The organism is Mariniphaga sp. (genome assembly GCF_041687215.1).
Taxonomy (GTDB): Bacteria; Bacteroidota; Bacteroidia; order Bacteroidales; family Prolixibacteraceae; genus Mariniphaga.
Genome location: NZ_JAWLCI010000050.1, coordinates 1 through 40,980, shown reverse-complemented (window position 1 = coordinate 40,980; position 40,980 = coordinate 1). Strand labels below are relative to the sequence as shown.

Here is a 40,980-nt window from a genome sequence, read left to right as displayed (position 1 = left end):
TGTCCTGAACCAGTTCCTTGTCATATTTGAAAAAAGGGTCCAGCTATAAAGAGCTAAACCCTCGGTATTTTTAATTACACACTTTGTGAAACAGTGTCATTTTTTCTGGCACCCGTTGTTTGCGAATAACATCGAAGCCGAGTATGAAACTGACCTCAACAGCTAAGTACCCAGGAAAGTGCCAGGAGCACGCGTATGAAATTTTATAACTCTTAGCTGTTTTTATCACTACCTCCAATAACCGTGCATTTGTCATACTGACAAGTGCTCTCTTTTCTTTTGCTATATAAAATAAAAGTTATTGATTTTAAACAAAATATGGGCTTTAAAGGCTCATTTAACAGAAATTATTTACGTATGAAATAGTATCTATTCCTGTTTGCCCATGTTGTTCCTGCAATGGGGTGAACGGCTTTCATTTTTGATCTCCTTTTTTATCTTCAAAATATTATTGCGGATTTTTCTTTTTTTACACTACATGTCATGACGGCTCAAGACAGTCCTTCGTTCCGGGGTGCTTGCGATTTTCCGTCAGTCGGCTGACTGAAAAGGGAAACCGGGCGTGAACCCGCCGACCGCTTTTCACCAGGCTTCGCCCTGTAATTTGAGCAATTGTATGTCAGTAATTTATTTTTATAATCTATATTTTAATCCTACCGAAAGTGAAAATCCATAATGTTTTCTGGCGGTGTCGTCATAACGGTCAAAATAATCGGAATTAAAATAATTTGTCAAACTTTGCATATAGCTTAATGCAGAACAAAGAACAATGTTTTCTGACAAATCATTTTCAACACCAACCTCAATTAATCCTCCAAAATCGAATTTTGACACATAATCTTTATGTTTAGCTTTTACTAATATCGCTGGGATTATTCCTATTTTGGGAATGATTTTTATTTTGTTGCCCATTTCATATCCAATTTTTATTGGAATACTCAGATAGTCATATTTTATTTTTATTTTTTCATCTAACACATATACATTTTCATCTTCTACAGAAATTGGTTTATCATTGAATCCTTGTTGAGAATACAAAAAACCAATTCCTATTTGGTATCTGTTGGAAAAATTAAGGTCATATGTAACTCCACCGATAAATCCAGTTTTCATGCTAGAATTTTCAAGGTCTTCATTTGGTTTTACACTAGTGAAATTCAGTCCTGATTGGAAGCCAACAAAATGGTTTTGGCCTAAGGCAAATGTTGAAATTAAAATAAATAAAATAGATAGAAATTGTCTCATTATCTTTTGTTTTAAAATTCGCTACTACGTATTAGTATTTTATCAATCGTTCATGCAAAATAAATCAATACACGTTTTATTAAAACAATAACCAGCATAGATTTATTCTAAATTGGGTTAAAGTCATATTTTCTTTTTTCAATCTGACCGCTAACTTGGTTGTCCAGTCCCGCTATCCACCCCACCTTCATAAGCGGCTGTTGGATATGCGCAATTATTATTCTTCCCGGAAACTTCAATGATTTTTTGTTCGGTCACTTTGGTATTCATCCAGTTTAAATTTTAACGGAATAAAATTAGAAAACGATTTGACTTTAAACAAGTACCGGAATGAAGTTTTGGAAAAAAATCAGTACTGTAAGCAGCGCCGACATCCACGCCGTATTGTATGCCATGGTTGACGTAATGCAGGACGCATTGGCCAACGAACAAAATGTGCGTGTGGGCGAACTGGAAGACTACTTTTCCCCGCAATCGAAATGGATGCTATTCACGAACACATCCTTCCGTTGTCTGGCCACACCCCGGAAAACGATTTTCAGGAAGAAGAGCAGTTGGATAGGATTGCAAGGGGGATTTAGAGGCTAGCGGTTGGTGGTTTGAAATGGTGGAGGTTTAAGAAAATCCACCTGCAGAATTGTTAATTTTCCCCTAATTACCTGAATTGTGAGGCAGGGTAAAATAGAAAGTTGAGCCTTTATCCACTTCGCTTACCAACCAAATTCTACCCCCCAGCATGTCAATATAGGCCTTTGAAATGGCCAATCCAAGGCCTGCACCCTGCCTTGCCATTTTATCGGCAATATCAGCCTGAACAAAACGCTCAAAAATGGCTTCCTGCCTTTCTTTAGGTATGCCTATTCCGGTATCTTTCACATAAAACTCAAATTCATCTCCTCTTTTAGAATAACCAAATTCTACCGTTCCCGAATCGGTGTATTTTATGGCATTTTTAACGAGATTGGAAAGAATTCCATAAAACTTTTCTCTATCAGTTTTTACAATTGCTTCTTTTTCAGGCAATGCACAATTAAAGGAAAATTTGATTTTTTTATTATCAGCAACCAATTTTAAAGAATCGTAAACAAATTGTAACTGATTATTTATGTTTATTTCTGAAAAATAAATTTCAATTATACCTGATTCTATTTTGGAAATGCTCACTATATCATTTATAATATTAAGCATGCGGTCCCCACTTTTTTCGATAATCTGAATATACTTTTGTTTTTCTGCGCCAGTTAACTTCGGGTTTTTCAATAAGTTCGCAAATCCCAGAATGCCATTCATGGGTGTGCGTATTTCGTGACTCATATTTGCAAGAAAGGCAGATTTTAACCGGTTGCTTTCTTCTGCTTTATTCCTCAACGTAATTTGTTCTTGCTGATATATTTTCAAATTGGTGATGTCAGTAATGGTTCCCACATACCCAATTATCTGATTTTGATTGTCAAATTCGGGTACAGCCCGGCCCAATACCCATTTTACTGAGCCATCATGTAATAAAAACCGATATTCCGTTTCTGATACTCTTTTTTGCTCTGTGGCTAATTTCCAAACATTTTTAACCTGCTCAATGTCATTGGGGTGAACTGCTTTCATCCACCCATTTCCAAGTGCTTCATCCATTGTCAGGCCGGAAATATCGCACCATTTTGGGTTTACAAAAGTGGTATAGCCGTCGGCACGCGTGTGAAAAATACCGACGGGAGAAATATTTGTGAGTGTTTGATATTTAATTTCCTTCTGTTTAATTTCTTCTGAAGTTTTAATGGCATCATTTCTGGCAATTTCAAACTTCTGCCGGTAAGTTAATGGTTTAAATACATCTTTTATTTTGAAGTAACTGTGATTGAACTCCTTTGTATCGAAATATTTCAAATAAACAGAGAAGATAATGCTGTAAAAGACGGTAAAAAACCCTTTTGAAATTAAGCCTGATGTTACAATTGTACCTAAATTTTCATAATTCCAAAATGCAATAAATGAAAAGAAGATAGTGTCGAAACTCACTACCAACAGCATGGTTAAACAAATTTGCAAAAACAGGTTCGACAGAAATCTGGATGTAAATTCATAAATAACAATAATTAATAAGGCATCGAGAAAAAGTACAACTGTGCCTGTTAATAATACCCAGGCATTATTATCAAAAAGATTGGTTGAAACATTAAAGGGGTTGTAGGTTGATGATTCTTTAATATTCCAGCCAAAGGATTGAATGAGAAAGGACATGACAATATTTGCAATCAACAGGGCATAAATTATTTTTCGGGTTTCGCTTGCATCTTCTTTAATGTAAATGATTAAAACAGCAAAAAGGGTAGCCGTAAATAAAACCGATGAACCAGGCGAAACAAGCAGGTTTTTTGCTATTTCAACATAAACTGTGCTGGAAAGAAACACCTGCATAAACTGGAATAAACCCAAACATGCAAACAGGATTCCTATTCCCAGTTTTTTACGAAGGTGAAAAAGCAAAAGAATCAATAGGGAAACTAAAGTTCCTTGTGCAAGGAATATACTTATTTGATAATAGTTCATTTTTTAGACTTGAATTCAGCTCCTAATTTCAACTACATTAACATTCTTATTTCTCTCATTTTCATTATTCTAACCTACTGCAAACCTCTGTGGATAATTTTAAAAGGCTGAGCAAATGATTAAACAACAGCTAAGTTAACAAAACTCTTTTTTCAGAAAAGCTGTTTTCCGGCATTTTCAAAAATAAAATTCCACTTTCAATGGGAGGGGAAAATATTCAGCAGACGATTCGCGGCTGGCAGACTCTTGCTGAATTTCAAATTCAGTATATTAGCTCCAAAAATAAAAAACAAATATGGGCATTACCATTCATTACCAGGGAAAACTGAACCGGCCGGATTTGGCTAAAGAGTTTTGCGAAGAATTGGAGGATATTTCCAAAGCTATGGAATGGAAGTACAGCGAGATAACCGACGAACCGGATTCAAAACCGTTTCCGTTAAAAGGAGTAGTCATTTCGCCACATGAAAAGTCGGAACCGCTGGTTTTTACGTTCGACCCCGAAGGCAATTTGCGAAATGCATTTATGATGAGATTTGCGGACGAAGAGCCGGAATTAACCTGGTACAACCATACCAAAACACAGTTTGCGCCAGTTGATGTTCACATGGCAATAGTTAAACTTTTGAAATACCTTCAGCAAAAATATATGGACAATTTAGAGGTAATGGATGAAGGCAGTTATTGGGATACCGGTGATGAACAACTTTTAAAACAAAAAATTGATTTCCTCCATGCTAAAATGGGCGAACTGGCTGGACTTCTTAATACCATTGAAATTGAAAAAGAAGACACAGCAGAAACCCTCGCCAACAAAATGGAAAAGCTTATAAAAGAGAAAATGCAGGGCACTATCAACCGGATAAAAAGAAAAAAATAGCAGGTAAAAACTTATTTTTTCTTCCCCATTGCTGCCAGAATTAACCCGGCTACAAACACCACACCGCTAATAATTACAGGAGTCCAGTTGGCGCTGCTTACTGCAACATCAACTCCCAAAACGCTGAAACTCTCAGAATCCTGCATGGCTTGGTATCCAAAAAAAATGAGGCCGATAAGGCCAACCAATACTATTAAAAGACCAATATTTCTCATAACTATAAGATAAGATTTGTTTATTTCAACGAGATAATTCAAAACTTGTTTAGATTTTCTTCATATATTTTCAAAACCATACCTGGCTGCAAAACAGAATTTTCCTTTAAGCCATTCAGCAAACACAATGAATTTACCGTTGTTCTGTATCTTCTGGAAATATTCCATAATGAATCGCCGGACCTGACAATGTATTTTTCAGGTACAGATTCATTGACTGAGTAACCAGTAATTATTTGGTCACGGCTAAGTTCAGTCAGATTATACTTTTTTGCCACTTCTTTTCTGACCACCGCATTTTCAAAATCGAAAACCAGTTCCGGATCAAATGGTTTGTTTCCTTCCCTTATTTCAAAATGCAGGTGGTTTGTTGTGGCCCGGCCTGTGCTTCCGGCCAAACCAACCGGCTGGCCTTTCTCCACAAAATCGTCCACATCAACCAAAAAATCAGAAAGGTGGGAATAACTTGTTTCCAGACTGTTTCCGTGGTCAACTGCCACCATATTGCCGTAACCATAATGGTATTTTGCGCGGGTAACTTTGCCGGAAAAAGCGGCAAAAATGGTATCGCCCCTGTTCATTTTAATATCTGTGCCGGAATGCATTCTGCCGTTTCGCGGTCCAAACCTGCTAATAACCTTTCCATTGGAGGGTAAAAAAAATCCGCTAAGTAGTTTTCCTGTTGAAATGTGCGACTGATAAAGTATTTGTCCGGGAAGTATTTCAGTTTCGGGCGATGCAAACCGCAGCGAATCATATCCGGCTAAGGTAAATGGCATTTCAAAACCTGGAATCACTACAAGCGAATCGGTATTGATATATTGTGCCTTCAAACTAAAAGTACTGAATAGAAGAAAAACTGTTCCTGTTATTAACCTTCGCATACAATAAAAAAGAAAATTAAACAATTCTTTTCAAATGATGAAGCAATGCTGGTAAAACAAATTATCATTATTTTACTGTTCCGGTTCTGCATCAAACCGTTCGATGAAATCGGTTGAAAGCACCCTGAATTCCGTACGGCGATTAATCGCCCGCGCAATTTCCTGTTGTTCTTCCGGTAAATTCAGAATAAATTCTTCGGTGAGTTCATCATTTCTGTTGAGAAAATCGTATTGACGGGCCAGTGCACGGGTAACGGTTTTTGGCCAGGTTTCGCCATAACCTTTTGCCACAAGCCGCTGCGGACTAATTCCTTTTTCTATGAGGTAATCCACCACACTTTGTGCTCGTTTTTGCGAAAGGTCGAAGTTAAACTGGTCGCTTCCCACGTGGTCGGTGTGCGACATGATTTCGATGGTTATTGTGGGATTCAGCATGAGTGTGGTAACCAGCGTATCGAGTGAGGTTTTTGATTCGGGCAGCAATTCCCAGCTTCCGAATTCGTAATTGATGTTTTCCAGATTTACCGGAGCATCGGTGGGAGTGAGGTAAAGTTCAAACCTGAAATCCTTGCTGTCTTCTAACCCAATGGTATTTGCCGAAGCTTTGTCGCGCAGGTAGCCGTCTTTAAACGCGGCAAATACGTATTCTGTTTCAGGTTTTAAAGTCATCTGGAATTTTCCGTTTTGGGTGCGTAACCTGAGGCTGGTGCCGTCAGTGCCAATTATCCGAACATTTGCCCCGTCAATTCTTGAGCCGTTTTCTTTATCGAAAACTTCGCCTTCTACCCTGAAAATTTTTGGGGGAACCACAAATTCATAAAGATCGTCGCTCCTTGAACCTTTCCGGTTCGAAGAAAACATGCCTTTGTTTTCTCCTTCAACGTATGCAATTCCGAAATCGTCGGACGGAGAATTCACCGGATACCCCATATTTTCAATGGTCCAGTTGCCATCGTCATCTTCAACCGCTTTAAAAATATCGAGGCCTCCCATTCCCATGTGGTAATTCGATGAAAAATAAAGTTCTCCATTATCTCTGATGAATGGAAACATTTCATCTCCGGGGGTATTAATAGGTTCGCCCAGATTTTCCGGTTCAACAAATGTGCCGCCGCTCTTTTCGGCTCGCCAGATGTCTTTTCCGCCCATTCCGCCCGGCATGTCCGAAACAAAATAAAGCACCGAACCATCGGCACTTAACGAGGGGTGTGCAGCAATCAGGCTGTCGCCAACCACCTGCAATTTAATGGGCTCAGACCATGAACCACGTGATTGCGAAGTGGAATAAAGTTCTGCACCCAATGATTGTGCTTTATCGTACCTGCTGCGGGTAAAAATCATTTGTTCACCGGTGGAGGAAAGCGTTGCTGCGCCATCTTCATCACTTGAATTGATAATCAGGTTTTCATCGAGCAACTGAGGCTGTTCCCATTTTTGGCGCTGCACACTAAATGTTGCCCTGAACAAATCGGTATAATCCTGGCCGGTAATCATACTTTTTCGTTTGCCGGTTGCTGCCTGCCTTGAGGAGGTAAAAATAACTTCATTGTCCCGGCCACCAACAAAAACAGGTGAGTAGTCGCTTTCACGCGAATTAATTTCTTTAATGGGATTAATAATGTGCCGCGAAGGATTTTCAATCCACTCCTGGGTTTTGCGTATGGCCTCCAAACCTGCCCGTGCTCTTTCGTCGCCCGGAATGGAATCAAGAAAAATGCGGTATGTTTCTATGGCGTCTTCGTATTTTTGGGTGAACCGAAGCATTTCGGCCAAATGAAAAAGTGCTTCCGGATTTTCGTATCCCCTGCGAATTGCATTTTGGTAATACAATGCAGCCCGCTCGTAATCGCCAATGTAATGGTAACATTCGGCAATGGCATAAGCATATTCTCTTCGTTTTAACCGGTCTTTTTCTTTTCGGCTTGCTTTGCGATATTTTTCAATGGCTTTGTAATATTCTCCAATCTCATGAGACAGTAATGCATCGCGGCCTAACCTGCCTGCACCACACGACGCCAAAAAAACAGCAATTATTAAAAAAATGATTAACCTGACGTATTTATTCATTCCCATTTCAACTTTCGGAAAGTAAAAGTAAATTATTTTTTTTATTGGCTGTAAAAATAACGGCTTTATGGCATTTTAAGTATAATAACAAAAAAAAGAGGCTCGCCGTAATTGACGAGCCCCTTTTTAGTTGAGATTAAAATAGTACTAATTATCTGACAAAGAGTAATTCGCGATATTTTGGAAGTGGCCAGAGTTCATTGTCAACAATCAGCTCCAGTTTGTCAATATGGTAACGGATGTCTGAAAGATACGGACGAACCGTTTCGTCGTAAGCTTTTGCTTTTTCAATAACCTCTTCAATCACATTAGCTCTTTTTCTGGCTTCAATCATCTCTTTTCTTTTGGCTTTGATGGCCGAAATATGACCGCCAATTTCACGAATGAGGTCCAAACGGGCACCGGCCAGCTTTTCAAACTCATCGGCAGGAAATACTTCCTTAATGTTTTTAACATTTGTCAGAAGTGTAGTCTGGTATTCAACTGCCGTTGGTACAATATGATTAATGGCAAGGTCTCCCAAAACTCGTGCTTCAATCTGAATTTTCATGATGAATTTTTCATATTCTACTTCCACCCTTCCGTGCAGTTCTGACTGATTAAGAATTCCCATTCGTTCAAACATTTCAATAACATCGGGCCGTGCATAAACAGAAAGAGCTTCAGGTACACTGTTTACGTTGGTTAACCCCCGTTTTGCAGCTTCTTCAACCCACGCGGCACTATAGCCGTCGCCATTAAAGCGGATGGGTTTTGATGCGATAATCAAATCTTTTAGCACCTGGAAGATGGCTTCATCTTTTTTGGTTCCTTTTTCAATTAATTCATCAACTTCAGTTTTAAACTTCATAAGTTGGTTGGCCACAACAGTATTCAAGGCAATTAATGCCGAAGCGCAGTTTGCCGATGAACCAACAGCACGAAATTCGAACCGGTTGCCGGTGAAAGCAAAAGGCGAAGTACGGTTCCGGTCGGTGCTGTCGAGAATAATTTCGGGAATTCGTCCGATGTTTAATTTAAGAGCAGTTTTTTCATCGGGTGTCATTTTACGGTCAACTACTGATTCTTCCATTAAGTCGAGCATTTTGGTAACTTCTGTGCCTAAAAATGCTGAAATAATTGATGGCGGAGCTTCGTTTGCGCCCAGCCTGTGCTGGTTTCCTGCATGGTAAATACTTGCGCGCAGTAAATCCTGGTTATCGTAAACTGCTTTTAACGTGTTAATTACAAATGTGAGGAACAACAGGTTCGATTTCGGATTTTTCCCGGGTGAATAAAGGTTTACACCAGTGTTGGTTGACAGCGACCAGTTATTGTGCTTACCGGAACCATTAATTCCTGCAAAGGGTTTTTCGTGGTAAAGTATGCGGAATTTATGCCTGCGGGCAATTTTCAGCATAATATCCATTATTAACTGGTTGTGGTCGTTGGCCAGGTTGGCTTCTTCATAAATGGGCGCCAATTCAAACTGGTTTGGTGCAACCTCATTGTGGCGGGTTTTTACCGGAATTCCCAATTTGTAAGCTTCGTTTTCCACATCCTGCATAAACCGGTTAACGCGGGTTGGTATAGAAGAAAAATAGTGGTCATCCAACTGCTGGTCTTTTGATGAGGCATGTCCCATTAAAGTTCTGCCGGTAAGCATCAGGTCGGGGCGGGCCATAAATAGTGCTTCGTCAATCAAAAAATATTCCTGTTCCCATCCCAGATTGGCTTTAACAGAACTTACATTTTTATCGAAATACTGACAAACAGCCGTTGCCGCTTTGTCAACAGAATGTAATGCTCTTAAAAGCGGGGTTTTATAGTCAAGTGCTTCACCTGTGTACGAAATAAATACAGTAGGAATGGTTAAGGTAGTTTCGCTAATAAATGCAGGCGAAGTGGGGTCCCATGCTGTATAACCACGGGCTTCAAAAGTTTGCCTGATTCCTCCGCTTGGGAAAGAAGAAGCATCGGGTTCCTGCTGTGCAAGCAATGTCCCTGAAAATCCTTCAATAACGCCACCTTTTTCGCTGTGATCGATAAATGCATCATGCTTTTCTGCCGTTGAATCAGTAAGCGGCTGAAACCAGTGAGTGTAGTGCGTTGCACCATTTTCAAGTGCCCACGATTTCATTCCCTGAGCAACCTGATTGGCCATTTTTCTGTCGATGGTCGTTCCGTTATCAATGGCATCCATTACGGCAGTAAATGCCTCTTTTGAAAGGTATTTTTTCATTTTGGGCTGATCGAATACCAATTTTCCATAATAGTCGGATACCAGGTTGTCCTCTCTTATGAAATCTTTGGGTTCGCGGTTAAGAACTTCTTCCAATGCTTTTAATCTGAATTGTGCCATAGCTAAAAATTTTAAAAATTATTTCTGAACCAAAAATAGATGTTTTTTACACTCGACCTATGAAAAAGTGGGGTAATTTTTTTAAAATGTTGATATTTTTTTAACAAACCTATAAAAAAAGTAGGTGTTTTTACAAATAATTTAAAAAATTCGATTTTAAGGTATGAATTTTAAAGGGTGGTTTTGGTTCTTTAAAATATTTGCAGAGGAATAAAATGAACAGGCAAAACAAAATTGTTACATGAATTGTAATATTCAACTGTTAGTTCTGTCTAATTTTTATCGTAATAAAAATCCTTATTTATTTGAAATGATTATTTTCACCATCTAAATTTTATAAGAAGAGATGAGAACAAACAGACGAAATTTTATTAAAACAACCGGAGTGGCGGCGGCTGGAGGTATTTTATTGCCTCCATTTTTGCAGTCATTCCAAAATGTTCAAATATCAGGAAACGTGAAAAGTTATTTAAACCATTTTGAAATTACAGCCGAAATGCTGCAACAAGTAATTGCTGCAGCTATGAGTAAAGGCGGCGATTATGCCGATTTGTTTTTTGAACACAAAAAATCAAACAGTTTGGGGCTGGAAGACGGAAAAGTAAACCGTGCTTTTTCCAACATTGGTTTTGGTGTGGGAATCAGGGTTCTTAAAGGCGACCAGACCGGTTTTGCCTATTCAGAAACCATAACAATGGATGCCATGCTGAATGCTGCAAAAATGGCTGCCAATATTGCGAATAGCAGCAACAGTTTTACTCCGGCAGAAATAAATGAAAAACTACCTGCCAGTTATTACAATATTTCCCGCAAATGGGAGGAAGTTTCTGTAGAAGACAAAGTTCCGTTTGTTCAGAAAATTAACGATAAGGTTTTTTCACTCGATGAAAAAGTAATTAAGGTGAATGCCTTTATGAGTGATGAAACTTCTTATGTTTTGTTTTACAATTCGGAAGGCCGGCTAACATACGACTACCGCCCGATGATTAGTTTTGGAGCGGTTTGCATTATGCAGAAAGACGGGAAAATTGAAAATGCTTATTCTGCCCGATCGTTCAGGAAAGGTTTTGAATGGCTTTCTGAAGAGCTGGTGGATGAGCTGGCAAATGAAGCTGTAGATCGCACCAATTTGCTTTTTGAAGCTACCAAACCCAAAGCCGGTGAAATGCCTGTTGTAATGGGCGCCGGCGGTTCCGGAATTTTGCTGCACGAGGCCATTGGCCACACGTTTGAGGCCGATTTTAATCGCAAAGGAACTTCCATTTTCAGCGATAAAATGGGCAAAAAAGTGGCCGAAAGTTTTGTCAACATTATCGACGATGGAACGCTGGAAAACAACCGCGGCTCCATTAATGTTGACGATGAAGGTAACGATGTTCAAAAGACATATTTGGTTAAGGATGGTGTGCTGAACAGTTATATTCACGACCGCATCAGCTCAAAATATTATGGAGTTGAACCCACCGGAAACGGAAGGCGCGAATCGTTCCGAAGTATTCCGCTTCCACGTATGCGGGCTACTTACATGGAAACCGGGCCTCATTCAAAGGATGACATCATTTCCAATGTGGACTACGGAGTTTACGTGGACAATTTCAGTAATGGCGAAGTAAAAATCGGCGCCGGCGATTTTACCTTTTTTGTAAAATCGGGGTACCTTATTGAAAAAGGAAAACTGACTCAACCCATTAAGGACATTAATATTATTGGTAACGGACCGCAGGCGCTGGCCGATATTACCATGGTAGCCAACGATTATTTGATTGACAACGGAACCTGGACCTGCGGAAAGGACGGCCAATCGGTGCCGGTTACCTGCGGTCTGCCTACCGTTTTGGTGAAAAAACTAACCGTTGGTGGCTCAGTTTAATTGATGTGTAATCCAAAAGATTTTCGAAAATGACAAAACAGGAAAAATATAACCTGGCCAAATGGGCCATGAACCATGCCCTGGAAAACGGGGCTCAGCATGCAAGCGTTTCCATTTCAAACAGTCGCAGCAGCAGTGTTGAAGTGCGAGAAGAAAAGATAGACAAATTGGAACAGGCAATTCAAAGCAATCTTTCCATACGGCTTTTTGTGGATAACCGCTATTCGGCTCATTCTACCAACCGATTGAAAAAGGAAGAACTGGAACGGTTTATTGAAGAAGCCATTGCAGGTACTCGTTATCTTTCTGAAGATGAATTCAGAACATTGCCCAATCCGGATCTTTATTACAAAGGCGGCGGGCAGGATTTGAATACTTTAGATAATAGTTTTGATACCCACGATCCGCAGGAAAAAATAAATCTTGCTTTTCAGGCTGAAAAAGAAGTATTAGGAAAGGATGACCGGATTATTTCAGTTTCTGCAAGTTATTACGACGGCCTGAACGAACGGGTAATGGTTACCAGCAATGGTTTTGAAGGCGACACATCCAATTCATATTACGGTCTGAATGCGCAGGTTTCAGTGAAAGGTGGCGACGCCCGGCCCGAATCTTACTGGAGCGAATCGGCCATTTTTTACGACAAATTGAAAAAAACGGAAATTGGTGAAAAAGCCCTCGAACGTGCGCTGAAAAAAATCGGACAGAAAAAACTGGAATCGGGTAAAATGGCAATAGTTGTTGAAAACCGCACGGTTTCCCGCTTATTTAGCCCGCTAATTTCGGCACTGAACGGTTCGGCCATTCAACAGAAAAATTCATTCCTGATTGATAAACTGGGAGAGAAAGTATTTTCAGAAAAACTTTCGGTAACCGATGATCCGTTTATAATAGCAGGCCGTGGCAGCAGATTGTTCGATAGCGAAGGGCTGGCCACAAAAAAACGTCCGGTTTTTGAAAACGGGGTATTGAAAAATTATTTTATCGATACCTATTATGGCAAAAAGCTGGAAATGGAACCAACATCAGGCAGCAACACCAACCTGGTTTTTAAGTTGGGAGATAAAAATCTGGACGGGTTGGTTGCCACAGTTGACCGCGGCATTTTAGTTACAGGCTTTAACGGGGGAAACAGTAACGGTTCTACCGGCGATTTTTCTTACGGCATTGAAGGTTTTCTTATTGAAAAAGGGAAACTGGTTCAGCCGGTTTCAGAAATGAACATTACCGGAAATATGAAAGAACTTTGGTCCAACATCGGAGAAATTGGGAACGATGTAAATGAAAATTCTTCATGGCTGACCCCGTCAATTCTTTTCGAAGGAATTGATTTCAGCGGTGCATAAAAAACAGATTATAAATAAATTAAGAGAGCTGGAAGCAAAATGTTTCCGGCTTTTTTATTTTCTGAAAGCAAAAAATTTTAATTTTTTTCACATCAACTGTAACTTTTCAGCGAGTTCGCAGTCTTGTTAAAAAGCTATTTTAAACAGAAAACAAAACAATTTTAACATGAAAACAATTCAACTGCTTGTAACAGGTGCGGTTTTGCTATTATTGGCAACAACAAGTTGTACCGATGATTTTATTATTCGGGGAAATGGAATTTCTGCCAGCGAGGTGCGGCTGACTCCTGCATTTTCCGCTGTAAGTTCTGAAGGAAATTTCGATGTTCACATTTCACCAGGATCTGAATTTGATGTAGTGGTTCATGCCGAATCAAATCTTCTGCCGTATATCGAAACCGATGTGCGGGGCAACAATTTAAAAATCCATACCCGGGGATTAACGAGTTTGCGAAACCGTTTACCCATTGAAATTTTTGTTACAGTTCCTTATATCGACGGAATTGTACAAAGTGGTTCGGGAAGTATTACAACCGGCTATTTCGAGGGTGAGGAATTTAGTTTTGTGGTTTCCGGTTCCGGTTCCATAGAAACTTCGGTAGAAGCCCTTTCGGTTGACGCAGTAGTATCCGGTTCGGGGCTTTTGTACGTGTCCGGATATTCGCGGTTTGCCGATATGATAGTTAGCGGTTCGGGCGAAATTGATGCCTGGGATATGGAAGTTCGGGATTGCGATGCCAGGGTTTCCGGTTCCGGAGAAGTGTGGATTTACGTGGAACGTCGGTTGAAAGCCGTCATTTCAGGTAGCGGAAATGTATTTTACGGAGGAAACCCGGTTGTGGAATCACAAGTTTCGGGTTCAGGAAGTGTAATTCATAAAAATTAGGTAAATTAGACCCAAAAACATGCATTTCATGAAACGGATATTGTTTTTGGCAGTTTTTATATTTGCCATTTCAGGGGTAAATGGCCAGGGTTTTAAACAAGCGGCTGGTATTCGTGCAGGTTGGATAAACCCGGGAATAGAATACCGTTACTACACCAGCGAAATGCACTCGTTAAGGGCTCTGCTTTCCGTCCGCGACCGCGGTGTTAAGTTACATGCTTTAACCGAATTTTACCAATACGACTTATTTCCGTTTTCTTATCAACTGGTGTTTTTTTACGGCGCCGGTGTTCATTTTGGATTCGAAAGTTGGGATGAAACTGTTGTTGAGTTAAACCGGATTTACCCGGAAACAAAATCATCAATTGTAGCCGGATTGGACGGATTGATTGGTGTTGAGTACCTTTTTTACGAAGCACCCGTAAAAATCGGCCTTGAAGCAAAACCTTTCTTCGATGTATTTGGCAGACACGGTTTCGATGTCCGTTTGCTCGATTTTGCACTTACAGTCAAGTACCTGTTTTAACCCTCTTTTTTTATTGGAACAAAAACAGAAACATTAAATTTTTTATTAATTTTTTAGCTATGAGAAGATTAACAATGCTTTTTGCGTTGGTATTGGTAACTGTATTTACCTTCGCACAAGACGATTACAAGAGTAATGAAATTCAAACTTTATTTTCTAACCAGCAAAGTTTAGGCTTTTATGGTAGCTTTTCTTTCGGATATTCTCAAATCGACGGAAAAGATGCTTTGGTTTCAGGGGGCCGGGCAGCGCTTATTTTTAACCACTCCACCGCCGTTGGTCTTGCCGGTTACGGGTTTGTAAACGATTTGGAAAATTACGGTTGGATGAATGAAAACGAAATAAGGTATTCACTAGCCGGAGGTTATGGCGGAATTTTCATTGAACCCATTTTAGGCGGTTTAAAGCCGGTGCATATCACTTTCCCGGTATTATTTGGTGTTGGTGGAGCAGGTTTGGTAAAACATTACGCTCCCGGTTTTTGGGATCATCCCTATTACGATTCAGCAGAAGGCGATTTCTTTTTTATTATTGAACCGGCTGTTGAACTGGAGTTTAACCTGGCCCGTTTTTTCCGGACAGCGGCAACTCTGAGTTATCGTTACACTTCAGATATTGATTTGTTGGGGATGGATGAAAATATTTTGAACGGTTTGCATTTTGGGCTGACTTTTAAATTTGGAAAGTTTTGAAAATAAAAAACCCGTGGTGCAATTTATTTTACCACGGGTTTTTTATGATTGAAATTACGATTAATAAAAATCTACATAATCGGCAGATTTTAAGAATTCAAGACTTTTTTCGCAGCTAACTATTGGCTCAAAGTTGTATTGTTCAACTTCTACAACACCATATTGTGCACCTGATTGCTGACGGGCGGCAAACATGCTTTCAAAATCCATCATTCCGCTGGCGCCCAGTTCTTCCTTATCTTTAATGTGCCATACTTCAAATCTGCCGGGGTAGCGATCGAAATAATCCAGCGGGTCTTTTCCGCCTTCAACAATCCAGTAAAGATCCAACTGGAACATTACTTTTTGCGGGTCGGTAAGTTCCAGCATCCAGTCGTAAACCGGTTTGCCTTCGAGTTCAGTTGTAAATTCTTTGGCGTGGTTGTGGTATCCAAAACGAATGCCTCTTGCATTGCATTTTTCGCCAATTAAATTAAAATATTCGCAGGTACGTTTCAGCCCTTCGAGGCTATTATAGCCAGTTTGGCCCATCGAAGGTTTTACAATCCATGTAACTCCGGCTGTCGCATGGGCCTCAATGCATTCGTCCCACCATGCCATTGTTTCATCCCAGTTTGCCGAGTCGGGCAAATGTCGCCCGGTATGAGAGCCAAGAAACTGTAAACCATTGGTTTCACAAAGTTCTTTAAATTCAGCTGGAGACATGCCGTAAAATTTGCCATCGCCATATCCGGCAGCTTCTACAAACTTGTAGCCCATTTCGCCCACTTTTGCTACGGTGCCGGGAACATCTGTTTTCATGTCGTCGCGAACAGAGTAAAGTTGCAGCCCGATAAATTTTTCTTTGGGAGCAGGATTGCAACCCACGAAAGCCTGGGCCATAAATGCCACTACTCCTGCAATAAATAAATACTTGATTGTCATTTTTTTAATCATCATTTTATGGTTTTTATGGTATATCCTGTGAATTTCAGGTTCCAAATTTATAGATTTCTTTGTGTAATCTGAACATTTTGAATGAAATTCACTTAAAAATATTTTACTTTGGATTAAAATTTCACCTTGAAGAAGTATGGATACCACTGAAATTCTCATTAAAATCCGAAAAATTGTTCGTTCAATCAATCTCGAATCGAAAAAGATTGAAAAGGAATACGGGGTGAGTATTCCCCAGGTTTTGTGCCTCCATTATTTGCGCGATGCAGAAAATTTCCAGGCAGGGCAGGGTGATATCCGAAAATTCATGAACCTGAATGCAAGTACAACCAGTGGAATTATTAACCGGCTGGAAACAAAAGGATTAATTGCCCGGCTGCCAAAATCGGGTGATAAACGGGTGGTAACCATCGCACTGACTTCCAAAGGCGATAAACTTATGGAAAATATGCCTTCGTTGCTGCATGAGAAACTGGCAGAAAAACTGGAAAAACTGGATGGAAATACACTTTTGCAAGTTCAGAACAGTCTTGAATTGCTGGTGAGTTTACTTGAGATTGATGAAGTGGATGCTTTTCCTTTAATTTCGAGCGATGATTTGCTGGAAGGAAAAAACACTCCCTTGGCTTGAATATATTTTCTGTAAAAACAAAAACAGATTAAGTCTGTGTTAAACCCCTGTTATTCCTTATTCAAATATTGTTGTATATATAAATGATATTCAGTTTAATGTAAAGGTTTTGCTGAATATTAGGATGCCAAAAATCATTGGTCACCTAAATAATATTCACTACTTTTGTTCGCATAGAAACTATTATTATGGAAATATTTAATGATGCGCAACAGGAGATTGCCAAACGAATCAGGCCCGAAAGTAATATTTCGAACTGGAAGGACTGGAAATGGCAGTTAAAAAACTCAGTAAAAACCATTGAGAAATTTGAATTGCTTACGGGCATTCAATTCCCGGAAGAAGATAAAAAACTGATGAAAGATACATTGGACAGGTTTCCGCTGTCGATAACACCTTACTATCTTTCATTAATTGATACTGATAATTACAAAAACGATCCGGTTTTTAAACAGGCGTTTGCCAATATAAGCGAGTTAACGGTTTTAAAAACCGATATGAAAGATCCCCTTTCGGAAGATACCGACAGTCCGGTGGAAGGAATTACCCACCGCTATCCCGACAGGGTTTTGTTTCATGTAAGTAATGTTTGTTCCATGTATTGCCGGCATTGCACGCGCAAAAGGAAAGTGGGTGATGTGGACTCCATTCCCTCCAAAGAACAGTTGCTGAAAGGGATTGAATACATTAAAAATACACCACAGGTGCGCGATGTGCTGCTTTCAGGCGGCGACCCGTTTATGCTTTCCGACAGTTACCTCGACTGGCTGCTTTCGGAAATTACTGCCATTCCGCATGTGGAAGTGGTACGGATTGGAACCCGCATGCCGGTGGTTTTACCGTACCGGATTACAAATGATTTAATTGATGTACTGAAAAAATATCAACCACTTTGGATTAACACACATTTTAATCATCCGCGCGAAATTACGGCCTCCTCTCGTGAAGCGCTGGCGAAACTGGCCAATGCCGGTTTTCCGCTCGGAAACCAGTCGGTATTGCTGGCCGATGTAAACGACTGCCCGCGAATTATGAAAAATCTGGTGCATAAACTGGTGCAAAACCGGGTAAGGCCCTATTATTTATATCAGTGCGATTTATCGGAAGGTTTGGCGCATTTCAGAACACCGGTAGGCAAGGGGATTGAAATTATGGAAAGTCTTATCGGGCACACTTCCGGTTTTGCCGTTCCAACGTATGTAATTGATGCACCGGGGGGTGGCGGAAAAATTCCGGTAATGCCCAACTACATCATTTCGTGGTCAACCAACAAAGTGGTACTGCGTAACTACGAAGGAATTATTACCACATACAAAGAACCCGAAAGTTACGAATCGAAATTTTGCGACCGCAACTGCGAAGAGTGTAACCTCGATTTGCAACTGCAGGAAGCCGACGAACAAAAAGGTATTGGAATTGAAAAGTTGTTATCGGATTACGATGAGGCCATTTCGCTGGTCCCTGATAACAATGAACGATATAACAGAAGGGATTTAAATGGCGGATAAAATTGAGAAAATAGGAAATTCAACTATACAATACGGAAAATTGAACAACCGGATTTACCTGCAAAAACTGGACAGGAATGACATGCCCCGGATTTTAGGGGAACTTGAAAAACTTGCCCGAAGTGCAGGTTACACCAAAATTTTTACGAAAATTCAGGTGGATGTGCTGCCTGAATTTATTTCGAACGGATATAAGGTAGAAGGTTATATTCCCCGGTTTTTCAAAGGCCAAACCGATTGTGTTTTGGCTTCCAGATTCTTTGATGAAACCCGCGAAAAAACCCCGGAGAATCTGCTTAAAACTTTTTCGGAACTTTTTTATTCGATTAACGGAGATGCAAAGCTGAATGGTCTCGGAAACTTTAAAATGCTGAAATTAGACGAAACACATGCGGATTCAGTAACCGAAGTTTTCAAACAGGTTTTCGAAACGTATCCGTTTCCGGTTCATAATCCTGAATACATTAGGGAAACTATGCAAAACCTTGATGCGGTTTATTTCGGGGTTTGGGACAATGGAAAGCTAATTGGCGTTTCAACTGCCGAAACCGATTTTGAAAATGAAAATGCCGAAATGACCGATTTTGCCGTTTTACCTGAATACCGCGGGAAAAAGCTGGCACAACACCTTCTGGCATTCATGGAAAAAGAAATGAAAACTGCCGGAATAAAAACGGCATACACTATTGCCCGCCTGGCTGAACCCGGGATGAATAAAACTTTTCTGAATGCCGGATATAAATACAGCGGCACCCTGGTAAACAATACCAACATTGCAGGAAGTATCGAAAGTATGAACATCTTTTATAAACACTTATAATTATGCATTTGGGAAAACTTTGTAAATATGCCGGAAAGTGCTCCGTTTATCAAAACGAAAATAATGAAGTAAAAAAGCCCATATTCCTTGTGAGGAATGTGTTTTGCAACCGGGGAGCCAAAGGATGGACCAATTGCAAACGTTTTCAGCTTTATGAAACGGGACAGCCGGTACCAGACGACTTAACACCCAACGGATAAATTTTTGATTGGAAGGAAAAATATGACTGAAAACAGAGAAATTACTGAAAAAAAAATTGTTGAATATTTAAATGAAAACGGACCAAGTTTTTTGGGCGAAGTAGTGAAAGAGTTGAAATTATCATACTCAAAAGGATTGGAGCTTGTTAACCGACTTATTCATAAGGGAGAAATCAGGCATTCAGATCCACCACTTCAATTCGAAATAAATTCAGATTCAAAATAAATCCATGCACTGGATAGATTACGCAATTTTTGGACTTTACCTGGCAGCAATGCTGGGTATTGGTTTTTATTTTATGCGTAAAAACAAGTCGGCTGACGATTATTTTGTTGGCGGACGGAAAATGAGTTCATTTCATATTGGTTTGTCGGTTGTGGCTACCGATGTGGGCGGCGGGTTTTCTATCGGATTAGGCGGCCTGGGATTTATAATGGGACTTTCGGGAACCTGGCTGCTTTTTACGGGGTTAATCGGGGCCTGGCTCAGCGCGGTGCTGCTCATTCCCAAAGTTTCAAAAATGGCGGCACAGCATAACTTTCTTTCGTTTCCGCAATTTTTGAAACAACTCTACAACCCCAGAGTGGCACTCATGGCCGGAATCATTTCTGCCATTGGTTACCTGGGTTTTACCAGCTCTCAAATTCTGGCCGGGGCCAAACTGGCTTCAGCAACTTTTCCCAATATTTCCATGCAAAATGCACTGATACTGATGGGTGCCATTGCCGTTTTTTACACAGCCATTGGCGGAATAAAAGCTGTAATTTACACCGATACCTACCAATGGATTTTGCTAATGGGCGGGCTGGTTTTTGTTGGTTTGCCGGTTGCTTATTTCGGCGTAGGTGGTATGGAAGCATTAAGGGCAACTCTTCCGGCTAATTTTTTCGACTTAACAGCCATTTCCTGGCAGCAAATTGTAAACTGGTTTATTACCATTGTTCCCATTTGGTTTATCGGAATGACACTTTACCAGCGAATTTACGCAGCCGGTGACAGGAAAACTGCACAGCGGGCCTGGTTTGTAGCCGGATTGTTCGAATATCCGGTAATGGCATTTACTGGTGTAATTCTCGGTTTGTTTGCCAAAGTGGCTTTCGAGACCGGAATCATTGGAGCAGGCATGGAGGGAACATTCGACCCCGAAATGGGTTTGCCACTTTTACTGCGCAACATTCTTCCCATCGGACTCACTGGTTTAATACTGTCAGCCTATTTTTCAGCCATCATGTCCACAGCCGATAGTTGTTTGATGGCAGCCTCCGGTAATCTCATAACCGATATTTTTAATATGCACAATTCGGGAAAAATTATGCTTCTTTCGCAGGGAACCACTTTGTTTCTTGGTGTTACTGCGCTTTTGGTAGCCTGGAAAGTTCCCAATGTACTGGAACTCATGCTGCATTCTTATTCGTTTATGGTTTCGGGGTTGTTTATCCCGGTGCTGGCTGGTATTTTTCTGAAAACCAGAAGTTCCCGCGGAGCTTTTTGGGCAATGATTGTGGGCGGAACTACAACATTGTCGCTTATCCTCAGCGGATTGGATCTTCCGTTTGAGCTGGATGCCAATATTTACGGTATTTCACTGGCAGTTCTGACCTATTCGCTTTTTCATTTTTCAGAAATAAAACCTCAAATTCTGCACGCCAAAAAAACCGACTGAAAATCGGTATAAAAGTCTATTTTTGTGGCCAGTTTTTTTACCCATGAAGAATAAAGAATTACTGGCTTACTTTACTGCACTCGGAGCAGCCTTTTTCTGGGGCTTTTCGTTTGTATGGTTCAAAATTGCATTTCTGGCTTACAAACCAATCACTGTGGTTTTATTCCGGCTAATCATTTCTGCGGTACTTATTCTCGTTATTGCCTGGGCGTTAAAGCGGCTGCAAAAACCTACCAAACAAGATTTCAGGTTATTTTTTCTGATGGCCTTTTTCGAGCCGTTTCTCTATTTTCTGGGCGAAAGTTACGGGTTAACTTATGTTTCTTCAACGGTTGCTTCTGTCATTGTGGGCACCATTCCGCTTTTATCACCCATTGCAGCCTGGTACTTTTTTCGCGAAAAAGTAACCTGGAAAAATATTGCGGGGTTTGTGCTTTCATTTATGGGTGTGGCACTAGTTGTTCTTGACAATTCTTTCCGTTTCGATGCTGCACCCATTGGAGTGGGCCTTGAGTTTTTAGCAGTTTTTGCAGCCATTGGTTATTCCATTGTTTTGCGCCACGTGGTAGCGCGTTACAACACACTAACTATTATTGCTTACCAAAATATTATTGGCATTTTTTTGTTTTTACCCATTTGGCTGGTGGTTGACATGAATGATTTTATAGCCACGCCGTTTCATCCGCAGGCTTTCCGGGCCATTATTTTGCTTGCTGTATTTGCATCTACGCTGGCCTTTGTGTTTTTCACCCAAAGCATCCGGCAAATTGGGGTGAACCGCTCCAATACGTTTGTGAATCTTATTCCGGTTTTTGTGGCCATTCTTTCATTTTTCGTTTTGAAGGAAGAACTCGGAATTCAGAAAATACTGGGTATTGGGGTTGTAATTGCCGGCTTATTTCTGGCCCAGGCCCGAAGAAGAAGACCGCCAAAACAAAAAGTTGTTGAAGTTCATACCATTTCGTAATGCAAAAAGTAGAATACATATCGCCGGAAGAATTGAAACTGCTCACTGATAAAAGCAGGCAGGAAACGACAACATTCATTAAAAAGCTGAAAAAGAAAAAGCCCAAAAACCTGGATGATGTGGTACACAGCCTGCATCGCGAAGCTTTCGATTCATTCAGTTGCCTCGATTGCGCCAATTGCTGCAAAACAATAGGTCCACGACTCACTGACAAAGATATTGACCGGCTGGCCAAACATTTAAAAATGAAACCTTCCGCATTTTTGGAGCAATATGTAAAAACGGATGAAGACGGTGATTTTGTTTTCAACTCCCATCCCTGCCCGTTGTTGCTGCCCGACAACTATTGTTTGGTTTATGAAAACCGTCCCAAAGCCTGCCGCGAATACCCGCACACCGACCGCAAACGTTTTGTACAAATTCTAAATCTTTCGCACAAAAACTGCGAAACCTGCCCGGTGGTGTATGAAGTTTTTGAGGAAATGAAACAGAATTATTAATTTTTCTCACTTTCCTTAAAAAACATTGGAGAAATTGATTCCCAGTCGGAATTGTTAAAGCTTTCCAGGCAACTAACAATTACCTCCCGGATTCGTTCTTCATGCGTTTTGGAAACATTTACTGCGGGTTTCTCCACATACGCTTCAGCATTGTACAATTTTCCCAAACTTCCGTTTTTTTCCCTGCAAAAATCTATTTTTATTTTGGCTTTCCCTGTAATTGGCAAACCCGAAGATTCTGAAATCTCAAGTTGTGTTATGCAGATTACAATAGGGACACCATTTGTATCTTGTCTGAAATTTTCTTTCAGATAGTTGTAAATGGCTTTTTCTACCCCACCTTTCAGATTTGCATCGATTTTCGTTTTTGCGAATACTCCCTTTTGCATAAAACCGATATTTTCTTTATTTGCCCGGACATCTTCAACCTTATTAATGTAAAAACCATCGGCTTCAAATTCGATGGATTCGTTTTGCAAAATAATTAATCCTTCCTGGCTCCATACGATTTGGTGTAACCCAAAAACAAACAGAATAATTAAAACAGCTCTCATATTTTTGATATCATTTGAGGGCAAAAATAGCGAGAATAAAACTTCTGAAACAGAATTACTGATGCTTATTTTAATTGGTTTTCCAAAAAAAATCATCTATCTGATTACTGCATGGTTTTCGAAATCCGTCCTAAAGCCTGCCGCGAATACCCGCACACCGATCGCAAACGTTTTATACAAATTCTGAATCTGTCGCACAAAAACTGCGAAACCTGCCCGGTGGTGTATGAGATTTTTGAGGAACTAAAAAAGGATTCTCATTAATCAACTTTGGAAAAACAAATTTATATTTGTGAAAAACAAATAAATTCAGTTTGTAAAAAATTGAAAATAAACGATGTAAGTCCAGATTCAAAACGAAATAATATATCAGGTAAGCAACTAAGAAATCTTATCATGAACAATTTGTCCAAAAATATCAACAATTTGTTTTCAGAAATAAAACTTTTGATTGAAGAGGCAAGGCAGACCGTTGCAGTTGCTGTTAATGCTGCAACTACAATACTGTATTGGAATATTGGGAGGCGAATAAACGATGAAATCCTTAAAAATAAACGTGCTGAATACGGGAAGGAGATAGTAAAGACACTTTCAAAAGAATTGACACACGAATTTGGAAAAGGTTGGAGCGAGCAACATCTTCGGCATTGTCTCCGCTTTGCGGAGACTTTTCCCGACGAAAAGATTGTCTCCACACTGTGTAGACAATTGAGTTGGTCTCACTTTAAGACAATTATGTATTTAAAGGATAATCTTCAGCGTGAATTTTATATTGAAATGGCCAGGGCAGAGAACTGGAGCGTACGCATGCTAAATTTTAAAATCGATTCTATGTTGTTTGAAAGAACAGCAATCTCAAAAAAACCGGAAAAACTGATAAAAAAGGAACTCAAGGAGTTACGGGAAGAAAACAAACTAAGTCCGGATCTCGTTTTTCGTGACCCCTATTTTCTGAATTTTCTTGGGTTAGAGGACAATTATAACGAAAAATCATTGGAAGAGGCGATATTAAGAGAGCTTGAAAAATTTATTTTGGAATTGGGACAAGGTTTTACATTCGTTGAACGCCAGAAAAGAATGTTAATCGACGGTGACAGTTTTAAACTTGATTTATTGTTTTATCATCGAAAACTGAAACGGCTTGTTGCAATTGATTTAAAACTGAGTCGTTTTAAAGCTAAATACAAAGGTCAAATGGAATTGTACCTACGCTACCTTGAAAAATACGAATCGGAGAGTGGGGAGCATTCGCCTATCGGATTAATTCTATGTTCAGAAGGTTCAAAAGAACAAATTGAGCTGTTACAGCTTGATAATTCTGAAATTCGAGTAGCGGAATATTGGATGGAGTTACCACCGAAAGAGTTGCTGCAAAAGAAATTACATAAAGTGATAGAACTGGAAAGAGAAAAATTACAGATGGAAAAGCTGAAAAAGCTGAAATAACCAACTTCTAAATGTTAGCAAACAGAACAAGTAATATTTCCCTACTTTTGGCGTTTTATCGGATATACAAAAAGTGAATGAACCGTAAATTTTACCTGATACTGCTTTTTACACTTGCTTTTTTTACCGGGAAAGCCCAGATTGGCGGCGAAACAACCTACCAGTTTCTGGAATTAACCAACTCGGCCCGTATGGCGGCTTTGGGAGGAAACCAGATTGCACTTACCGATACTTCCGATTTGAACCTGCCTTTTCACAATCCGGCCTTGTTGCACCAGGGAATGAACAATACGGTATTGGTGAATTACGTGAATTATTTTATGGACATCAATTACGGGTATGCTTCCTATGGTCGTAGTTTCGAAGGAATAGGAAACTTCGCACTTGGTATGCACTATATTAATTATGGCGAATTTAAAGAAGCAACTGAACTGGGCGAACTCACCGGCAATTTTTTCAAAGCGGCTGAATACGCCTTCAATATGATTTATTCCAATCACTATAAACGGCTCAGCTACGGCGCCAACCTTAAACCGGTTTTTTCGGTTTTCGAAAGCTACCGTTCGTTTGGTCTGGCTGCCGACTTGGGTGTGAATTTCAGCAGCAAAGACAGTATGACGCACGTGGCGCTTGTGGCCCGGAATATTGGCGGGCAAATTACTACATACTACGAGGACGGAAACCGCGAACCCATTCCGTTTAATTTGCAGGCAGGAATCAGTACCCGGCTGAAATATGCACCGGTGGTTTTTTCGCTCACTATGCAGCACCTCACCAACTGGGATTTGGGTTGGTCGGAAGAGGAAAATGAGCAAACCCTGGAAAACTGGTATGAACGTCAGGAAAGTTTTGCCAAACAAATTATGCGTCATGCAGTTTTGGGTGTGGAAATCCTTCCTTCCCCAAATTTTACCCTCCGTGCCGGATACAATTACCAGCGCCGGCAGGAATTGAAATATGACGAACGCCTTTCAACAGTTGGGTTTTCAATGGGTTTCGGGGTAAAAATTAACCGCTTCCGGCTCGACTTTGCCTCCTCCCGGTTTCACCTGGCCGGCTCCTCCAATCTTTTCTCGCTTGCCATAAATTTAAACGAGCGGCTTTAATTAAAAGACAATTGGGTCTGATTTGAAAAATCCTTTATCTTTGCGTAAATCCTTGAAAAATGACTAAAAAAAAGATAATAATAGCCATAGACGGGCATTCATCGTGTGGAAAAAGTACACTGGCAAAATCGCTGGCGCGCGAGTTGGGTTATATTTATATTGATAGCGGGGCCATGTACCGGGTGGTTACACTTTATGCTCTGCGGAAAGGCTGGATTAAAAACGGCCAGCTCGATCGGGAAAGGGTTATCAAGGGAATGAAAGACATAAAAATCACTTTTCAATGGGATGAAAAAACGGAAAAAAACACAACTTTTCTGAACGGTGAAAATGTGGAAGATGAAATCAGGCAACTGGAAGTTTCGCAAAATGTGAGCCCGATAAGTACTATTTCCGAAGTACGCCACGAGTTGGTGAAACAACAACGTGAAAATAGCAAAAACAAAGGCATAGTAATGGATGGACGCGATATTGGAACAGTGGTTTTTCCTGATGCCGAGCTGAAAATTTTTATGACAGCATCGCCCGAAATCAGGGCACAACGCCGGTTCCTTGAGTTGAAAGAAAAAGGCCTGGAAGTGGATTTTGCTGAAATTTTGAAAAATGTGGAAGACCGTGATTCCATTGACTCGGGACGTGAAGTGAGCCCGCTGAGAAAAGCTGATGACGCCATTGTTTTAGACAACAGTAATTTAACGCGTGAGCAGCAGTTGCAGTGGAGTTTGGAAAGAGCAAAAGAAAAAATGGAGGAAGAAAATGAGAGTTGAAATCGACAGACGTTCAGGTTTTTGTTTTGGTGTAATTAAAACCATAAAATCAGCCGAAAGTGAGTTGAAGGAGGCTGATAAATTATATTGTCTGGGAGACATTGTGCACAACGGAATGGAAGTGGAACGCCTGGAAAAAATGGGTTTACATTCGGTTACCCGCGAGGAATATATGCAACTAAAAGACTGTAAGGTGCTTATTCGGGCTCATGGCGAACCCCCGGAAACCTATGAATACGCAAAAAAGAATAATATCGAATTGATTGATGCCACCTGTCCGGTTGTTCTAACATTGCAGGAAAAAGTGAAGGGATCTTACGAAAAAACAAAAGATATAAATGGGCAGATCGTTATTTACGGTAAAAAAGGACATGCAGAAATTATTGGCCTCGATGGCCAGGTTGATAAGAAAGCTATTATTTTGGAAAGCATCAACGACGTTAATCTAATTGACTTTTCACGTCCGGTTTCACTTTATTCGCAAACCACGAAACGAGTGGAGGATTTTTACGCCATTGCCGACAAGGTAAAATCAAACATGAAACCCGGAGTGCCTCTCGAAATAAAGGATTCCATATGCCGCCAGGTTTCGAACAGGGTTCCCAGTTTAAAACAGTTTGCCAAAAAATTTGATGTGATTTTGTTTGTGGCAGGGCACAAAAGTTCCAACGGACGTTATCTTTATACCGTTTGCAAAGAAGAAAATCCGAGGACACATCATATTTCCCGAACTTCGGAAATTGATCCAACCTGGCTTGAAAAAGCAGAATCGGTAGGAATATGCGGTGCTACTTCAACACCCAACTGGTTAATGGAAGATGTAGCCGAATGGGTTAATCAGCAATATCCTTCCTGACCATTTCACAGGGCAAAGTTTTTAATTTTTCGTTTCTTTGAAGAAGGATTCAAAAACGGATTGCATGCCCGAAATTTTTGCACAGGTTATTTTGCCCCTTTCTTTGCACGATGCATATACGTATCGGGTGCCCGAAAAGTGGCATTCCGTCATTCAACCCGGGCAAAGGGTGGTGGTGCAGTTTGGGGCCAAAAAGTTTTATGCTGCCCTGGTTTTGTCGCTTTCCGAAAATCCCCCTCAGCATGTCGAACTGAAAGAAATAGTTCAGCTTTTGGATGAAGAGCCTGTAGTTTTACCGCCCAATCTGGAGCTCTGGAAATGGATGGCAGGTTATTACTGTTGTACTTTGGGCGATGTTTTCCGGGCTGCCCTGCCCACCGGATTAAAACTGGAAAGCAAATCGAAAATCATTGCAACCGGTCATGACGAAGAATTGGAAATTTCAGAAAAAGAATTCAGAATTTTGGAATGGGTAAAACAAGATGTTTCAACACTTGACTTGTTGCAGAAAAAACTTGGCCGTGAATTTTCCTATGCTGCTTTAAAATCACTGCTCGATAAAAACATCATTCAGGTTGAAGAAAAAGTAAGCGCAAAATACAAAGCTAAAACCGAAACATGGGTTAAACTGCATCCTCAGATAAAAACTGAAGCAGATTTGCAAACGGCAGTCGAAACCCTTCAACGCGCCAAAAAACAGCAGGCGTTGTTATTTCATTTCATCGAAAAAACTCATATTTTTCAAGCTGAACAAGTTTTCCAAATTCAAAAGAAAATGTTGCTGAAAGGAACTGTTTTTAGTACTGCCATTTTAAATGAATTGGTGGCAAAGAATATTCTGAAAACATTTCAGCAGCAGGTTTCGCGTATTGAAGAGAAAGTCTCGAAACAGGCAGATTTGAACCTGTTAAACAAATATCAGCAACAGGCTTTAGACGAAACTAAAAGCTGTTTCGAAAAAAATCAGGTCACATTAATTCACGGGATTACTGCCAGTGGAAAAACCGAAATTTATATACATTTGATTGATGAGGTTCTAAAACAAGGGAAGCAGGCCTTGTATTTGTTGCCTGAAATTGCGCTCACCACGCAAATTATCGAGCGACTAAAAAATGTTTTTGGACCAAAAGTTGGTATTTACCATTCACGGTTGAACAGTCAGGAACGGGTGGAAATCTGGAAAAAAGTTTTACAGTTTCAAACCAAGCCGAAAGAAGGTTATCAGGTAATTTTGGGAGCCCGATCTGCCCTGTTTCTGCCTTTTTCAAATCTGGGACTGGTCATTGTTGATGAGGAGCACGAAAACTCGTTTAAACAGTTCGATCCGGCGCCGCGTTACCATGCACGCGATATGGCTGTGGTTTTAGGCAAACAAAACAATGCCAGTGTTTTACTTGGTTCGGCCACCCCATCGTATGAGAGTTTTTACAATGCACTTGCCGGAAAATACGGGTTGGTAAATTTGACCAAAAGGCACTCCAGCATGGAACTTCCTGAAATTATTGTGGCCGATTTAAAACGCGCCTGGAATAAAAAACAGATGAAATCTGTACTTACCCCCGAACTTTTTAACCGGATGGAAGACGCGCTGAACAACCGGGAGCAGGTTATTCTTTTTCAGAATCGGCGTGGTTATTCGCCTTTTGTGCAATGTTTTACCTGTGGCTGGATTCCCAAATGCAAAAACTGCGATGTGAGTCTGACCTATCACAAATACAAAAAACGACTGACCTGCCATTATTGTGGTTTCAGCATTGCTATGCCTGATGAATGCCCGGAGTGTGGTTCGCCTGAAATTAAATCGCGCGGATTTGGCACCGAAAAAATTGAAGATGAACTGAAACCGCTGTTTCCGGGAAAACGCATTGAACGAATGGATTTGGATTCCACCCGTTCGAAAAATGCATTCGGGAAAATCATACATAACCTCGAGTCGCGAAAAACCGATATTCTTATTGGAACCCAAATGGTTACCAAAGGGCTTGATTTTGAACATGTGAGTGTGGTAGGAATTTTAAATGCCGACAACCTGATTAATTTTCCCGACTTCAGGGCGCATGAGCGGGCTTACCAACTGGTTTCGCAGGTGAGTGGTCGTGCCGGCAGAAAACACAGCCGCGGGAAAGTGGTGGTGCAAACCGCACAGCCGGAACATCCGCTGATTGAACTTATCCGAAAACAGGATTACATGGCTGCTTTTAATACGCAAATGGCTGAACGAAAATTGTTTAAATATTCGCCTTTTTTCAGATTAATTAAGCTGGTGGTGAAACACAAAAACCCCGAAAATGTAAATCGGGTGGCCTCACGACTGGCCGACAGCCTCAGAAAAAACAGTTCGCTGGTTATTCTGGGACCCGAATTCCCGCTGGTTAGCCGCATTCAACTTTGGTATCACAAAGAAATCTGGTTGAAAATTCATCCAAAACTTCCGCTGGCAGAGGTGAAAAATTTTATTTTGGAAAACATTGAATGGGTGCGCAACCAGCCGGATAACAGCAGTTGTGTGGTTAATATCGATGTGGATCCGGTATAAAAATTTTTTCAGAAACGGTTGGGTTAGCTGTAATGTTACGTTCTTTTCCCGGTTCCCGTTTTTTGTTAGATTTGCGTTTTTAATAAAATCGGGTGGACGAAAGGGAAATACAAAAGATTTTTGAAAAATTCAGCCAAATGCGCGCCATTGTGATTGGCGATGCCATGGTTGACACCTACCTGTGGGGCAACGTGGAACGAATTTCTCCCGAAGCGCCCATTCCGGTCATTTCAGTGAATAAGCGCGAAAGCAGGCTCGGCGGCGCTGCAAATGTTGCGCTTAATTTGCAGGCTCTTGGTGCAAAACCGGTGTTGTTTTCAGTAATTGGCAACGATTTAAACGGGCAGGAATTCAAAAAGCTGATGGCAGAAAAAAGTCTTCCATTGAGCGGAATTATTGAAGATCCGAACCGGCCAACGACGGTAAAAAGCCGCATTATTGGAAAAGGACAACACATTGCCCGGGTGGATGAGGAATCTACTCTAATTATAGATATTGAATTGGAAAGGAAATTAACAGAAATGGTTTTAAAAGAAATTGCAACCAGCTATGTTGATGTTATCATTTTTGTGGATTACGACAAAGGATTGATTACCAGTAATTTGTTTAAAAGAGTGAATGATTTGGCCACAAAAAAGAGAATTCCGGTTTCAGTAGATCCTAAAAAACGAAACTTTAATTTGTATAAAAATGTCGATCTTTTTAAGCCTAACTTTTATGAATTTTTAGAAGGTACCGGTGAACACCTGAAAAAAGGAGATTTGGAGGGATTGAGCCAGGCTGTTGCCTCATTTAAAATTCAGCAAAACCTTAAGATCGTATTTATCACGTTATCCGAGTTGGGTGTTTTTATCAGCAACGGCACAAAAAAACAGTATTTCCCGGCAGGAATTCGTGAAATTGCAGATGTTTCGGGAGCTGGAGATACAGTTTTAAGTGTGGCAAGTCTGGCTTTGGCAGCAGGTTTGCCGCCCTGGCAAATGGCTTTGATGGCCAACCTGGCCGGCGGGTTGGTTTGCGAAAGCCCGGGTGTGGTGCCAATTGATAAAAAAAGGCTGCAAAACAGGATGGAATTGGAGAAAATATAAACTTTTTATCCGCTCAATTCCAGCTTTTTAACCAGTTACTAACGTTCAATGTCGAAAAATACCTTAAGGTAGTTAAAGCTAAATTGTTAAATTTGAACCCGTTCAAAAAAAAATAAGAATCTGATGGGAAAAATCATATCACTGGCGAACCAGAAAGGCGGGGTGGGAAAAACAACCACAACAATTAACCTGGCTGCCAGTCTTGCAGTATTAGAACAAAAAGTGTTGATTATTGACGCCGATCCCCAGGCCAATTCAACCTCGGGTTTTGGTTTCGATGTTAAAAATGTACAATCGAGTATTTACGAATGTATTGTAGATGAAATCGATCCCGAAAAGGTGATCCTGAAAACGGAAATAGCAAATCTCGATATTATTCCTTCTCACATTGATTTGGTGGGGGCTGAAATTGAGATGCTCAACATGCCAAACCGGGAGAAAATTTTGCGCAACACCATCGTAAAACTTAAAGATATTTACGATTTTATTTTTATAGATTGTTCACCCTCGTTAGGATTGATTACCGTTAATGCTTTAACGGCAGCCGATTCGGTAATTATTCCGGTACAATGCGAGTATTTTGCGCTCGAGGGTTTGGGAAAACTGCTCAATACCATTAAAATTATTCAGAACCGGCTGAACCCGGCGCTGGAAATTGAAGGTTTTCTTCTCACCATGTTCGATTCAAGGCTGAATCTGTCGAACCAGGTTTACGAAGAGGTGAAACACCATTTTCAGGATATGGTTTTTGAAACCGTAATTCAGCGGAACGTAAAACTGAGCGAAGCGCCAAGTTACGGAAAACCGGCCATTCTTTACGATGCCAGTTCGCGCGGGGCAATCAACCACATGAACCTGGCCCGCGAAATTCTGCAACGAAACGGAATGACCCGCATGGCGCAGGAAAGTAAAATCATTAACAGTTAAAATTTTGACTATGGTTAAAAGGAATGTACTTGGACGGGGATTGGGAGCGCTGATAGACGACGCCGAAAAAATGAAACAGGCTGCTATTAGCGATGTGGAATTGAGTAAAATTGAAGCGAATCCTTTTCAACCCCGCTCAAAATTTGATGAAGAATCATTGGAAGAATTGGCAGCTTCTATCCGCGAAATTGGGTTAATTCAACCCATCACGCTAAGGAAAACCGGAACCGACAGCTTTCAGATTATTGCCGGTGAACGCCGTTTCCGTGCCGCACAAAAAGCCGGGCTTGAATCCATTCCATCATATATCCGCCATGCCAAAGACGACGCTATGCTGGAAATGGCGCTGGTGGAGAATATTCAACGCGAAGATTTGGATGCCATTGAAATTGCGCTCAGTTACCAGCGGTTGATGGAGGAACTCGATTTTACACAGGAAGAAATGAGTAACCGGGTTGGTAAAAAACGTTCAACTATTGCCAACTACCTGCGGCTTTTAAAACTTCCGGCAGTTATTCAAAAGGCGCTGCGCGATAAAGATATTTCCATGGGGCATGCACGGGCACTTATCAATATTGAAGATTCCGATGTGCAGGAAATGATTTTCGAACAAATTTTAAAATACGGGTTCTCGGTGCGCAAAGTGGAAGAAATTGTGCGTACACTAAGCGAAGAGGGAGATGATTCAATTCAACCCAAAAGAAAAGAATTACCCAAAGAATACAGGGATTACAAAGGGCATCTGGGAAAATTATTTGGCTCGAGGGTTGGAATTTCTGTTAATGGAAAAGGGAAGGGGAAAATTGTAATTCCCTTTAAATCAGAACAAGACCTTGAACGAATTGTTAAAATAATTGAAAACGGCAAATAAAAGCTTGCTACCATCCGCTCTGTGAAATGAAACTTCTATTTTTGGGCAAAATTTGTGAAGTGTGATTAGCAGAGGTTCAGTTTTAAAATATTTTTTAGTTATTATTCAGTTGCTGGTGGGTTTTAACCTTCGGGCTCAACTGATTGAAGCCGATACAATTCAGGCGGTACAGCAACTGCCTGAAGCAGAGGAAGAAGAAATTCATTCGCCCAGAAAAGCGACCATTTACTCTGCCATACTTCCGGGCCTGGGGCAGGTTTACAACAAAAAGTACTGGAAAGTTCCGCTCATTTATATTGGTTTCGGAACCATTGGGTATTTTATTAACTGGAACAATGAGAACTACCAGTTATTTAGAACCGGCTACCGCCACCTTACCGATGATAACCCGGAGACACAGGACTACCTGAAAATAGAAGCGGTAAGGCGGAATAATTACAATCTGGATAATCCGTCGGATTTTGAAAATCTAAAAACAGCACTTTCACGCCAACAGGATTATTACCGCCGGAACCGCGACTTGCTAATTATTAGTATAGTAGGTTTTTACGGACTGAATATAATTGATGCGAGTGTGGATGCTCATCTTTTTGATTTCGATATCAGCGATGATCTTACATTGAAATGGGAGCCCTCAATGATGAATTTTGATAATAATTTTGTTTATTGCTTAAATTTTCGATTTAATTTTTGAGATATGTGGAAGAGTTTGAAATATTTTGCGGGAATAATCTCAATTTTAATTTTTGTACAATTCACAACTGCACAGCAAAGAGAAAGAATTGATTTACAGCCTATAAAATCTATTGGCGCCGGAAATATTACTGCCGACACGCTTTTTGTAGCATCTGAAGATTCTGCCTTTGCTGAAGAAGTGGGCGACACTTTGTTGTTTGAAATCAGTCCTATACCCGACGAAGACTTGAACGACATTTTTTCTGAAAAAATGGACAGCCTTGGAAATTCATGGTACATCAAACATCTTTTTCATCTCGATGAATCAGGGAATGAGCTTTCGGAGTTTTACCCAAAGAATTTACCCGATTCGGTTTACATTAGCCGGCTTCAGGAAATTGAACAGGTAGTTGATTTGTCGTACAACAACACGGTTAAAAACTTCATCGTTTTATATACCGAAAAACGCCGCGATTTGGTAGAAGTAATGCTGGGCCTTTCTGCCTATTATTTTCCCATGTTTGAAGAAGAACTTGACCGGCAAAACATGCCGCTTGAGTTGAAATACCTGCCGGTGATAGAATCGGCATTGAATCCCAAAGCCATGTCGAGGGTGGGAGCAAACGGTTTGTGGCAGTTTATGTATGGCACAGCAAGGCAAATGGGTCTCGAAATTACCAGTTTTGTGGACGAAAGACGCGACCCGGTAAAATCTACCGAAGCAGCAGTAAAATATTTCAAGTATTTGTACAAAACTTATGGCGATTGGTACCTGGCCATAGCAGCCTATAATTGCGGGCCGGGAAATGTAAACCGTGCAATTCGTCGCGCGGGCGGCAAACGCAATTACTGGGAAATTTATTATCGCCTGCCACGCGAAACCCGCGGATATGTTCCCGCATTTATTGCAGCAACTTATGCCATGAATTATTACAAAGAACATAACCTGCAACCCCGATTTCCGGAAATGCCCATTCAAACCGATACTGTTTTTGTTAACGATTACCTGCATTTCAACCAACTGGAAGCAACACTTGATATTGAAAAAGAACAGTTGAGAATGCTGAATCCTATGTTTCGCCGCGATGTGATTCCGGCAAAACCAGGAAAACCATATCCGCTGGTTCTTCCCAACGAAAAAATAATGGCTTTTATAGATATGGATACTACGGTATTTGCCTGGGAACGCGAAAAATATTTTCCCAACAATACTTTGCAAAGCCCAACCAGCGCCACGGCAAATTATTTTACTCCAGCCGATGTGGAGGGGAAGGCCAAAATCATTTACACCGTAAAATCGGGCGACAATGTGGGTTTCATTTCCGAGTGGTTTAATGTTCGGGCTTCCGATTTAAGGTACTGGAACAACATTAACCGGAACCTGATTCGGGTAGGCCAGAAGCTGGTTGTTTATGTGCCCGAAGCCCAAAAAGAAAAATACGAAAGGGTAAATTCAATGTCTTTTGCACAAAAGCAGGCTGCTGTCGGAAAATCGGTCAACAGTTCGGTTAGCAGTTCGGCCAGCAAAACAGAGGTTAAATCTTTGGACTCGAATTATGAATATTACACTGTGAGAAGCGGCGACACCATTTGGGAAATTGCCCGGCGTTATGCCGGAATTTCACCTAATGATATTTTAAAACTGAACAACCTTTCCAGCAACTCCAGGCTTTCCATAGGGCAAAAGTTAAAAATAAAAGCAAAAGAAAATACCTGATCAATTGGAGCAAATTAAAAAGCATCTTAAGAGGCTGGTTTGATGTCTTTTAGTTTGCCCATTTTTTCAGAAACTGAACCTCTTTCTCCCAGCCTGATAATCCACAAAAGGAATTGAATCCATTTATTGGGGTGGGTAATGATTTTTGATTAATCCTGATGATGTTCTTCTTCAAACTGATGCAGCAGCCTGGCATATTTGCCGCCGTGTTTTAGTAATTCGGTGTGGGTGCCCCGCTCAATAATTTGCCCGTCTTCCAAAACAAGAATTATATCGGAGTTTTTTATGGTGCTGAGCCGGTGAGCCACTGCAATTACCGTTTTCAAAGAAAAAATATTGGCAATAGCCTGCTGAATGTATTGCTCGGTTATAGAATCAACCGCGCTGGTTGCTTCATCCAGGATTATCAGTTCGCTGTTGCCGGCAATGGCCCGCGCAAAAGAAATTAACTGGGCCTGACCTTTCGAAAGATTATCGCCGTTATCCTGAATTACAAATTGATACTTGCCACCCAGTTTATCAATAAATCGATTGGCGTAAACAAAGGATGCCGCCTGCTCCACATCGGTTTGGGAAACATTTTTGCGCCCCAGAGCAATGTTGAATTCCACTGTGTCGTTAAACATAAAAATATCCTGGTGCATAACCGAAATGGTTTCCCTTATTTGGGCAATGGGTAGTTCGGAGAGTTCAGTTCCGTTTATTTTAATGGAACCGCGATACCCAGTGTACGTTTTTGCCAATAACCTGATGATGGTCGATTTGCCCGAGCCAGTGGTTCCCACCAGGGCCAGCCGATCGCCTTTTTTTAGCTTGAAAGAGACATTTTTCAACACATCGGGGCCATCTTCAGAATAGCTGAAGAAGACATTTTTGAATTCAATTTCCTGAAGGGCAATGGGTTCAGGCGCAGAATCTTCCGGTTTGGCACTGGGGTCTTCTACTTTCTGGCGGAACAATTCACTGATGTGATCCAGCGCCGACAATGCCCGCTGAATGGTTGATATTTGCTGGGCAAACTGCTTCACCGGTACAAACAACCGTTCCAGTGTGGTAACAAAAACAATGAGCACTCCCATGGTGTATCCGTAATCCCAAATCTGGATGGCCCCGTACCAAATAACCAGTGCAGTGGCCACAGAGGTAATTCCTTCCACAATGGAAAAAAGAAACGAATCGTAAATGTTTGAGCTGTTCTGTGCGTCCGAAAACTCCTTGTTCAGGCCGTCGTACTTGTTAAAAACTTTTTCTTCCGCTGAAAAAAGCTGGACAGTTTTCATGCCGTTCAGCGATTCCTGAAGATAGGCGGCTGATTTGGCCAGGCTGGTGCGTGAAATATCGTAGGCTTTTCTGATTTTTTTTCGCAGGTAACTGATGGCTAAAATAATGAGCGGAACAACCAGCAGCAGTACCAGCGTCAGCCTCCAGTTCAGGAAAAACAGGTAACCCACCAGCGCCAGTGTTTTTATGCTGTCGGCCAGTAATCCGAGAATTCCGGCGGCAAACGATTCGGAAACAGACTCCATATCGCTGGTCAGGCGCGACAAAGTTACTCCAATGGGTTTTTTATCGAAATAACTTAAAGGGAAACGCAGCGATTTACCAAATAACTTTTTCCGAAGATCGACAATGGCCAGGTTGCCGGCCTTGGAAAAGGAGTAGCTGTAAAATCCGTCGAAAAGAATGTTAAGTATCAATGCCAATGCCAGGAAAACAATCTGCTGTATTAGCCCGTTAACATTGCCGGGTACGATGTAATTATCCACAATATTTTCAACCAGCCAAAGGAAATAAATGCCAGCCGCAGTTGTTACCGGAATGGAGGCAATGCTAAAGAAAAACCATTTCTTGTGAGGCCTGAAATAGCCGGCATATTTTCTGAGCAATTGCCAGTCCTCAGAGTCCAATATTTTTTTGATTCCTGTCATTTACGCTACTTTTCCTTTTGATAATTTTCCTGCTGCAGTTTCAGAATATCACGGTAAAATTCTGATTTCCTGATCAACTCCTGATGACTTCCTTTGGCTGTAATCCGTCCATCTTCCAACACAATGGTAAAATCGGTTTTTTCCAGCACACTAATCCGGTTCGAAATAACAACCACACTTTTAACAGCTTGGTTATCAAAAATTTGTTTAATCAAAAATCGTTCGGTGTCGGTGTCAACGGCAGAGAAAACATCGTCGAGAATTAACAGTTCGCCCGGTGTATAAAGAGCCCGTGCCAAACTAATCCGTTGTTTTTGTCCGCCCGACATCATAATGCCTTTTTCGCCCACCATCGTTTTTTCGTGCCTGGGAAAACGCTGCAGTTCATCGGCAAAGGCACTTTTGAAAATCACATCCTCAAAACGATCGGTTTCTATACCATTTTCCGATCCGAAAGCCACATTGTTTTCAATAGTGTCCGAAAAAAGAAACACTTCCTGACTTACGGTTTTTACAACCTTCCGGATATCTTCACTTTTCAGTTTGGCTGCATCGTTTCCGCCAAAGAAAACCTGCCCTTTTTCGGGACGCAACCAGCCATTCAAACAGTTTACCAACGTGGTTTTTCCTGAACCTACTTTCCCGGTAATTCCCACAACCTGTACCGGTTTTATCGAAAATGAAATGTCGTGCAGCGCCGGTTTATCGCCATTGTGATAGGTGTAGGTGAGGTTTTTAACTTCGATTCCGCCTTTAAAAAGTTTTTCTTTTTCGTTTTCGGGAAGCGGTATTTTGTCTTCATCTGTTCCTTTTCTGTCCATAATGGTTTGTATACTGCTGATGCCTACAAAACCTTCCTGAAAAACGGTGAGCACCCAACCCAGTCCCATAATCGGCTGACTTAAAAGTGCGGCGTAAGCAATGTATTCGGTGAGTTCGCCAATGGTAAACTGCCCGTTGATGACATACATCCCTCCCACAAACAGAACTACAATTTTCAGTATTTGCCCGAGGTTTGAAAGCAATGGCATCACAAAAGACCGAATCCAGGCAATTTTAAGGTTGGCGTGGTAATAGGAAAGGTTTTCTTTTTGAACCTCGTTTTCGGCGTGCTCGTAAATATTGTAGCTTTTTATCACGCTGTTTCCCGAAAGGAAAGAGATGATTTTTCCTGAAAGCTTTTGCAATGTGTTCATCCTGAGCCGTGTGTTCCTCACCATCACCACCATGCCGAAACGTACCACCACAAAAACCAAAACCATTGGAATTACACAGTAGAGTGTGAGCATGGGCGAAAGTTGCCACATTTTATATGGAGTAAGCGACAATGACAACAAAATATTGCCAATTTGCAGAAACCCAAAGCCTGTTATCATCCGAACTCCGTTAATATCGTTGTTCACGCGTGAAATGATGTTTCCTGTGGAGTTTTCATCGTAATAATCTTTGCCGAATGACGAAAGTTTTTTAAACATTTCGCCTTTTAGTTGTCTCTCAATCAGCCGTGCCGGAAAAAAAATCAGCACCCGCGACAGGGTTCGGATTAAAATTAAACCCAACGCCAAACCCACAATAATCAGCACATTTTTCTGAAATTCAGGTAAATTCCCTTCGCGACCCAGTGTAATCAGGTCGATGGTTTTTTGAATGAACCCGGGAATAGTCACCGAAACCCACACCGTAAGCACCAGAAATACAATGCCTCCGGAGTACCACCAACGGTACCGGTGCATGTATTTCAGTAAGAATTTCAGTTTCGAAATCATATTTCGGTGTGCTGTTGTTTTTATTCCTTCGGACAATTTTCCATCTGTTCCTTTTGCCAGTTGTAAACAATTTTCGATAAATGGCTTTCCTGGTTGCTCATGTACAACTGCAGGAGTTTTTCGGCTTGCGTAATTCCGGTTTCGGTTATTTCGCGAACGGGTTCCAGAAAGCGGTTTTCATTTTCAATATTCAGTGATTTGGCACGTCTTGCAAGTCCTTCTGCTGCTATGCGGTACATTTCTTTGGCAATTGTTCCGGCGTGCAAATTGCTGCTTGCTGCATTTAGTCCTTTTTTAGGTACCTGTGCACGCATCTCCTGTATGGTTTCAACATTCCAGTTTGAAATGAGTTCAAAAGCTTCTTCCAGGCTTTGGTCGTCGTAAAACAAACCGACCCACAATGCTGAAAGTGCTGCAATGTGAGACATACAACCGGCATCGGCTCCCCGCATTTCGATAAACTGTTTGAGCCGCACATCGGGAAAGACGGTTGAAACATGAATATTCCAGTCTTCTATGGTGGGTTTGAGAGCATGCTTTCCTTTCATAAATTCCCTGAAAGTGATTTTGTTCGCTGGAAGATAACCGCCATCGCGGTAAATAAAATACATAGGAACATCCAACAGATAATCTACCCAGCGCTCAAATCCAAAACCTTCGTCAAAAATGAAAGGCAGAAATCCGCAGCGGTCAGGGTCAGTGTGGTCCCAAATGTTTGCGCGGTAACTCAGATATCCGTTTGGCTTTCCGCCCGAAAAAGGGGAGTTGGCAAAAATGGCAGTGGCAACCGGTTGCAATGCCTGGGCAACGCGCATTTTTTTCACCATGTCGGCTTCGCTGGCAAAATCGAGGTTTACCTGAATGGATGCGGTATTGGTCATCATTTCCAGTCCGAGTTTTCCCCTGGTGGGCATGTGTTTTTTCATTAACTGGTACCGTTCTTTTGGCATCCACGACACATCTTCGCGGCGGGTGAGCGGATCAACACCCATGGGAAGACTGAAAAATCCGTAGGCCTGACAGATAACGTTCAATTCATCAAAATGGCTTTTTGTTTCCCGAAACGTTTCGTGGACCGTTTTAAAATTTTCGCCTGATAGTTCAAATTGCCCACCGGGTTCCAAAGTGATGGAAGCGCCGTTTTTCCAAAGACCGATGGTTTTACCTGCTTCGGTTACCGGCTGCCAGCCGAGTTTTTGCATTTCCGTTAGAATGGTGTTTATTCCGCGACCGGGTCCGTAAACAAGCCTTTTGAAGTTATTTTCCCGGAACATAAATTTTTCGTGTTCGGTACCAATGCCCCACTTTTCGCGCGGTTTGTTTCCCTGCTCAAAGTATTCAACCAGTTGAGCTTTGGTTTGTATTTCTGTATTATTTTCTGTTGCTGTCATTCGTAGTTTTATTTGCAGGAAATCTGTATCAGGTTATTTTGAGTTCAGAATAGCGTCCAGTACATATTTTTCCACATGGCGGTTTTTTCCGATGTAGGGGAAATCGTGCATCGACAACATTGCCGGGGCATTCAGTTCAACCACAATGTAATTTTCTGGCGATGGCGCAGCTTCCGGTTCTTTTACGATGATATCGATTCCTGCAATTTTCAGTCCGGCTGCCCGGGCTGCTTTAACGGCTACTTCTTTGTAAAAATCAGGCATTTCGTCGGTTACGTCGATGCTGTCGCCTCCGGTGCTCAAATTCGAGTTTTTACGCAGATAGATTTTTTCTCCCTTTTTTAATACTGAATCTGTTGACAGTGCCAAAGCGTTCAAATGTCTTTTAACTTCCTTGTCAACAACAATTTTTAACAGCGGATGCCTGTAGTCGTTTCCGCGTCCCACATTCTTTTTATCGATGAGCTGCTGTATGGTCGATTTTCCATCGCCGGAAACATTGGCCGGTTCGCGAAAAGCAATAGCCCGAACTAAATAATCAATCACCAGAAACCGGTATTCCTGTCCTGGAACGAATTCTTCAACAATAACTTTTTTGGCAAAATTAAAGGCATTTTCAATGGCAGAAAC

37 protein-coding genes and 1 pseudogene are annotated in these 40,980 nt (G+C 41.1%); 26 read left to right on the top strand and 12 right to left on the bottom strand.

What is annotated here, in order from left to right; translation table 11 throughout:
- Positions 1–633: 633 nt before the first annotated feature.
- Positions 634–1,245, bottom strand: coding sequence for an outer membrane beta-barrel protein (locus ACESMA_RS15770; protein WP_372949816.1), 612 nt, complete (start codon positions 1,243–1,245; stop codon positions 634–636).
- A 330-nt stretch (positions 1,246–1,575) separates the two neighbouring features.
- On the opposite strand from ACESMA_RS15770, the gene ACESMA_RS15765 reads away from it, so the two are divergent.
- Positions 1,576–1,833 carry a hypothetical protein gene (locus tag ACESMA_RS15765; RefSeq protein ID WP_372949815.1) on the top strand — a complete coding sequence of 86 codons (258 nt, stop codon included), beginning with the start codon at positions 1,576–1,578 and terminating at the stop codon, positions 1,831–1,833.
- Between the two features lie 63 nt (positions 1,834–1,896).
- On the opposite strand, the gene ACESMA_RS15760 is transcribed toward ACESMA_RS15765, so the two are convergent.
- On the bottom strand, positions 1,897–3,789 hold the full coding sequence (locus tag ACESMA_RS15760) for an ATP-binding protein (RefSeq protein ID WP_372949814.1): 1,893 nt from the start codon (positions 3,787–3,789) through the stop codon (positions 1,897–1,899).
- Positions 3,790–4,084: 295 nt separating this feature from the next.
- Here ACESMA_RS15760 and ACESMA_RS15755 point away from each other — a divergent pair, with 295 nt between their 5' ends.
- The gene (locus tag ACESMA_RS15755; RefSeq protein ID WP_372949813.1) at positions 4,085–4,669 is read left to right on the top strand and encodes a hypothetical protein; all 585 of its coding nucleotides are present in this window, start codon (positions 4,085–4,087) and stop codon (positions 4,667–4,669) included.
- 11 nt (positions 4,670–4,680) lie between these two features.
- On the opposite strand, the gene ACESMA_RS15750 is transcribed toward ACESMA_RS15755, so the two are convergent.
- From ACESMA_RS15750 to ACESMA_RS15735, 4 genes are all read right to left on the bottom strand, one after another.
- The gene (locus ACESMA_RS15750) at positions 4,681–4,884 is read right to left on the bottom strand and encodes a transglycosylase (protein ID WP_372949812.1); all 204 of its coding nucleotides are present in this window, start codon (positions 4,882–4,884) and stop codon (positions 4,681–4,683) included.
- 38 nt (positions 4,885–4,922) lie between these two features.
- Positions 4,923–5,768 carry a peptidoglycan DD-metalloendopeptidase family protein gene (locus ACESMA_RS15745; RefSeq protein WP_372949811.1) on the bottom strand — a complete coding sequence of 282 codons (846 nt, stop codon included), beginning with the start codon at positions 5,766–5,768 and terminating at the stop codon, positions 4,923–4,925.
- A gap of 72 nt (positions 5,769–5,840) precedes the next feature.
- Entirely contained in the window at positions 5,841–7,835 is a 1,995-nt protein-coding gene (locus tag ACESMA_RS15740; protein WP_372949810.1) for an OmpA family protein, read from the bottom strand.
- A gap of 151 nt (positions 7,836–7,986) precedes the next feature.
- Entirely contained in the window at positions 7,987–10,176 is a 2,190-nt protein-coding gene (locus ACESMA_RS15735) for a glutamine synthetase III (protein WP_372949809.1), read from the bottom strand.
- Positions 10,177–10,522: 346 nt separating this feature from the next.
- On the opposite strand from ACESMA_RS15735, the gene ACESMA_RS15730 reads away from it, so the two are divergent.
- From ACESMA_RS15730 to ACESMA_RS15710, 5 genes are all read left to right on the top strand, one after another.
- Positions 10,523–12,046 (top strand): TldD/PmbA family protein, encoded by a 1,524-nt coding sequence (locus ACESMA_RS15730; protein ID WP_372949808.1) that lies wholly within the window; start codon positions 10,523–10,525, stop codon positions 12,044–12,046.
- A 29-nt stretch (positions 12,047–12,075) separates the two neighbouring features.
- Positions 12,076–13,392: a TldD/PmbA family protein gene (locus ACESMA_RS15725; protein ID WP_372949807.1), complete on the top strand. Its 1,317-nt coding sequence runs from the start codon at positions 12,076–12,078 to the stop codon at positions 13,390–13,392.
- A gap of 166 nt (positions 13,393–13,558) precedes the next feature.
- Positions 13,559–14,278, top strand: a complete 720-nt coding sequence (locus ACESMA_RS15720; RefSeq protein WP_372949806.1) for a head GIN domain-containing protein — start codon at positions 13,559–13,561, stop codon at positions 14,276–14,278.
- Positions 14,279–14,306: 28 nt separating this feature from the next.
- A complete protein-coding gene (locus tag ACESMA_RS15715; RefSeq protein ID WP_372949805.1) occupies positions 14,307–14,804 on the top strand; it encodes a hypothetical protein in 498 nt (165 codons plus the stop codon).
- A gap of 59 nt (positions 14,805–14,863) precedes the next feature.
- A complete protein-coding gene (locus tag ACESMA_RS15710; RefSeq protein ID WP_372949804.1) occupies positions 14,864–15,496 on the top strand; it encodes a hypothetical protein in 633 nt (210 codons plus the stop codon).
- Between the two features lie 60 nt (positions 15,497–15,556).
- Here the strand turns inward: ACESMA_RS15710 and ACESMA_RS15705 are convergent, their stop codons facing one another.
- Positions 15,557–16,420: a sugar phosphate isomerase/epimerase family protein gene (locus ACESMA_RS15705; RefSeq protein ID WP_372949803.1), complete on the bottom strand. Its 864-nt coding sequence runs from the start codon at positions 16,418–16,420 to the stop codon at positions 15,557–15,559.
- 148 nt (positions 16,421–16,568) lie between these two features.
- Between ACESMA_RS15705 and ACESMA_RS15700 the strand changes: the two genes are divergently transcribed.
- The 8 genes from ACESMA_RS15700 to ACESMA_RS15665 all read left to right on the top strand — a co-directional run bounded on the left by ACESMA_RS15700 (position 16,569) and on the right by ACESMA_RS15665 (position 22,722).
- Positions 16,569–17,063, top strand: coding sequence for a MarR family winged helix-turn-helix transcriptional regulator (locus ACESMA_RS15700; protein WP_372949802.1), 495 nt, complete (start codon positions 16,569–16,571; stop codon positions 17,061–17,063).
- Between the two features lie 188 nt (positions 17,064–17,251).
- Positions 17,252–18,571, top strand: coding sequence for a lysine 2,3-aminomutase (gene ablA / locus ACESMA_RS15695; RefSeq protein WP_372949801.1), 1,320 nt, complete (start codon positions 17,252–17,254; stop codon positions 18,569–18,571).
- Positions 18,561–19,391 (top strand): putative beta-lysine N-acetyltransferase, encoded by an 831-nt coding sequence (gene ablB, locus ACESMA_RS15690; protein WP_372949800.1) that lies wholly within the window; start codon positions 18,561–18,563, stop codon positions 19,389–19,391. The genes ablA and ablB overlap by 11 nt, the downstream gene beginning before the upstream one ends.
- Before the next feature lie 2 nt (positions 19,392–19,393).
- The gene (locus ACESMA_RS15685) at positions 19,394–19,591 is read left to right on the top strand and encodes a hypothetical protein (RefSeq protein ID WP_372949799.1); all 198 of its coding nucleotides are present in this window, start codon (positions 19,394–19,396) and stop codon (positions 19,589–19,591) included.
- Between the two features lie 22 nt (positions 19,592–19,613).
- Positions 19,614–19,817: a hypothetical protein gene (locus tag ACESMA_RS15680; protein WP_372949798.1), complete on the top strand. Its 204-nt coding sequence runs from the start codon at positions 19,614–19,616 to the stop codon at positions 19,815–19,817.
- A gap of 4 nt (positions 19,818–19,821) precedes the next feature.
- Entirely contained in the window at positions 19,822–21,255 is a 1,434-nt protein-coding gene (locus tag ACESMA_RS15675; RefSeq protein ID WP_372949797.1) for a sodium:solute symporter, read from the top strand.
- Between the two features lie 43 nt (positions 21,256–21,298).
- A complete protein-coding gene (locus ACESMA_RS15670; RefSeq protein ID WP_372949796.1) occupies positions 21,299–22,222 on the top strand; it encodes a DMT family transporter in 924 nt (307 codons plus the stop codon).
- Positions 22,222–22,722, top strand: coding sequence for a YkgJ family cysteine cluster protein (locus ACESMA_RS15665; protein ID WP_372949795.1), 501 nt, complete (start codon positions 22,222–22,224; stop codon positions 22,720–22,722). The genes ACESMA_RS15670 and ACESMA_RS15665 overlap by 1 nt, the downstream gene beginning before the upstream one ends.
- Here the strand turns inward: ACESMA_RS15665 and ACESMA_RS15660 are convergent.
- Complete coding sequence (locus ACESMA_RS15660) at positions 22,719–23,276, bottom strand: hypothetical protein (RefSeq protein ID WP_372949794.1); 558 nt, start codon at positions 23,274–23,276, stop codon at positions 22,719–22,721. The genes ACESMA_RS15665 and ACESMA_RS15660 overlap by 4 nt on opposite strands.
- 111 nt (positions 23,277–23,387) lie before the next feature.
- Here ACESMA_RS15660 and ACESMA_RS15655 point away from each other — a divergent pair, with 111 nt between their 5' ends.
- The 11 genes from ACESMA_RS15655 to ACESMA_RS15605 all read left to right on the top strand — a co-directional run bounded on the left by ACESMA_RS15655 (position 23,388) and on the right by ACESMA_RS15605 (position 35,265).
- Positions 23,388–23,540, top strand: a complete 153-nt coding sequence (locus ACESMA_RS15655; RefSeq protein WP_372949793.1) for a hypothetical protein — start codon at positions 23,388–23,390, stop codon at positions 23,538–23,540.
- Between the two features lie 6 nt (positions 23,541–23,546).
- A complete protein-coding gene (locus tag ACESMA_RS15650; protein WP_372949792.1) occupies positions 23,547–24,722 on the top strand; it encodes a YhcG family protein in 1,176 nt (391 codons plus the stop codon).
- A 77-nt stretch (positions 24,723–24,799) separates the two neighbouring features.
- Complete coding sequence (gene porQ, locus ACESMA_RS15645) at positions 24,800–25,828, top strand: type IX secretion system protein PorQ (RefSeq protein WP_372949791.1); 1,029 nt, start codon at positions 24,800–24,802, stop codon at positions 25,826–25,828.
- Positions 25,829–25,887: 59 nt separating this feature from the next.
- Positions 25,888–26,595 (top strand): (d)CMP kinase, encoded by a 708-nt coding sequence (gene cmk / locus ACESMA_RS15640; protein ID WP_372949790.1) that lies wholly within the window; start codon positions 25,888–25,890, stop codon positions 26,593–26,595.
- The gene (locus tag ACESMA_RS15635; protein WP_372949789.1) at positions 26,585–27,451 is read left to right on the top strand and encodes a 4-hydroxy-3-methylbut-2-enyl diphosphate reductase; all 867 of its coding nucleotides are present in this window, start codon (positions 26,585–26,587) and stop codon (positions 27,449–27,451) included. The genes cmk and ACESMA_RS15635 overlap by 11 nt, the downstream gene beginning before the upstream one ends.
- A 64-nt stretch (positions 27,452–27,515) precedes the next feature.
- Positions 27,516–29,987, top strand: a complete 2,472-nt coding sequence (priA, locus tag ACESMA_RS15630; protein WP_372949788.1) for a primosomal protein N' — start codon at positions 27,516–27,518, stop codon at positions 29,985–29,987.
- Positions 29,988–30,079: 92 nt separating this feature from the next.
- Positions 30,080–31,075: a bifunctional heptose 7-phosphate kinase/heptose 1-phosphate adenyltransferase gene (locus ACESMA_RS15625; RefSeq protein WP_372949787.1), complete on the top strand. Its 996-nt coding sequence runs from the start codon at positions 30,080–30,082 to the stop codon at positions 31,073–31,075.
- A gap of 123 nt (positions 31,076–31,198) precedes the next feature.
- Complete coding sequence (locus ACESMA_RS15620; RefSeq protein ID WP_372949786.1) at positions 31,199–32,002, top strand: ParA family protein; 804 nt, start codon at positions 31,199–31,201, stop codon at positions 32,000–32,002.
- 10 nt (positions 32,003–32,012) lie between these two features.
- Positions 32,013–32,873: a ParB/RepB/Spo0J family partition protein gene (locus tag ACESMA_RS15615; protein ID WP_372949785.1), complete on the top strand. Its 861-nt coding sequence runs from the start codon at positions 32,013–32,015 to the stop codon at positions 32,871–32,873.
- Positions 32,874–32,934: 61 nt separating this feature from the next.
- Entirely contained in the window at positions 32,935–33,567 is a 633-nt protein-coding gene (locus ACESMA_RS15610) for a DUF5683 domain-containing protein (RefSeq protein ID WP_372949784.1), read from the top strand.
- Between the two features lie 3 nt (positions 33,568–33,570).
- Positions 33,571–35,265, top strand: coding sequence for a lytic transglycosylase domain-containing protein (locus ACESMA_RS15605; protein WP_372949783.1), 1,695 nt, complete (start codon positions 33,571–33,573; stop codon positions 35,263–35,265).
- Positions 35,266–35,414: 149 nt separating this feature from the next.
- Here ACESMA_RS15605 and ACESMA_RS15600 read toward each other — a convergent pair whose 3' ends face one another.
- The 4 genes and pseudogenes from ACESMA_RS15600 to ACESMA_RS15585 form a co-directional block, all read right to left on the bottom strand.
- Positions 35,415–37,193, bottom strand: coding sequence for an ABC transporter ATP-binding protein (locus ACESMA_RS15600; RefSeq protein ID WP_372949782.1), 1,779 nt, complete (start codon positions 37,191–37,193; stop codon positions 35,415–35,417).
- A 5-nt stretch (positions 37,194–37,198) separates the two neighbouring features.
- Positions 37,199–38,959 carry an ABC transporter ATP-binding protein gene (locus tag ACESMA_RS15595; RefSeq protein ID WP_372949781.1) on the bottom strand — a complete coding sequence of 587 codons (1,761 nt, stop codon included), beginning with the start codon at positions 38,957–38,959 and terminating at the stop codon, positions 37,199–37,201.
- Positions 38,960–38,979: 20 nt separating this feature from the next.
- Positions 38,980–40,350: a glutamate--cysteine ligase gene (locus tag ACESMA_RS15590; RefSeq protein ID WP_372949780.1), complete on the bottom strand. Its 1,371-nt coding sequence runs from the start codon at positions 40,348–40,350 to the stop codon at positions 38,980–38,982.
- 33 nt (positions 40,351–40,383) lie between these two features.
- A pseudogene (locus ACESMA_RS15585) lies at positions 40,384–40,980 on the bottom strand (glutamate ligase); the annotation flags it as partial.

Bases quoted from the DNA above. Each gene is read 5' to 3' on its own strand.
- ACESMA_RS15770 (WP_372949816.1), bottom strand. From the start codon at position 1,245: ATGAGACAATTTCTATCTATTTTATTTATTTTAATTTCAACATTTGCC.
- ACESMA_RS15765 (WP_372949815.1), top strand. From the start codon at position 1,576: ATGAAGTTTTGGAAAAAAATCAGTACTGTAAGCAGCGCCGACATCCAC.
- ACESMA_RS15760 (WP_372949814.1), bottom strand. From the start codon at position 3,789: ATGAACTATTATCAAATAAGTATATTCCTTGCACAAGGAACTTTAGTT.
- ACESMA_RS15755 (WP_372949813.1), top strand. From the start codon at position 4,085: ATGGGCATTACCATTCATTACCAGGGAAAACTGAACCGGCCGGATTTG.
- ACESMA_RS15750 (WP_372949812.1), bottom strand. From the start codon at position 4,884: ATGAGAAATATTGGTCTTTTAATAGTATTGGTTGGCCTTATCGGCCTC.
- ACESMA_RS15745 (WP_372949811.1), bottom strand. From the start codon at position 5,768: ATGCGAAGGTTAATAACAGGAACAGTTTTTCTTCTATTCAGTACTTTT.
- ACESMA_RS15740 (WP_372949810.1), bottom strand. From the start codon at position 7,835: ATGAATAAATACGTCAGGTTAATCATTTTTTTAATAATTGCTGTTTTT.
- ACESMA_RS15735 (WP_372949809.1), bottom strand. From the start codon at position 10,176: ATGGCACAATTCAGATTAAAAGCATTGGAAGAAGTTCTTAACCGCGAA.
- ACESMA_RS15730 (WP_372949808.1), top strand. From the start codon at position 10,523: ATGAGAACAAACAGACGAAATTTTATTAAAACAACCGGAGTGGCGGCG.
- ACESMA_RS15725 (WP_372949807.1), top strand. From the start codon at position 12,076: ATGACAAAACAGGAAAAATATAACCTGGCCAAATGGGCCATGAACCAT.
- ACESMA_RS15720 (WP_372949806.1), top strand. From the start codon at position 13,559: ATGAAAACAATTCAACTGCTTGTAACAGGTGCGGTTTTGCTATTATTG.
- ACESMA_RS15715 (WP_372949805.1), top strand. From the start codon at position 14,307: ATGAAACGGATATTGTTTTTGGCAGTTTTTATATTTGCCATTTCAGGG.
- ACESMA_RS15710 (WP_372949804.1), top strand. From the start codon at position 14,864: ATGAGAAGATTAACAATGCTTTTTGCGTTGGTATTGGTAACTGTATTT.
- ACESMA_RS15705 (WP_372949803.1), bottom strand. From the start codon at position 16,420: ATGACAATCAAGTATTTATTTATTGCAGGAGTAGTGGCATTTATGGCC.
- ACESMA_RS15700 (WP_372949802.1), top strand. From the start codon at position 16,569: ATGGATACCACTGAAATTCTCATTAAAATCCGAAAAATTGTTCGTTCA.
- ablA (WP_372949801.1), top strand. From the start codon at position 17,252: ATGGAAATATTTAATGATGCGCAACAGGAGATTGCCAAACGAATCAGG.
- ablB (WP_372949800.1), top strand. From the start codon at position 18,561: ATGGCGGATAAAATTGAGAAAATAGGAAATTCAACTATACAATACGGA.
- ACESMA_RS15685 (WP_372949799.1), top strand. From the start codon at position 19,394: ATGCATTTGGGAAAACTTTGTAAATATGCCGGAAAGTGCTCCGTTTAT.
- ACESMA_RS15680 (WP_372949798.1), top strand. From the start codon at position 19,614: ATGACTGAAAACAGAGAAATTACTGAAAAAAAAATTGTTGAATATTTA.
- ACESMA_RS15675 (WP_372949797.1), top strand. From the start codon at position 19,822: ATGCACTGGATAGATTACGCAATTTTTGGACTTTACCTGGCAGCAATG.
- ACESMA_RS15670 (WP_372949796.1), top strand. From the start codon at position 21,299: ATGAAGAATAAAGAATTACTGGCTTACTTTACTGCACTCGGAGCAGCC.
- ACESMA_RS15665 (WP_372949795.1), top strand. From the start codon at position 22,222: ATGCAAAAAGTAGAATACATATCGCCGGAAGAATTGAAACTGCTCACT.
- ACESMA_RS15660 (WP_372949794.1), bottom strand. From the start codon at position 23,276: ATGAGAGCTGTTTTAATTATTCTGTTTGTTTTTGGGTTACACCAAATC.
- ACESMA_RS15655 (WP_372949793.1), top strand. From the start codon at position 23,388: ATGGTTTTCGAAATCCGTCCTAAAGCCTGCCGCGAATACCCGCACACC.
- porQ (WP_372949791.1), top strand. From the start codon at position 24,800: ATGAACCGTAAATTTTACCTGATACTGCTTTTTACACTTGCTTTTTTT.
- cmk (WP_372949790.1), top strand. From the start codon at position 25,888: ATGACTAAAAAAAAGATAATAATAGCCATAGACGGGCATTCATCGTGT.
- ACESMA_RS15635 (WP_372949789.1), top strand. From the start codon at position 26,585: ATGAGAGTTGAAATCGACAGACGTTCAGGTTTTTGTTTTGGTGTAATT.
- priA (WP_372949788.1), top strand. From the start codon at position 27,516: ATGCCCGAAATTTTTGCACAGGTTATTTTGCCCCTTTCTTTGCACGAT.
- ACESMA_RS15620 (WP_372949786.1), top strand. From the start codon at position 31,199: ATGGGAAAAATCATATCACTGGCGAACCAGAAAGGCGGGGTGGGAAAA.
- ACESMA_RS15615 (WP_372949785.1), top strand. From the start codon at position 32,013: ATGGTTAAAAGGAATGTACTTGGACGGGGATTGGGAGCGCTGATAGAC.
- ACESMA_RS15605 (WP_372949783.1), top strand. From the start codon at position 33,571: ATGTGGAAGAGTTTGAAATATTTTGCGGGAATAATCTCAATTTTAATT.
- ACESMA_RS15600 (WP_372949782.1), bottom strand. From the start codon at position 37,193: ATGACAGGAATCAAAAAAATATTGGACTCTGAGGACTGGCAATTGCTC.
- ACESMA_RS15595 (WP_372949781.1), bottom strand. From the start codon at position 38,959: ATGATTTCGAAACTGAAATTCTTACTGAAATACATGCACCGGTACCGT.
- ACESMA_RS15590 (WP_372949780.1), bottom strand. From the start codon at position 40,350: ATGACAGCAACAGAAAATAATACAGAAATACAAACCAAAGCTCAACTG.